The sequence below is a fragment of the Alteromonas sp. ISO5 genome (assembly GCF_058105165.1).
In genome coordinates, this window is record NZ_CM176572.1 from 1902336 (window position 1) to 1960006 (window position 57671).

Genomic DNA, 57671 nt, shown 5'->3' on the forward strand with positions numbered 1-57671 from the left:
GCAGGGCAAGTTATAAAACGCTGATTTAAGCAATACAAGCCAACGAAAATGCCCCACAGCTAAATGCTTTTAGAGCAAGCTGCCGGGGCACTGCGCGTATACTAAAAACTCATGCAATCATGTGTACCCAGGGACGGGATTTTAACTATTTATTCGGAGTCGGAATGAGTTTATTAAAGACAATCGTACACCATCCGTCAGACGCACCTGACGTAAGCTATGCTAATCCTACTATATTGATTGAAGGTAATCCGTTACTTGAAAAATGGCCGCAGCTCACGACTGAAGATGACAAGATAAAAATAGGCGTAATGACCTGTGAACCCAGCGTTAATCGTTCAGTAAAGGAAGGTTTTTTAGAGTATTGTTATCTGATTGAAGGGGTGGTTGAGATCACTGAAGACGGTGGTGAACCGGTGACTTATCAGGCTGGCGATACGTTTGTATTACAAAATGGTTTTAAAGGTGTATGGCGCACGATTGAAAAGTACAAGAAAGTGTACTTGTGCGTGTACGAATAAGCCGCCATTGAAGTGTCGTTGCAGGCAGCTAATTTACTGCCTGCTTAGCCAGAGGAAGACTAGGGTCTGTTGATCTTTAGCGTGCATTTTTGCAGCAGTCCGTAGCCGGCTAGTGCGCATCATTTAGGCCAGGCGGGTGTTTGCCGGTCTAGTGGGCCTAAATCAAAAACACCCAACGCAGTATAAATGGCACACAAGCGCTGTCCGAAGGGGTCGTCATGAAAGCATTTTACTCTTTGTCACAGCCCTTTGACTTAGAACCACTAAGACTGCAGGACTGTTTCGCGATTAAAATGCGTTCATATAGACCAAAACTTGTACACCAAAAAGTCAACAGACCCTAGTAACCCCTCAGCTTATCTACTTCTCCCATCATGGGTTTATTAGCTAACCAGCATTGCAAATTCTCTACTAATCTAAGCGCAGCCGTGTCATTGCGAGTGATTGAGGCAATGTGTGGTGTAATATGAATATTTGGATGGTCCCAGAATGGGTGGTGCTTAGGTAACGGTTCTGGATCAAATACATCCATAATGGCCTCACTAATATGCCCCGCATCCAGGTGATACAGTAGATCATTGGCGACCAGCTGCTCACCCCTGCCAGCATTGATCAGTGCTGCACCTTTTGGGAGTTTCGCTAACAAGTCGGTGTTCAGGATACCCCTGGTACTGTCAGTCAGAGGTAATAAACAAAGTAGAATATCAGTATTCGCCAGCATCGCCGTAGGAGGCTTGTCGCCGGCAAAGGTCTTAACATCATTGAGTTGCTTGGTGCGTCGACTCCACCCCTGGACAGTAAAGCCCAGGCCGCTCAACATCGCTGCCACCGAGCTTCCCAGCTCGCCAAGGCCAAGAATACTTATTGTGCATTCATGAGGGAGTTTAACGCTGTGTGTTTGCCAAAGGTTTTGGATCTGCTGTCGCTGGTATCGAAATGCTTCACGGTGCAACATCATCACAGCTGTAAGTACCCAGGTCTGCATTTGCGTGGCAATCGATGGATCAATCATCCTGACCAGCTTCAAATGGCTTGGGAGCGACGCCGGAGCGAATTGATCAACACCGGCGCCTACGGAGAAAATGGCCTTAAGGTTAGGAAACTGTTGCTGATAATTGTCAGGAAGTGTCCAGGTTATAATGGCATCCACTGCTTCTGGTTCTGGTACATCGGGCCAGGTAAACCAGCGAACTTCGGGGAGTGCAGCATTTACGGCTTGCTGCCAGCACTTGCCCCGCTCTGCGGGGCCTTTGTATAAAAGGGTGAGTGCCACGTATTACTTTTCCGGTTTAAATAAGGTGGTAAGCGGATAATGAAGCTTTTCAATGGGCGATTTCAGGACGATATAGCTGAAATATTTAGCGATGCCGAAATCTTGCTCCAGTATATCTTCCATCAGAGTTTGATAGTGGGTAATCCCACGGGTAACAAATTTGAGCAAATAATCATAGCCACCACTGATTAGATGACATTCAATCACTTCATCAATGGTACGAATATTACGCTCAAACTTGGCAAAATCTTCCATGTGGTGATCAGTCAACGTTACTTCGGTAAAGACCGTTGCTGTTTCACCCAGTTTATCCAGCGCGATCTTCGCGTTATAGCTGGTAATATATCCAACCTTTTCTAAGCGCTTCACTCTCGCTAAACAAGGACTCGGCGACAATGCCACTGCATCAGCCAAGTCGGTATTGGTAATACGTCCGTTTTTTTGTAACTCTGCCAGTATATTTATATCGATGCGGTCTAATTTAGTGCTTGCCACAATCTTTTCCTCTTGGTACTTCGCTCTTCGTTACGTTATTGTCAGCATAGGAAACCATTACTTAGTTTGCTAAGTTTGGCAATATCTTTCGAAGTTGCCGGGCCTCTGGGGCCCGGCTAAGCACAATTAAAAGGCGTATTTAACACTAATTTTAGCTTGACGAGGGTTGCCCGGAAGGGTCCACATCGCAGAGTATGAGCTGGCGTAATATTCCTCATCGAAAAGGTTTTCAATATCAGCATTGATGCTGATTTGATCGGTAAGGAAGATTGAACCAAACAATCTGACGGTCGAGTAGCTAGGTAAAATATAATCAGGATCGATCAGTTCACCAGGACGGTCATCAACATAGGTAAAGCTGGCGCCGATTTTGGCCTCTTTGCCGGCAATATCCATGTAATGAATACCGGTAATGTTCAATTTGTTTTTCGGGATGTTCAGTAACTGAGTACCCGCTAAAATTTCTACCTGCCAATCCGGGTTGACAATATCATTAGACGTGGTCGCATCGACGTATGCATAGGCGACGGTTACCATCGTGTTTTCACCCAGCATAGCGGTGAGATCCACCTCAACACCCTGACTTTCAGCAGCGCCGATAGTATCAGATAAGCCAGCATTTGCCGGGTTCGGATCGGCTGCCAGAACGTTGGTTTTCTCTGCTCTGAACAGGGCCACCGTACCACTCAGGCTCTCATCAGCATTAGCGAACTTAACACCTGTCTCATAAGACTTACTCTCTTCGGGTTCAAATGCGTCACCCTGACCATTGGAACCTGAGTTAGGGCGGAAGCCTTCTGAGTAGCTAGCGTATAATGTGTAGAGATCACTTGCTTCGTAAACTAAACCTACGCGCGGGCTGGTAGCTGTTTGTGATTGTGAAGTGGTAGTGACCGGTTCACGACGGAAATTCGTAAAGTCCTGACTGAAGTCATCAAAGCGGATCCCCACTTGCATTTTAAACTTCTCAGTAACATCGATTTGATCCTGGAAGTATACACCAACGGAGTCCTGCTCTTCTTTTTCTTCGCGGAATGGCAATACCTCAGGTAATGGCTGACCATAAACCGGGTTATATTTATTAACTGAGTACGTAGTATCGTCTGCACCAAACGCAGTGCGCCAGCGGTCCTGATGACTTTTAATGGTGTAATCATAAGCGTCGGCACCTAATAAAATATGGTGTGCCATGCCTGCAAGTTCTACTGTACCGCTAACTTCAATACGGCCACTTAAATCCTCGGCGTCATAATTACGGAACAGACGGCGGCGGTTGACGGTTTCTTCAAAACCTGGCTTGGTGACCAGTTGACGTCCGCCAAGCTCGACTTCTGACGCATAACCTTCGAAGGACGACTCGCGATAGCTCAAACCACCAAGCAGGCTCCAGTCGCTGTTGAGTGTATGTTGAAAGGTTAGCTGATGACCTGTAGCCTCAATAGTCACCGGACCATCGGCTGGCTCACCGTAAAAGACATCTTGCGGTACGTCAAAATAGTCATAATTAGTAACGATAACACCACGGTCAAACATTAAGTCTTGATCAAGGTACTCCATCTCATACACTAAACTGGTATCGTCTGAAATGTTATAATGAAAGGAAGGGCTGACGGATATTTTATCGGTATAGACTTCATCGCGGAAGCTACCGGAATCTTCATAAGCACCGTTTATTCTGAATGCCAGGTCATCAGTAATGCCGTTGGTATAATCCCCTTCCACACGGTATAAATCATAGCTACCAGCGGTGGCTTGAATATAGCCTTCTTCGTAGAACTGAGGCTTTTTAGTAATGATATTGATAGTGCCGCCAGGTTCGCTTCGGCCGAATAGGGCTGAGCCCGGGCCTTTAATGACTTCGATAGCCTGAATATTGGATGTTTCACGGCGGCCGCTAAATCCTCGTCCGGCACTAAAACCATTAACCAGGTAGCCGCCTGGTAAGTTTTCGTCACCAGCGAAACCGCGTATGGCAAAGCTATCCCACATGCCGCCAAAACTGTTCTGGCGGGCAATACCACTGGTAAAGTCAAGCGCGTTTTGGAAATCGTTTACACCTAAGTCGTCCAGCAACTCGGCGCTGACAACGTCAATATTCTGCGGCATTGACTTTAACGGTACGTCTCCGCGATAAGCCTGACGTTGTTTTACTACTTCAATTTGCTCAATGTCATCATCGTCTGATTTGACCTGAGCGTTGACGGCGGATGACAGGGCGACTGAAATGGCTGCAGCGAGCACTGACTTCATAATAATTCTGTTGGTGTTCATCTTGTGTTGTTCTCCAATAAATTCTCTGGCCAAAGGCAAAATAAATATCTAAGAGCTTATGTTTGTTATTGTGCTCTATAAGTTATTTGTAGATGGATATTTATTCCACAATCAGTATAAGTGTATCGGCGCGCTCAAATTGCGTTGAAAAATCCCTTTTGTACAGTCAAAAATATCAAGCCTTAGGTTGATGCAGCAGAAAATGCTAATTGGACTAAAAAAGCCAGAAAAGAAACAGGTTAACGGGTTTTACAAGAGGAAATCGTATACTAAAACAGGCAATGAGACTGCCGGACGCACATTAACGCCGAATAATGGCGTTAATGTGCGGTATATTGAGATGAATAACATTTCACTCTCCGTGAGTTTCCTTGCGCCAAAACCACCACGACAGCACCGCGGGCAGCAAAATACTGGGTAAAAGCAGTGCGATTATCAAAATACCGGCAAAATCTGCGGGCAGCAACCAGGCAAGGATGGCGCTAATAAGTCCTGCTGTTATGGTCAGTTTGCCGGCCAGACGGTGGGTTTTTTGCCATACTGAGTCGCTGCTAAGTGTCCAAGGCGTCCTGATACCAATAAAATAATTGCTACGCACTTTACCAAAATAGTTGCCCATAATCGTAAAGGTGATGCCAAGGGCGCTAATGATAAGTTGAAACATAGGGACCTGTACGCCGGCTGTTTTAAGGGAATTCACCAGCGCTCCTTATCCTTATCTGTCCCGGAGGTGTCCAGCAGATTCATGACACTGGCTAAAACGTCCTCCAGTACACTGGTGTTTATCGAATAGGTGATGGTTGTGCCTTGCTTTACAATGACGACCAGGTTGGCATTTTTCAGTACGTTGAAGTGACCGGATAGCGTGGGTTTAGCCACATTAATCTGCTCGGCAATTTCGTCTGCTGAGCGATCCTGCTGTTTTAAAATATTGAGTATCTGACGGCGCGCCGGGCTGGACAGTGCCTGAAAAACGTCCGGCATTATTTTACCTGTTAAACTTTATATTTTGTAATTTAGCGAAATAACGAAATAGCAGCAGGACTTAATTTCGTAAAATTGCGCAATTAAGTCCTGAGAGGATCAACGTGGATCAGAAGCGGTAACTGATGCCAGCGCGGAGGGTACGCGGTTCTATAGGGTGAAAGTGCAGATCTTCCACTCCCTCCTCAGGTTCATCGGGCAGACGGCTGGCATATAAGTAGTCGATGTCGTGGTCATTGCTATCGAACAGGTTAAGGACCGACAAACTGGCTTGCCATTGGCTAATTTCATACACCAGACTGGCGTTAACAACAGTAAATGTGTCGGATTGGCGTTCTTTAAAGCTATCCAGTGTGCGTTTGCCAAAATAGCGCACCCGCACATCACTGCGCCAGTAATCGTTCATCTGCCAGTTCAGGCCCACGCTGGCGACGACTGGTAAAGAGCCTTCTATGTAGTTTCCTTCGCCAGGCTCATTTTCGCGGTATTGCGAATCGGTCCAGGCCAGCTCCACATCGGTAGTGAGATTAGACGTGAACCAATAGTAAGCGGAGAACTCCACCCCCCAGCGGCGCGATGCGCGGCTGGCTTCGGTATTGCCAGCGTCACCGACAAACAGCAACTCAGAGTCATTCTCCAGATACCATAAGGAAAGGGAGGCATTATAGTAGCGATAGCGGGCTACTCTCAGGCCAATTTCTGCGCCTTCGCCTCTAACCAGCAGGTCAACCGGTGCAGCCGTTTCGCCGGAGGCCGGGTCAACACTAATCACCGCGCCACGGGCATCGTTAGAGTGAAAGGACTGTCCAACATTGACATAAGCCTGCCAGGCATCATTTAAAATATAACTCACGCCGCCTTTCAGGCTGGTGATGTGATCGCTATCATCACCGCTGTTTGCGCTGAGGTCGCTGTTAACGTCAACGGCCAGATAATCGTGTCGAATATCCACATGGCCAAGCAGGTTATCGGTGAGGTTAGCATCCACCTGCAGAAAAGCAGATAACGAATACTCGTCGACGCTGTCGCGTCGAACCGGTGATTGACGTACCCGTTGGACGGTGTGATAAAGACCCACTTCTTTGATGTCGTCATAGCGCCATTCTATGCCGCCACTAAAATGAACATGGGACTTACCGATAGTGGCAGAATGGAAGCGGGTGAGTGTACCGCCATAGATAGCACGGTCGTCGACCTGTTCGAATTGATCGCCCGCGTCAGGGTTATCAAGGAAATAGGTGAAGTTAGAAAACAGGTTTAGCTCGCTTGAGATAGCATAGGCGTTCAGCATCCAGTCTGCCGACTGCCAGTTAACCGATAAACTGTAGCGGTTGGATTCGCCACCGAGGGTTGGATCTAATGAACCGAGCTCGTCAATCAGGCCGTTGTTTACCGCACGCAGGGGAATCTGGTCGGCCGAATTCCAGCTGTTGTCGTAACCTAAAAAGGTAATGTGCAGAATACTGTCATCAGACTCCTGACGGTAGCGGGCGAAGGCACTGGTTTTGGCTATGTCTTCGTTGATATCAGTCCATGGTCCATCGTACTGCTGCCATTCACCGCCAATGGCCAGATTACTCCCGGCAACCGGCACATTGGCTGCGGCGACGGTACGCAAGAAACCATTTTCGCCAACTTCGAGCTTAGCAAATGGCTGCGCAAAGGAAGACATCAGCGCAAAATTGGCTGAGCCCGCCACCGAGAAATCGCCCTGTATGGCGCGATAGGGCCCTTTCTGGTAATCAATGCGCTGGATAAATTCCGGTGTAATGAAATTCAGATCGGTATAGCCCTGACCATGGCCATGAGTGCGCATATTCAGCGGCATGCCGTCCAGAGAAATACTAAAGTCCGTGCCGTGATCGAGGTTAAAGCCCCGCAAAAAATACTGATTCGCTTTGCCTGAGCCGCTGTGTTGGGTAACAACCATACCCGGCACAAATTCGAGTATTTCGCCAGGGCGAAGCAGCGGGCGCTGGGCAATGTCGCCGGCACCGATAACGCCCTCGGAGGCAGAGATTGATGCTCCTATCAGGTCACTTTGTTTACCAAACACCACCACGCGCTCAATGTGTGGGCCATCTGCCGATGCTGCAAAAGGCAACAACAGCGATGAGGATAAAATCAGATATTTCAAAACACATTCTCATATAAAAGAAACGTACTAATCTTAACGTGCTGGATAGCGAATTGGATGCAGGATCCGATAAGGCGACCCGGTAAAACGACCAATACGTGAAGCCATTTTGGGGGACGAGTCATGATTTAATCTGGCATAGCTTGTTAATAGTTTCAGCCTTACAAAATTGTAAGTCTGTTGCTAACAATATTGTCAGTTGAACATCCTAATAACTCTTATTAATGTGTTGCTCATAACATTTTGTTAATAAGTTATCTGATGAATGTACTGGTAATGGGTTGTGGAGCGATTGGTAGCTTTTATGCAGAACGTCTGGCGAATGCGCAGGCGGATGTCACCGTTACCGCCCGTGGTGCGCATCTCGCTGCGCTAAAACGCAATGGCCTGACAGTAGTCCACGATGGCGAGGCTCGCCATCAGACGGTCACTGCCTATTCACATCCCGAATTACAAACTGCCTGCCAGGCAGATGATTTCGATGTCATTGTTATTGCGCTGAAAGCCACTCAAACCAAGGGATTGCTGGATGAACTGGGCGACTGGTTAGGGCGCGGAAAGACACCGGTATTATCTGTGCAAAACGGGGTTGATAATGAGCCTTATCTGGCTTCTTTTCTGGGCCAGCAACGCGTATGGGGCGGCTTGTCGGTGCGCAGTGGTGGCGAAATTTCTGCACCTGGTGTTGCCACAACGACCGGCATTTATAAAGTCATCATGGGCCCCTGGCCAGCGTCGAATACTATCCCCGCTAACCTCACTGCCCTGGCCAGTCTGTGGCAAAGTCAGAACGTACCACTGCAGATTAGCCATGATATTCAGAAAGAACTATGGAAAAAGCTCATTGTTAACTGTGGGGTAAACCCCTTATCGGCTGTTACGCGGCTGAAAACGTATGAGTTAACTCATCAGCCTGAGCTGGCCCGTAAGGTTTATGGCGCTATGCAGGAGACCAGCCGGGCTGCCGCTTACGACGGCGTCGATATTACTCCTGAAGAAGTTGACGATATGTTTACCCTTATAAAGTCATTTAACTCCATTAAAACGTCGATGTTAATTGATCTGGAAAAAGGCAGGGAGTTGGAGCTTTACGCTATACTAGGTAGCGTGATTGCCCGCTGCCGTTTGTTGGGTAAGCCAGCTGAAATTACTGAAACTCTATGGAAAGAGCTGACTACAAAACCCTTGCCTGATAGTCTGGAAGGTTTGTTTAATCGGGAATTTTAACACCGTTTGTCGAAGTAAGGAGTCTGACAGTGCTGTCATCATTAAAAAGAAAACTTTATATTCCGGTGGCGATTCTGGCCATTGTTGCCATCGTCGCCATGATTACCTCATTTTATGTAATTTCGGTGTTAGGAAGTGCCAAATCCTCAGTGGAAGCCATTGAGCGCTATGCCACAAAATCCCGGCAAGCTCAGTTTATGCTGGTTAATTACTTCAATGGCGAAGTGAGTGAGTCCACGCTGATTGACACGGTGAATAACTTAAAACATATCCCCGATTCACTGGCGACCCACGTGCAGGTTGATGAGTTTTCTGCTATGGCAAAACGTATCGCGCTGGCTGCCGATCATAGTAAGCAAATGCTGCAGTTGGAAACGCAGTTACTCGCCGCCACCGACAGTTCTATCAATGAGTCAAATACCTTTTTAACCTATGTGGCGAATAAACTACTTAACGATCCCATGGCCGTTCCTGAGGGCGAAGTGCGCACCATTATCGGTGCGACCAATAACACCGATAGCAACTACCGCATTCAGCGGTTGTTTCTACGCATGGTAAACGACAACAGCCTGGTTCCTGAGGTGCGGGAATACATCAGCACTGCGATCGAAAATACCCGTAAGGATCTCATTGCCCTTACTGGTACACCGGTTGAAGATGCGGCAAAACGGGGTTTGGAACTCAATATTCAGGCCCGGGAAATCAGTGAGCAATACATCGAGCATGCAGCCCGGTTAAGTGACCTTAGGAAATTACTGCTGAGTGATTTCTCAGACTTTATTTCGCGCCTGGGCAATGTGCAAACCAGCCAGCTTGAAGATAGTTTTTCAGAGGTACGCGGTGCCATTATCACGCTTTCTACGTTAACCATTATTGGTATTGTACTGGTAGTGGTTATCAATCTGGCGACCGGTCGCAGTATCACCCGGAGCCTGGATTTAATCAGCGACAGGGCTGGTCAGCTGGCCGATGCTGGTGGCGACTTGTCTAAGCGGTTGGATGAAAATGGCGATCGTGAAATAGCGAACCTTGCCCGACAGTTTAATCGCTTCATTGAGCACATCCGCAGTATTGTCGGTGATGTCAAAGAATTATCCGCGACCACTTCCTCCATGGCCAGTTCTGTGAATACCGGTAATCAGTCTATTGCCCGGGACCTGGAAGCGCAGTTAGAGCAAGCCGACGGCCTGGCGACCTCTGCGGAAGAAATGCTGGCTTCCATTGAGCAAGTTACACAGCATGCCAATGGAGCCGCTAAGGAAGCCAGCAGTGCGCTGGCGGAGACCCGTAACAGTCAGGCTTTGCTTAACTCAACCCTGGCCAACAGTCAGACCATGTCCAGTGATGTGGCAAATGCCACCAGTCAAATGGAAAAACTGGCCAGTTTGGCCGATGATATTGGTGGTGTAGCAGAGGTCATAAACTCCATTGCTGAGCAAACCAACTTACTGGCGCTGAATGCCGCTATTGAGGCAGCGCGAGCCGGCGAGCATGGACGGGGCTTTTCAGTGGTGGCCGATGAAGTACGAAATCTGGCCACTAAAACGCAACAATCGCTCGGGCAAATTCAGGTGTCTATTGATGGCCTCCAGGGCGCTACCGAAATTGCTGTGAGTGCGATGCAAAGTACCCACACTATCAGCGACGAAATGGTTAAGCATACTCAGGAGGCCGCCGCTTCATTGGCCCAGGTGACCGATATCATTGCTGCGATTGCAGACAATAATCATCAGATCGCCGTGAGTGTGGAAGAGCAGGCAGTGGTGATAAGAGGCGTAAACAGTGCGGTAGTCGCTATCCGCGATTTATCCGCCAATGCCCAACAACGCACTCAGACTGCTGCCGGCTCAACTGCCAGTATGTCTAAGCAGGCGGAGCAGTTACGGTTATTGGTCGCCAACTTTAAAACTGGCTAGATTACCTGGAGCAGTAACATGCCCGTCGCGGCCTGACACAGCAAACCTGTAAGTAACACTACGCCGTCTTTGCTGGTCATTCCCACGGCAGTCAGGGCGATAGAAAACGCCGGTACGGCTGCTGCGAAGGGCACAACCTCAAGAGGGACCATGCTGAGTGCGAACAGCGCACAATACGCCGCAACAAACCGTGAGGCCGGGCTTTCAGTCAATACGGTTAAGCGAGGAGTCAGTATTTTTTCGGCTTTTACCACGTAGGGTCTGGATTTTTCTACTGCATTTTCCAGCCTTGCGTGACTCAGCGAACGGTTTTTCAGAATGCCAGGTAACCAGGGATGATCGTCGCCAAATGCCATCTGTAAACAGATGATACTCAAGGTCACTCCACAAATAGACGGTACTCCGGGGATAGCGCCGGTGGGTAGCAACGCGACAAGCGCGGGAAGCAGCAAAAGGGGCCCAAAACCCCGGTTTTCAAATTTGTTGACCACATCGCCAACAGATACATCGCCAGTGGTTTTCTCCAGCAGATCATCCATTATGTCGCTGATTTTGTTATTACTCATGTCCGGTTATCTCTGACGGAGAATACGCTTATCATACACTATCGATATTTTATGATCGCTGCATGACCGAGCTACTCTATACAGCGGTGATCGAGCGAGTTGTGAGTGATAAATGTTATGTTAGGCCAAACTAACTGACGGTACTGCTCTAGTTTAATGTTCGCTGAGTTAAGCTTAACACGAACAAATCGCGGATAATTTCGTTAGCGTCCAGCAAGGTGGGTAAAGCCTAAAAGCGGACATTCGTTAGTGAAGCATTCCACCGGTCTGGGAAATTGCGTCACAACAAATCTGCACACCTGATGATATGTCTTTATGGCGTACTGTCAGGAAACCCGGAAATGTAGAGCGAAACTTACTTAAGGCATTGTTATAAATTAATTATCTAAGGAGTTGGAACGTGGCAATGTCTGCCTGTTATGGTGGATTGTTGCTAGTAAAGTGCGGCGGTGGGGAGGGTTGTAATTAGCCATCAAATGTTGGGAACACGCGCTGGCTGTTTTGTTGTCTGGGCCAGGTTCTTTTGCTACCAAAGTAGGCAGCATATGTTAAAGATTTCCCGCTCAAAACAAGGCCTTTCATCTTGCAAGGAAAGGCCTCAACATAACGCAATGTGCGATGGAGCTGAACATATTATATCGATAAAAATGCCGGCAAAGTTAACCTTGCCGGCGATCTTACTTAGTACATTCTGGCACGAACACCAAATGCGATTGAGCGTCCAATCGGATTGTGTGCATTGGGGTCGAACGCTAAGTTTCCGTTCTGAACATAAGGTGGATCGTTGTCAAAAACGTCTTGTACTTCTAACGAGAAGGTTATTGTTTCAGTAAAGGCAACTGGCTGTTCCAGCGTATAGCGCAAGGACAAGTCAAATTCGGTATGAGAAGGCACGCTTGCCGTTGGTGTAACTGAATCATTGTCGTAACTACCATAGTGATTCATGTAAACCGTGGCCGAGAGATCACCGACTTGTGCTCCTGCATGAGCACGAGCAATAAAGGATGCCGGATTGTTGATCGTGTCAAGCACATCTTTGGGCGCGCTGCCAGTGATTATTGAACGTTCAAAGGACAGAATCTTGGCAGCATTCATACCTACGCGCCACGATCCCCACTTTTCATATTGGTCATAGTCAACGATGAACTCAAGACCATCGGTTTTGTTTTCTCCCAGGTTGACTTTGCGGCCGTCAACGATAGCTTCGACGTCTTCCGGCGAGGCTGGTGGCGCACTGAAAAGCCCGCCAGCAAGTATTTCGTTGACGCGATCAAGTGATGGGTTGTAGGTTACAATAGGCGCTAACTCAGGCACTTGTAGCGCTAGCATGTTGTTGCCAGGCGTTGCGATACGGTTGGAATAATCAACATTGTAGTAGGTGACGGAGATATCCAGGCCTGGAATGGCATCAGGCTGCCAGTCAGCCCCCATAGACCAGGTAGTGGCCTCTTCCGGTGATAGGTTAGGGTTACCACCGCGCATGAATAACACGTTGCGCTGAGCATTGTTCTCATCAATGAACTGTCTATACTGGTTAAAAGGTAGACCAGTATCAGAAAGTGTTGGCGCACGAAAAGAAGTGCCGTAGCTGGCGCGCAGGGCCAGTGATTCTATAGGGCGGAAAGTAACGCCTAATTTAGGATTCAACGTATCACCGACATCATCGTAGTCATCATAACGCACTGCAGCTGAAAAGTTCAGTTCAGGCCCATCACCACCAAGAACAGGTACGAACACCTCACCAAAGACGGAGTCAATAGTACGATCACTATTGGTTGGAGTAGGAGCTAGATCCTGCCAGTTAATTTCCTGCCGTGTGACGCCAACTGCAACACTTAGGTTGCCTGCCGGCAGTTCAAGCAGGGGGCCATCCGCCGAGATACCATATTCTTTAGTGGTATAGTCAGTATCGACGCGGAAGGGGGTAACAAATGAATCGATTAACGCAGAATTATTGTTGCCCGTTGAACTGAACGGGTTGAATGCAGTGGCCGGATCAGGATCGGCGAGTGCTGCCGTAATCGCACCAGTGTTAACATTACTGGTCTGTGAGCGTTCCTCATTCTTACCGTAGGCATAAAATATATTGCTCGACCAACTCCCTAGATCAATGTTCAACCCGCCAGTAATGTGGTTTGCCTTCTGGCTGGACGGACTGCGCTCAGCGCCACGTTCGTTGAAGAAGGAATATGCCACCGTTACACGTTCACCAGGCGCGCCAGGATTGACGTAGAATGGGTTAGATGTAGGGACGTCAAATTGTGTAGTCAGCGCGTTAACAACAAGTTCGCTATCCCGCTCTGCATAGAACCCTTGTGCATAGAAAACAATGGTATCTGTTAACTCTTGCTCGAAGGTTACGGCAATGCTGGACCGCTTCTGTTGTGGCAAAGCCGTTGTCCCAAGATAGGCGCTTTGGAGGTTTTGTGTACCCGCTGTAAAGTCTTCAGGGGTGAGATTCTCACCATCACCACTGGGAATAGCGTAATTAACACCGTCCACAGTCACATTGCCTGGCGCGGCATTAGGAGAGCGAAGATCCGGACCGCCAAAAGGTCTAAGATCATCTGTGTAGTAATTACGATCTGACGTGAACAGGAAATCACGTTTATTGTATTCACCAGCTACCATGATGGAACCGGAGTCCCACATTTTACCCAAAGCTAAACCAAACTGGTTTTCATTGAAACCGTCAGGTTGCCGCGTGCGCGCCATGACTTCAGCGCCCTCGAAATTCTTACGTAGTATGATATTCACTGCGCCGCCCACGGCGTCTGAACCGTAAATACCGGAGCTACCATCAGCCAGTACTTCCAATCGCTCAATAGCCATAGTTGGGATAACCGAGGGATCAAAGAACTGGCTTTGTACGCCAGCGGCAGGCAAGCGTCTGTTGTCGAGTAATGTCAGGGTGGATTCGGTCCCTAGCCCGCGCAGGTTAATACCGGTGCCGAAGGTACGATTGGCGTTTTGGTTGTTTGCCGAAGTAAACGACGCGTCGCTTGCTCCAAAATTGAAGACCTGCGGTAGTGTTGACAGCAGTTCGGTGGTTGTTGTTGCGGGAGTTTGCTCGATATCTTCGCGGTTCAAACCGATAACCGGTGAACCCGTAACTTCAATTCCACGGATACGACTACCGGTAACAGCAATGTTTTCGAAGGTCTGCTCGACCTCCTTATCAGTATCTTGAGCTTGCGCCACAGCCGGAAGGCACATAGCAATCAGAGAGCCTGCTCCCACCAAGCTACAGATGTTAAATTTCAGTTTTTCACTCATGTCACTCATCCTCTTATCACCCGTTATTACACGGGATAGTTTGTGCGCACTGCAATGATTTAAGGCGGTTCAGGAATTGGTTCATGCAATTCTATTAATCACCAATAACAATAGTGCTGATATCGTAATATCTAAGTTGTCAAATTGTTAAAACATAATAGTTAAATTGTTAAAATGAACACAAATACCGATTTGTTGGAAATCCATAACATAAGGTTATGGTTGTAAAGGGAAGCAAGATTGGCAGGGACAGGCATAGCAAGGAGCAGGTATGACAAGGTTAAAAAACGGTTTGCCAACGATGGGATGATCTGACTTATTCAGATAACAGCGGCAAGGCTGTTTAAGTATACTTAAAACGGTATTTGGACGAGTAAGTGAGTTTAGTTAGCAGGAAGAATGGGCGAGGCAAGTGGAAGCGCTAATGCAAGAGCATGCTCATACCACTTTATTATAGTTAGCCTTGTTGGATACTAGTGTAGTGAAAACAGTATCTACCAGTATTGGTGTACACACTGGATAATACTGTCAATCCACAATAAATACGAAAACAACAAGGTTATTAATCGAGCCAGCTAAGCGCGGTTGCAATGACGGTCTCTTGATTATCAACCGAGACGCCAGTAAATAGATTAAATGCGTCTAGCCCCTGGTATATCCAAAGATCAAATCCGGTGATACACGAAAGGTGGTGTTTTTTACACGCTTGCATGAATTCGGTTTCTAAGGGGGTGTAAACTGCATCAAAAGCCCAGCGTTGTGAGCCTATATATTGCACTGGAAAAGCTGACCCCGGATAGCTATGCATACCCAATGCGGTACAATTTACCAATCCATCGGCTTGTAGCATGTTATCGGTCAAGTCTTGTTGTTCAACAACCTTCACATTGGCGCCGTAATCACTCAGCACTGCGCAAAGATTTTCAGCTTTGGCGCTATCAAGGTCAAAAATGCTAATTTGCGTCGCTTTTAAGCTAGCTAGTGCAAAGGCGATTGCTCTGCCAACGCCTCCTGCTCCGCACATAAGAACCTTGCCAGGTGAGGTTGTCGGAAACTTGCTTCGGTACCCTCGAATAAACCCGCTATAGTCGGTGTTAGCGCCTAAAATTTTACCATCTACAAACTTCAGCGTGTTGTAAGAGCCTATTCGAGCGTGTTCTTCAACCAATGGCGCATCCACTATGCTTAACACTTGTTCCTTGTAGGGGTGAGTAATATTGAGGCCATGAAACCCTTGAGTAATGCGCTGCTTTATTTCACTTAAGCAATCAAATTCTGCCTCTAACGCACCATCGATAAGAATATAGTCAATGTCCATTCCCTGTAATTGACCAAGGAAGTTTTGTAATTTAGCCATACGAGACTTAGCGATCCCATACCCTAATAAGCCCATTGATATTCTCATTTTTTCGGTTTCCATTCGTTTAACCGGCGCAAACCAAATCGCCAGCTTAATTTCCATTAGAAGCTAAATGTATATATTATGTAAATTATCTATTTTTTGAATATGTATAACATCTTGTTATGATGCCGCTGGAAACGAAAGTATGTAAAGGTTTCGTGATAGGTCTGCGAAGGCATTTAGCATTCAGATTGGGTAGATATAGATGCAGTTAAATTTTCGGCAATTAGAAGTGTTTCGCGCAATTATGATCGCTAAAACAGTAAGCGGCGCTGCGGAGTTATTACATGTATCCCAACCTGGTATAAGCCGCCTCCTCAAATATACAGAACAAAAGTTAGGTACTTTGCTATTTGAACGACGCAAGGGCCGGTTAGTTGCAACGCCCGAAGGTGAGGAACTTTACAAGCATTTAGAACCCATTTATTCAAAGATGGAAGGCTTGGAATTTGTGATAGACCGCATCACCAAAAACGATGACTTGCACTTGCAAGTGGGATGTACGCCAAGCCTTGCCCGATACCTGCTACCGAAGTTACTGGCCAGAGCTAAACAAAAAGTACCCGGTATGGTGATAAAAGTAGATATACACTCTAACGAAGAACTGGCTGAATACATTGCTCAGCGCAGAGGTGACTTTGCCCTTTCTCTAAATACCAGTAACCATCCTTTGGTACTGTCAGAACCCAGTATTTATACAAAATTAGTCTGCGTTGTGCCCAAAGATCATGAATTAGCCAGTCATGAACTATTGACGTTTAAAGACATCGCCCATCATGACATGGTGATGTATCACAACGATACGGTGCTGGGGCGATTGTTAAACAATCACTTTGCAGAACTTGAATTACAACCCAAGATGTCGGTGTTAGTGCGTTATAATGACGACGCCTGTGCTATGGTTGAGCACGGTCTGGGGATAACCATTGCTCTGGATTTTGTAGTAATGGGAAATCGCTATCCTAATTTAAAGGCTATTCCACTCAAAAGCAGTAATCCTCGACTGCAATTGCTAACTCACTATGGTGTCTCTTTTTCCAGTAACGTTAGAAAGTTCTATGAGAACTTTAAAAGCGAACTGCATGACATTGGAAAACTGAGACGCTAAACATTTCTTACTGGTTTTTGATTGCCCCTGTGTTAGGCCGGTATGCAATCGATATAACTTCATGTTATGGAATTTAAAAAGTTAAGTATTTGTTAGCGCTATATCGTGCGTTATACAGTTAATATCATGTTAATAATCTGCACTTTTATTCGTCCAGACTTTAAGTGGGTAAGTCTCCTTTAATTACCTGTAATGGTATTTTAAGTGGCAATAATCGGAAATAGAGATGACTGAATCTTCAAACATTAAATCCAAGACAGTATCAGGTGATGCTGGAAATACGTCACAAAAAGCTCAAATTGAACCTGGTTATGAGGAAGTTGTTGCGAAAGTACGCAGTATAATTAGCGATAACTCAATGTCTTTTTTGCAAATCCTGGTTGTGTTGATTTGCTTTACCTTAAATATGCTTGATGGCATGGATGTGGTGCTTATGTCTTATGCCGCTCCCTCACTGGCTATTGATTGGGCTATCCCGGCTGGTGCCTTAGGCATAGTGTTTAGCGCTGCATTATTGGGTATGACCGTTGGTTGTTTGGCTATCGCCCCCTATGCCGACGTGATTGGTCGACGTAAAATGATCATGCTGGCGTTGTTTATGATTGCAGGCGGCATGATATTTTCGGGCTTTGCCAGCAATGTTGTGCAGTTGGCTTTAGCGAGGGTGTATACCGGTTTAGGTGTCGGCGCGCTATTAGCGAGCATGGCTGCAATGACATCAGAATATTCATCAGAGAAACGTCGTAACCTGTGTGTTACTTTTTTACAAGCGGGTTTTCCTCTTGGTGCGATCATAACGGGGTTTGTCGCTGCCGACATTATTCCCACCCTGGGATGGCGGCCCATGTTTATCGGTGCGGGTATTATCACGGGCATTATGCTACCAATAGTGTATTTTTATCTGCCTGAATCTTTGGAGTTTTTATTAAGAAAGCAACCAGCGAATGCCCTTCGTGATATGAATCGTACTTTCACACGTATGGGAAGCCCGACGTTAAGTACACTGCCTCAACAACCCACTAATGCTAACCAGAAACAATCTGTAAAAGCGCTTTTCGGCTCCCGGACTTTTTCAACCTTGATGCTCTGGACTGGCGTATTTATGGGCTTTTTTACGCTTTATTTTGTGATTAGCTGGATACCAAAAATTGCTGTGGACGCAGGTTTAGCCTTAGACAAAGCCATTTATGCAGGTACTGCTTACAATGTTGGTTCAATTTTCGGAAGTATTTTTTTGGGATGGGTTTCAGCCTACTTCGGTTTACAACGGATGATCATGACGTTCTTTTTCGTATCGGCGGTGGTACTTATTGTTTTTGGCAATGTCAGTATGGGGCTCAGTGGAATACTTTTCTGCTCGCTGCTGATCGGCATCACTGTAAACGGTGGCTTTAATGGCTTTTGGCCTACCGCCGCGCGACTATATCCTACCGAAATCCGCACCACCGGGATTGGCTGGGCCTTAGGTGCTGGGCGAGGAGGCGCTGTATTGGGCCCCTTAATTGGTGGTTATTTGTTAGAGTCAGGCGTTGGTTTATCAATTACCTTTGTGGTATTTGCAGTACCTCTGGTGATTGCTGGCGCTGCAGCCTATTTAATTAGAACCAGTGACTTTGCATAATTTTGCCAAATAAAAAAAGAGCATGGTCACAAGGAGCATGCTCTTTTTACTTGTATAATTACGGTTATTTAACTGCTTTTGTGGAGTCTGGACTGGGCGGCCATTCTTACCGGTGCATTTAATTCACCATAGTTGTTGTAATTGACCCGCTGCACGGCTTCAAAAAAAAGACCGTTAATTTCTTGGCTATAAAAATGAATAAAATGACCAGTTTCGTTTTGATCATAAAGCAAATTGTAACGCCGTAAATTATTCAGAAATTCTGGCTCAAGGCCAAAGCGAGCATCAAGATCATCATAGTAGTTGTCGGGAATGGGCAATAATAAGTTGCTATCGAAAGCTTCTACAACTGCAAAAATGTTGTCACAATTAAACGCAATATGTTGCACTCCCGCCCCTTTATGAGCATCCATAAAACGTTGTGTTGATGCTCCCCAACTGCGAGTCATATTAAAAGGTATGCGAATCTTTTTATCGCGACTTGTAGCGGTACGACTGACCACTATGCCGTAGGGGTCAACCAAATCCTGTGGCTGAGTGATGTCTAACCCGTATAACACTTTGAAAAATAAAGAGGTAGGCAAAAACTCATTGACTGACATTCCTTCGGCAATATGGTCAACGGCGAGCAGCTGACCGCTGTCAGGGGTTGCATCCTTGGCAACTGGCTCAAAATCAACATCGTAGAAACGCTTACCACTTTGGTCTTTTTGAACAAAGTAAACTAACTTGCCATCTACAGCGCGAATGGCTGGAATTTCCAGCTCACCCGCTTCAATATTATAGTCGAACCGGCTGTAACCATAGTACGCTGCACGGTCCATCATACCCTTAGCATCGGCGCATAAATAGGCAATGGCGCACACAGACGTCCCATGAATGCTATTAAACGATTGAGCAAAACTGTCAGGCTCCTGATTGACCACTATGCAAATTTCACCCTGACGATATAAGCTGACATCTTTAGACTTGTGTTGGTGAGTGTGCATAAAGCCAAAATTTCCTAATAAGGTAATGAGTTCTTTACCTCTTTCTTCACCAACAGCAAATTCGATAAATTCAACCCGTTCAATATTCGGAGGAGGACATGTCTCTTGCTCAGTATTAAATAACTTAGGCAGGCTGGGTTCAGCAATAAAGGTCTCTTCTTGTAACCACATTAAAGAGCGTATACCGTCCTTCGCCGTGATTTCACTTGGCGCAGCACGAAACTCATCATTAAATATTTCGTGTGAAATGTAGCCATCATAACCGCTATGGCTGATTGACCGCATAAATTCCACTACAGGGAAGTCGCCCTGACCGGGAAAGCAGCGATAATGCCGACTCCACTGCAACACATCCATATCCAAATAAGGCGCATCAGCGATTTGTACCAATGTAATACGATCGCCTGGGATGGTGTTAAGTACACTGAGGTCATGACCACGAGCAAAAATATGAAAACTATCCAGAATAATCCCTAAATTACGCTGATCGGCCATTTTCACTAACTCCCAGGCTTGCTGGTAGTCTTTGATGTAACGTCCCCAGGCCAGCGCTTCGTAGCCAATTTGGAAGCCCCGTTTGGCAGCGCGCATGGCCAATTCGGCTAAATCTTCGGCGCATCTGGACATACTATCGAAAGCGTGTGGTGAAACATTGCTGCATATCAGCAAACTGTCTGTGCCTAGCTGCTCCATTATGTCGAATTTGCGTTCAGCCCGAGCAAAGTTTTTAAGTCGTTTATCTGTTGGCATGCCCTCAAAGTCACGAAAGGGTTGTAAGGCAACTATCTGTAAACCCGCATCTGCAACCATCTTTCTCACCATCGCGGGTGACTGGTCAAATAAAAGTAAATCATTTTCAAAAATTTCAATACCGTCATAACCAGCACGCGCGGCAGCATCTATTTTTTGCCTTAAATCACCGGATAAACAAACTGTTGCGATAGAACGTTTCATAACACTTACCTGCGTTGTTCGTTGTGTATTTAGTCAGGGACACCTTTTCACCAGTTCATTAACATCTGACGAAAGGAAAGTACTAATTTAACAATCAGAAGTCATATGAGGAGGAAAAGAGGGTTCATGTAGTAATTGTTAATAAAGTGAGGTGGTATTGTAAAATACATAAATATCTAATTTGTATAACATTGTGTTATGTTTTTAATTTGACGAAATTCTAATCTTTTAACCTGTACCCATGCTACAACCTCATTGGTAGCGGTTAGTTGTGCAAAAGACGGATTTTTGCAAAATATACCAATTGGCATTAAATGCATGCTAATTGGTCATCTTTTGCAATTCACACAATCGACACATGTTTTTAACATTGAGGGTGGTTCTATAACTTAATTTTGTCTGCCAATATCGCTTATAGTTGACGTAGGTAATGACCCAACAAATGTCGAGTCAATTGGTCGTCAGAAACTGGGCTTCTCCATTGATTGGAGAACAACAGGCTATTAGGGTAGATGTCGGATGTCTATTTTGAACTGCGCCTTTTTTTCGGCAAGCAAACAGAGTTTGATTTAGCTAGGTTTTTCTTGCTAAATCAATAAAATAAGAGAATTAACATATGAAAAAAATAATTGGCTCCCTATTTGTGATTCCACTCATAATGGCTTCGTCTTCTACTGTTTATGCAAGCTCTAAACAAGAAGGTGACAGCACTCTAACGGGGATGGCTCGCTGCGAAGCGTTTGCCAACTTAACGTCACAACACTATGACGATCTTGAAATTACTGATACGCAGTATATTCACTCAGCAGAGTTAGTCGATGCGAAAAAAAACAGATTGACTCCCGGGCAAATAGCAGCATTTAAGCCTTATTGTAAGTTAACCGGTTATTTTGAAAAACGTATTGGGGTTGATGACCAACCCTATGCTATTGGCTTTGGGTTATCGCTACCCGATGATTGGAACGGGAAATTTCTATTCCAGGGTGGAGGCGGCTTAAACGGTGTTATTCATGACCCATTAGGCTCGCTAGCAGCAGGTAGTGTGCCTGCATTATTCAGAGGCTATGCGGTAGCAACCTCGGATGGTGGTCATCAAAGTGACACCGTATTCAACCCTTATTTTTTTGCTGATCAAAAAGCACTGCTTGATTTTTATTCGGCCGCGGTTGAGAAATCAACCCATGTCGCCTTAGAGCTAGTAGAGAAAGTCTATCACCAGGATCCTGACCAAGCCTATTTTGTTGGTTGTTCAACTGGTGGGCGGGAAGCCATGACCATGTCGCAACGGGCGCCTGAATTGTTTGATGGCATTATTGTGGGCGCGCCTGCCAGACAAACAAACTTCTCGGAGCTTGCCAATCTGTGGTCAGCTAAACGGTTAAGGCAAGTTAGTCGTGATAACGATGGAACACCTTTTTCAGCAACTCAACAACACGCCATTGTCAAAGAAGTATTAGCTCAATGCGATGCTAACGATGGACTGGCTGACGGTTTGATCTTTGATGTTGAAGGTTGTGATTTTAAAGCAGAAAACCTGATGTGCAAAAATGACGCTTCAACGGGTGCCTGCTTGAGTCAGCAGCAAATCACAGCACTAAAAGATGCCTTTGCCGGGCCACGCACACCTGATGGTCAACAGGTTTATCCTGGTTTCTACTTTGATACCGGGATAGTAGCAACGGGAGAGCATTCTATTCCTGGTTTGTTGCAGGCTAAGTCAGGGCCGCTGCTAAGTGTTTATATGGATGAAGATTTTGATATGCAAAAACAAGTTAATATTGCGAAAAACTTCCCGCTTGCCCCCGGCAATGCGGTAATTACCAATTTAACTACGTTTGCCCAGCATGGTGGTAAAATCATGTTCTTCCACGGCGTAAGTGATCCTTGGTTTTCTGCCAAAGATACCTTTCAATATTTTCAGGCAATGCAGGCTACTAGTGGCGGTTCTGTGAAAGCGGACAAATGGTCACAGTTTTATTTTGTACCAGGGATGGGACATTGTGGCGGTGGAGAGCAAGCCCTCGATAAATTTGATATGTTAAGCGAGCTGGATAACTGGGTCGTCGATCAACAACGACCGACTTCTGTGACTGCTAACGGTGAATCTATGCCTGGGATCAGCCGTCCATTGTGCCCACATCCGAAAGTGCCAATGTATGATGGCCAGGGGAATACACAAAGTGCCAGTTCATTTACATGCAAAGTACCTGATGAAGCTGTAAACTAGCCATATTGTGATAACTAATTATGATGGTCGCTGCCAATGGCTTTATTGAGGAATCAATATGCAAACTAAAGGTGAAACAGGCAATGGCACTGCCTGTAATCACTATGTAAGTGCTTTGTATCATCAAGCAGTGCACATTGGATTAGATATCGACAGCTTGTTAGAAAAAACTAACATAAGCAAAAATATGATAGACAAACCCAATATCCGCATCAGGACTGAGGATTTGTCGGCGTTACAGAAAGCGTGTTGGGATGAGTCGAAGTCAGAAAGTATGGGCCTGAAGACAGTAAAACTGGAACAAGGCACCTACTATATGATGGGTAAACTGACAATCAATCAACCCACTTTGCAAAAGGCGCTTCAGTTGGGCGCAAAGTTTTATAATCTGGTAACGGGGTTTGAGTTTATCTCTCTTGATATAGGAGCAGAGACCTGCGTAATCTCCTTCAATCGGGTAACACCGGAAGACGATTATGGTCATCTGTTTGCAGAGATGTGTCTGCTTGCATGGCATAGATACGCATCATGGCTGATTGCGGACGCCATCCCCTTATTTGAAACACGGTTTAATTATCCTAGTCCCAAACATGCTGGGGAATACAGTTATCTATTCCCTGGCATGCATAAGTTTAATTGTAGTTCCTTAAGTCTGGTGTTCCCCTCTCAATATTTATCTCGCCCTGTAAAACAGAGTGAGGCACTACTTAAGTCATTTATGAATAGTTGTCCGCTGGAATTATTTCGGCAATATAAAGCCGACTACAGCGTGTCAACGGAAGTAAAAAACATCCTGAAAGACCGCATTAATGATGGTTTAACTTCCATTGATGATGTGGCCGCACACCTGTACATGACTAGCCGAACAGTCATGCGTAGGTTAAAGGAAGAAGGTTCGTCGTTTCAACAAATCAAAGATGTCGTTCGACGCGATAAAGCCATTAGCTTACTCACCTTGCGTTTACTTCCGATTAAAGACGTTGCAGAACGTGTAGGCTATTCTGACCCTGCTGTTTTTGCCAGAGCGTTTAAAAAATGGACGGGCTATTCGCCGCGCAAATATCGAGACAAATTTAATCACAACAATAATGATAAGTAGGCAAACTCGAGTCTTCCGCTGTTTGCAAAGTAAGTCGCGTTTTGAAGTGCTGCTGCCGTTTAAATCTGGATTAGACGTTGTTTTATTCGATTTTTCACTACTTTCTGCTGCCCTTTGGAGGCCGCGAGTCGATCATTTTTATGCATTCAGATAGTGTATAGCGGGCCAGTTGCTGTGCAATATCATGCGATGCAAAACTGATTGCCAGTACGTCAATACCATCCGCTCAATCAATCAGGGCGCGATAGGCATATACAGCAAAAATATTTGTCAGTATTTGTCTGCTATTTCGTCACACTTTGCCATTAACGTTTGGTGTACATAAAGTTAACATTAATGTATGAAGGTTTGCGTGCTTGTCGCCGTAAACAAAGCCCGCTAGGGCGGAATTAATCGAGTGTTGATGGTTCATCATCAGAAAATCCAGATTTTAGGGATTCTATGTCAATAAGTAACGAGTTATTTGGCGCGTTGGCAAGAACAAGTGCTGCAGTGTTGATGTGTTGTTGTGCGATGTTGGCCAATGCAGAAGAAACAGGCAACAATTGGTGGTCGCCGGGCGACGACAGAGTTTTCCCAACCTTCAGTGAGTATGAAAATGCCTCGGGCCGTTTTGGCATTATTAATACTTCAGGTCCTATCGATACCAGTACTCATCCATTTTTTTCTGTCAGAGGCCCTAACGGGCGGGCCTGTGTTACCTGTCATCAGCCAAGCGATGCAATGAGTTTGTCGGTACCCACCATACAAAAACGTTGGGAGCAGACAAATGGTAAAGATCCGCTTTTTGCGGCGATAGACGGTTCTAACTGTCCAACGCTGCCTCAGGATAAACGTGAATCACATTCTCTGTTGTTAGAGAAAGGCTTAATTCGTATCGCCATGCCATGGCCTCCAAAACCGTTTAATGGAAAGGAGGTTGAGCCGGAATTTTCGATTGAAGTGGTTCGCGATCCAACCGGCTGTAATGTCGATCCTAAGTGGGGGCTTAATAGTAAGGCGCCTGCTGTATCGGTGTTCCGACGGCCGCGACCGGTGATCAATATCTCACACCTGATGGAGCTACCGCATGGCGTACCGCCCTTTAATAACTTCTTTTTTAATGATGCAATGCCTTTACCTAAGGGGCCTGATACCGGTGAAACCGTACCTCAGCAGTTAATGGCTGACGGGCGAGGGTTAACGCCACAACATCAGGCAAGAGACGCGGCTTCAACCCATTTAGAGTTGTTAGAGGAATTCAGCAAAGCACAATTGCAACAGATTGAAGAATTTGAACGTCAGATCTTTGGTGCGCAAAGTTACGATAAGGTCGCTGGTGACTTAACCAGCGAATCGTCTCCACCGGGTCTGGGCCCCAAGGCGTTAGTTATTTCACCCAAAGCACGCTTAGGTAACAACCCGCTCAATAAGAATTTCGGCGATTTCTCAATGTGGCTGAATGAAGAAGCAAATGGCGAGCAACCCTCGGAGGATGTTGTGAGTTCGTTCAAAGCTTCGGTTGCCAGAGGCGCCAACGTTTTTCGCAACGTCAGGTTTTACATCAGTGATGTTGGCATGTACAACGACAAAGGGTTAGGTAATCCGTTTAAACGTTCATGTGGTTCGGGTTGTCACAATACCTTATCAATGGGCATGGATCTGTCGCCCGGATTTATGGATTTGGGACTCAATACTTTCCCATGGCAAAACACCAGAGATGATTTGCCGCTGTTTAAGATTACCTGTCGTGAAGATGTGCGACCGCACGCTTTCCTGGGACGCGAAATCTATACTCATGATCCAGGCAGAGCACTGGTCACCGGAAAGTGCACTGACGTGGGCGCAACAATGACTCAGCAAATGCGGGGGCTAGCTGCGCGTGCACCTTACTTTGCTGGTGGGGCTTCTGCAAACTTACGTGAGCTAGTCGATTTTTACGACAGACGATTTAATATCGGTTATACCGAGCAACAGAAAGTGGACCTGGTTAACTTTATGAGGACGCTGTAATGATCATTCATAAAACGCCTTCGCTACTGCTGTTATTAGTAATGGGCTGGGGCGGAGCGATTTCATGCACAAGTCAGGCTGCTGAACAGGTCTCATTTGTTACCTGTCCGATTGCACGTGATATAGGCCCTGATAGCGATCTATGTTTTATCGCAGAGTATAACGGACAGACCTATGGTCTGCTTGACGACAATGGCTACAACCGACCGATGCTCAAGCATAAATTGTTAGTGGAAGGCGAAATAGTCGAGGGTGAAAAGGTATGCGGTGCTACGCGAATTAAGGGCGCTTTGTCTGTAATGCGTGACGAAATAAGCCCGGAGTGTAACCAAATCTTGCCCAATGATGGAACGGTTGTGGCCAAAAATAATAACCTTTTTTTAAGGATCCCCGAGCAACAACGTATTCGCGCATTCAGGTTAATGGATGAAGTCGCTGATAACCCTGAATCATCGTTGCAAGAAGCGATACTTGATCCACCTCCTTTACAGCCCGTCGAGCCACCTTTTTCGGTACAAAAAGTCGACATGCATTATCCATTTAATAGCAAAAGATCATCGGGGCCAGAATTACGTAAATTACTTTACCTGGTTCACTACTTGTCCTTTTCAGGCGGGCATATCACGGTTGACAGTTATCAGGGAGCGACTCTGCTGGATAACGGAACTGAGATGGTAGAAAAAGAGGGTATGGCGAAGGAGCGGGCGGATATGTTTAAAGAATTACTTTCCGAGCTGGGCGTTGAAGAGGCGAATTTCACTATCCAGATACACACCGATCCTGCTCAAGCTACTGGTATAGGAGACTGGAAGAACCGCAGACTCAGTGTGGTGCTGCATCCAGAACGTTAATTCAGTCGCCCCTCCCATTGAATCAATATGGAAAGAATACACTTAACAATTATTACTCGCTGTCAGAATATGTCAGGTTTTTAGTCATCATATGCCATTAACCTTTTTTGTACACCGGTTTAACATTTTGCGCAATACTACCCGCCTGTAAAATACGCTGGGAACTCATTTAATCTGCGCATGATATGTAGTTTGAATTACAGTACCCGTTATAAGGAGTAAGTTATGCATAATGTTTCAAAGAGCTTGGCTGCATTTATTTTTCTGCTGGGCACTTCGGCCTGTCAGGCTCAGGTAAGCGAGCCATTGCATCCAGTATCATTTACCGGTGGAACCGGCCCCTATCCCGCTACCGCAGCCACCGTTAAAACTATGCCACAGAATACACTCTTTTTGCCGAAAGAAATGTCGGGTGAGAAATTGCCCGTTGTACTATGGGGCAACGGAGGCTGTAAGAAAAATGCCTTAGCCTATGGTGAGTTTTTACGCGATATTGCGTCTTATGGCTATCTGGTCATTGCCGCGGGCGAGCCGATTGAAGAAGTCCCATCAGTCGTTGAACAGGCAAGAGCCAAGTTGTCGGGCGAGCAACGAACCGACAATCATCAGGTCGGTGGTCCGGATAAAACTAGCGCAGGCCAGCTTTTACAAGGTCTGGACTGGGTGAGTAAAGTCAGTCAGCAGGATGGTCATGTACTAAATGGTCAGGTTGATATTGATAAAATTGCCGTGATGGGGCATAGCTGTGGTGGCCTGCAAGCCATTGAGGTCGCCACTGATCCTCGTGTCGACACGGTGGTTATTTTTAATAGTGGAGTGATTAATGAGCCGATAACGGTTAAAAGTACTGGCTTGCCTAAGTTTGTCCAGAGTACTGCGTTAAAGGTCGGCTATGACATGCTCGAAAAAGTGACTGTCCCACTGGCCTATATTAATGGTGGACCCGCTGATATTGCCTATTTTAACGCACTGGAAGATTTTAATAAGATCGATAAAAATCCAGTGCTATTTGCCGAGAATGGTGTTGGTCACGGCGGCACGTTTCGTTATCCAAACGGCGGTGCGTATTCCAACGTGGCGCGTTATTGGCTCGACTGGCAGTTGAAAGGCAGTAAAGATGCACGCGGCTGGTTTAGTGGAAAAGAGTGTCGTTTATGCCAAGACTTTGACTGGCAAGTAAAAAGTAAAAATCTGGGGCAGTAACCGACTATGAAGAGCTTACTCACTCTAATTCTGACCTGCTGCCTATCACTTGCAGCCTGTAGCGCTAACAGACAGTCACCAGCAGTTGATGAGGAGAGGTTTTCAGCCCATGGTAGCATTGAGGGCGTACTGTCAGATGGCGCATTTTGGCGGGCTAAAGTGCCAGAGAAATGGAACGGTACGGTATTACTTTACTCTCGCGGTTACGCCGGTAAATTGCATTCACCCAGCTTAGCCCCGGGTAATAGCGAAGCTAAGCTACTTGAGGATGGATATGCTCTACTCGCATCGTCTTACTCTCAGGCCGGGTGGTCTGTAAAACAGGCAATTCCCAGTCAGTTATTGGCGCTCGAGGCCTTTACTCATCATTTTACTAAGCCAAATAAGGTTATTGCCTGGGGATCATCGATGGGAGGTATGGTAACCGCTGCATTGGCAGAACGTCACAGTGACAAACTAGACGGTGCAATTACACTTTGTGCCTCCGCCGCTGGCGCTATACCAATGATGAATATGGCGTTTGACGGGGCGTTTTCCCTTACCACGTTGATAACACCGGAAGACCATTTATCACCGGTGGGGCGTGGCAATAATTTTGATGCAGTCAAGGCGATAATGGCCAAGGTCGAAAAAGCCAGAGAAACGCCGCTTGGCCGGGCTCGTGTGGCGTTGGCGGGTGTTTTAGGAGGCATTCCCGCCTGGACTGATAAAGGTTCGCCGCAACCTGATGAGCAGGATTATCTTACGCAGGAAGCACAGATTGCCAAAGCCATTGCCAGGGGATTGTTTCTACCAAGGGGTGATCAGGAACGACGGGCAGGAGGTGTTTTTTCAGGAAATACCGATGTTGACTACAAAAAATTACTTGCCGTCAGCGGCAGGAAAGATTTTGTCGCAGCAATGTACCGTTTGGCTAATGCGTCTTTAGAAGACGATTTGGCAACCTTAAATCGGCAATCGAGAGTCCACACAAACAGTGATGCAGTGCAGTATATGCGTAAAAACTTTACGCCATCTGGTCAGGTAAAAATACCTGTTCTCAGCGCTCACACAATAGGGGATGGTATGACATCTCCGGCATTACAAGCGAGCTATACAGAATTGGTTACCCAAAAAAGCGGCAGTAAGATGGTTGCTAATGTCTGGATTGAGCGAGCCGGTCATTGCAGCGAATCGGACGATGAAAGGAGGGCGTTAGTCTCTGCTTTAGAGGTGCGGCTTGCCAGTGGGCATTGGCCTCAACTACCCGACTACTTCGAAACGCTTGATGGTGATTATAAGCACTTATTATTCACTGACTATACCCCCTTTCCAATGCCTCGGGCATGTAGTGAAAATAACTTATGCGCAGAAAACTTGTCTCGTTAATTCCAAGAGTGACATCTACTTTGTATGAGCGATATTTGTAAATTGCTGCGTAAAATATGATGTGCAAATCATGATTGTGATGTGATTAGAGATACTTAAAGGTCCTCGCGAGTTTAACTGACGTTATATAACGTTTTTATGTATTCGAAAGTGCCTACAGCGGCAGGATTTAAGCTAATTCAACAGCGTCGGCTGGATCCTGCTTTAACGCCTCAACAAGGTACTTATCTTAACTAATTTAACCCCTCTTGGTTTGTAATACCGCTGTAAATATCGTTCTTTTTTGTGATATGAAATCAGTCGAATTACGCAATAATCATTCATTAAATCAGGATTTAAAATACAGTCATTGGCTATTAATGACTGAGAGTCCTACTTATGAAAAAGCTGTTTTTGAGCTTCTGTCTGTTATTGCTACCAACTCTGGGGATGGCTGGTGATTTAGGCTACTCTGTAGACTATATCCACGGTGAGGGCGATGTTGATGGTATTAAGCTTGCCGCCCGTTATAACGCCGGGTCATTGCCTTATATCAGCGACGATATCCTGCTGTACTGGGAAGCCAGTGTGAATTTCTGGGAATACGGTGCTGAAGATAATCACGATACCGATTTTGTGCTGGCGGTCTCTCCGGTACTGGTAAAGCAGATCGGTACAATCAAACAATCCCCGTTGTTTCTGGAAGCCGGGATTGGTCTCTCGCTCATTGAAGATACTTACTTTGCAGGAAAGGATGTTAGCACTCACTATCAGTTCGAAGATCGTCTTGGCCTGATGATACCATTTGGTAAAAATAACCAGCACCATGTTGCTCTACGCTACTTTCACTACTCCAATGCTGGCTTTAAAAAGCCAAATCCAGGGCTGGATTTTATTGCTTTATCATATCAGCGGGCGTTTTAGTTCAGGGGTTAGTGGCTGATCAGACGAGCCTTAACTTCGCTCTGACTGAGAACTTTGGACTCAATCTGTTCAATGCTTTGTTGATTGCGATAGGTGAAATAAGCCAGAAAGACCGTTAAAGAAACCATGCCGATAAGGGCAAAAATACGCAGGCTGCGGGTGTTACTCATGGCGAAAATATCCTTATTTTGACAATGTCTGCTGATTAATTTATAGCCATTTTCGCTCACGATGTAAAGTCCGCCTGGGTGTGCAAATTTATCATTGGGTTTAGACCCAGGAAACTGCACATCCCCGGTTTTTCCGTTACAGCGTACAGCGGTTCACCTGCTCATTAAGCTCGGCGGCCAGTGAATCCAGTTGATCATTGACAGCTACCATTTGTCTGGCTGCATGCAGAGTATCATCGCTATTCGTGCTGATTTGCTGAACTGTACCAACCAGCAAAGCCGAGGCGGGCACGGCAATGATCAGAATAGTGATGAGCTCTTGTTTAATACTAAGGGGAGCTAAAGCGCATAGTCAGTACCTGGTAAACTTATAATTGTTAGTAAATGGGAGCACGTGGTGGCAATAAATTTCAAGGCAATTGCTGCATGCGGGGCCAGTTCGCATTGATAAAGGCAAAAGGTCGTACAAGTTGAAATTGACGCGATAATAAAATAGAGGAAGTCATTATCCTCATGTTTACATTCTTCGTGAAGTGGATGCGATAGTGATAAAAAAGGCCACAATCGTGTGGCCTTTGAGATTGGCAGTAACTATTTAGAAATGATCCGCATGGAAGCGCAGGTGGTCACCAATAAATGAAGCAATAAAGTAGTAGCTGTGATCGTAACCTTCATGCTGACGCAGGGTCAGAGGGTACTGATGAGCTTCAGCCGCATGTTGCAGGGCTTCAGGTTTAAGTTGCTCTGCCAGAAAATTATCATCCAGACCCTGATCGACCAGCATCGGTATTTGCTCTTTGCTGGCATTGAGCAGGCACACGGTGTCGTGGGCTTCCCAGGCTGACTTATCGTCTCCCAGATACGCCGAAAACGCTTTTTGGCCCCAGGGGCAATTTACCGGGTTGGTAATTGGGCTGAAAGCCGACGCAGAAGCAAACATTCCGGGGTTTTTCAGCGCGATGGACAGTGCACCGTGCCCGCCCATTGAATGCCCGGCAATGGCACGTTTATCTGAAACCGGGAAGTTTTCCTCGATGATCGCAGGCAATTCCTTAACCACGTAATCGTACATGTGATAGTGGGTTGCCCAGGGGGATTGAGTGGCGTTGACATAAAAACCTGCGCCCTTGCCTAAATCGTAGTTGTCATCGTCGGCCACATCATCTCCGCGGGGGGAGGTGTCCGGTGCCACAATGGCTATGCCTAATTCTGCCGCCATACGTTGCGCGCCAGCCTTTTGCATAAAGTTCTCGTCGGTGCAGGTGAGTCCCGATAACCAGTAAAGTACCGGAACCTTAGTGCCGTTACTGCATTGTGGTGGCAAATAAATGGCAAAACGCATAGTGCAGCGATTGACTTCGGAGCGGTGTGTATATTGCTTATGCCAGCCACCGAAGCTCTTATTACAACTGATATTTTCTATTGTCATGATCTCTTCCGATGTCCAAAGAAAAAACTACCCCGCCACCCTGATGTGGGTCATATAGCTGGTGGCGGGCGCAGTTATTAAACGTTGTAGTGAATTACGCTACGGATACTCTTGCCTTCGTGCATTAAGTCAAAGGCTTGGTTAATGTCTTCCAGCCCCATGGTATGAGTGATGAAGTCATTCAGGGCGAATTTGCCAGCCAGATAGTCTTCAACTATTCCTGGTAGTTCTGAGCGACCTTTCACTCCACCAAAAGCAGTCCCACGCCATACGCGACCGGTTACCAGTTGGAACGGACGGGTAGAGATTTCCTGACCTGCGCCAGCAACACCAATGATAACTGACTCCCCCCAGCCTTTATGGCAGCATTCCAGCGCTGAACGCATTACGTTCACGTTGCCGATACACTCAAAGGAGTAATCCACACCACCATCGGTCATTTCTACGATAACTTCCTGAATAGGTTTGTCGTAGTCTTTAGGGTTAATACAGTCAGTTGCACCGAGCTTTTTCGCCAGTTCAAATTTGGACTCATTCAGGTCGATACCAATGATACGACCTGCTTTAGCCATGGTGGCACCGATAATTGCAGACAAACCGATGCCGCCCAGGCCAAACACCGCTACGGTATCGCCTTCCTGTACTTTGGCGGTTTTGGTTACGGCACCCATACCGGTCGTTACACCGCAGCCCAGTAAGCATACTTCCTCCAGTGGTGCGGTAGGGTTCACTTTGGCCAGTGAAATTTCTGGCAATACCGTGTATTCAGAAAAAGTAGAACAACCCATGTAATGGAAAATTTCTTTACCGTTACAGGTAAAACGCGTGGTGCCATCAGGCATCAGGCCCTTCCCCTGAGTTTCACGAACTGCACTACACAGGTTGGTCTTACCCGACAGACAGAACTTACACTTACCACACTCGGCTGTGTATAACGGGATAACGTGATCGCCAACTTTTACCGAGGTCACACCTTCGCCCACAGACTCAACAATACCACCACCTTCGTGGCCCAGAATTGACGGGAATACGCCTTCAGGATCGTCACCTGATAAGGTAAACGCATCAGTATGACAAACACCTGTGGCAACAATTCTGATGCGAACTTCACCGGCTTTCGGTGGCGCAACCTGCACTTCTTCGATGCTTAAAGGTTTACCAGCTTCCCAGGCAACCGCCGCTTTACAGGTAATGACATCTGCCATATTTCAACATCCTCTTGGTTTTCTTAAGTTGATTTAGCTAATTACATTTATTGTAGACCTGATAGAATCAGTAACAATAGTCGATTTAAGTAAATAACTTTTACTATATAGTAATAATCGGGGCGTTATGGCAAATTGGGAAGGGATCAACGAGTTTGTAGCGGTAGTTGAGGCACAGAATTTTACTCTGGCTGCAAAGCGGTTGGGGCTCTCTACCGCGCAGGTTTCGCGGCAGGTGGCTAAGCTGGAAAACCGGTTGAGCACCAAACTGCTTAATCGCACCACCCGTGTCGTTGCGGTAACAGACTCGGGTGAAACGTTTTATCGTCACTGTAAACCTATCCTGGAAGAGCTTACAGCGGCAGAAAAAGTGGTTACCGATTTACAGGCAAAACCCACCGGTAAATTAAAAATGACGGCACCGGTCACTTACGGTGAACGTATTATTGCGCCGATTGTAAATGATATCTCGGCGGCTCACCCGGATCTGGAGATTCAGTTAAACCTGACCAATCAGCTGGTCGATTTAATTCACGATGGCTATGATTTAGCGATTCGCCTGGGTGAGCTGGAAGACTCTTCCTATATTGCCCGGCGCTTGTCCAGTCGGGCCTGGCATCTGGCCGCATCGCCGGCTTATCTCGAGCAGCGAGGAACGCCTCATTCATTGTCTGAGTTACCCAATCATCAGTGTATTCTGGGGACTTCTGAGAACTGGAAATTCAGCCGCAATGGTAAGCATGAAATTGTCAGGGTAAAGCCGCGTTTACGCTGCAATAGTGGTGTGGCCCTGATTGATGCCGCGCTGAAAAATCTTGGTATTATTCAGTTACCAGACTACTACATCCGGCCATATCTGGCCTCCGGTGAACTCATCGAGTTACTGCCAAACCAGCAAATTGCCCATGAGGGGATTTGGGCGGTGTATCCACCTACCCGTCATTTATCACCTAAAATTCGTATGGTTATTGATAGCCTGGTAGCTGGCATTCAAAAACCTTAATAGTAATGATTATTATTTGCAATAATGATCGGGAAGCGTTATATTAACGGCGTACGTAGTTTTAATAGTGTGTCTCTTAACTCTATTAGAAGTCTTTTAGCAGGCCCTCTTCCACTGGCCTGCTTTTTTTTTACCTGCGAAAAAGGGCCTAAAGTAGGAGATCTTCTCTACAGAAATTGGCTTAGGCTTAGTGCATCCGTGTAAGTAAACAGGTGAATTATGCGAGCAGTTGTTTTAGCGTTGGGGTTATTCGGTGCGTCCTGCGTGCAGTCGGCCCCGGCCGGTGTTGAGTTGTCAGACGATTTCCTCAGTGCGCAACCCAGGGTGCAGCTCTATATGGCCTACGCTGAATATAAAATGGCTAATTACCCGCTTGCGCATGCCATGTGGCAGCAGATAGAAGGTGCGGGTAAAGCCGAAGCTCTGTTTAATTTAGGGATCCTTTACGAGCAGGGCAAGGGCGTCGAACAAAATTTGGTTGCCGCCCGCGATTATTATTTTCAGGCCGCCGAAGCGGGCAGTCGTGCAGGGGCTTATCAGGTAGGTCTGATGGCTTTGGAACACCCTGAAATGGTGCCGCCAGACACGGCAAAACACTGGCTGATGGTCGCCGCTTTAGATGGCGACGAAGATGCCGGTCGGCTACTAAAAACGCTCACTACTGAAGAGCCTGACGAGACTGATCCCATGCTCAGCGTTAAACGATTACTCATGCGCGGCGACAATGAGCAGGCTATCGCGCAACTTATAACGCTAGGCGAGCAATCCCCCGCTAACTATGCCGCCATGACCGAACTGGCCTGGCTGTATGAAACCGGGCTGGCCGTGCCTCGCGACCTCAAAAAAGCTGCCGAACTCTTTTCTGTGGCTGCTGAGGCAGGTAATGCCAGGGCTCAGTATGCGCTGTCGGTGATGTATTCAACCGGCGCCGGTAAGCCTGTTGATGAGGAACTAAGTCTGCATTGGTTGCGCAAGTCTGCCGCCCAGAACTATAAACCAGCGGTAGCCCAGTTGGCAGCTTATGCAGCGTCACACAACTAATCAACGCCGTGAATCGCCCGATAGCAAATGCTGCGCATTTGTTAGCAAGTGTTTCTGGTGCATACCACGCTTGTCATTTGGTGTTAGGCTAGGTGGTATCAGTAGCGAGTATGGTATTTGCGATGGAAAAGCTCTTTCTTGGTATAAAAGGTCAGGTGGTTTGCCTGGATAAGGCTTCAGGCAACAAGCTCTGGGCCACCAAACTAAAATCTACTTCCGGTGTGACTAACCTGTTATTTGAAGATGACAAAGTGTTCGCCTATTCAGGTGGGCATTTATTCTGCGTCGCCGCCAAAGATGGCAAAGTGTTGTGGGAAAACAAACTTGATGGTTTTGGTTATGGTCCTTGTATTATTGCCAGCGAAAACCAAAATGCGTCTTTAATCGCCGATCAACTGCAAGCACAACAGTCATCTGCGGCCACAGCCGGCGTGATTGCGGCAACGGCTGCTTCAGGGGCTGCCAATGGCTCTGATTAACTTGTTCTGAACTGCCGAACCGTTCAGCAATACTTACGGCAATGGTGATTGATTTCACCTTAACTTGACCACTGAATTGTTAGAGTCTGTGACTTTAATAACCTACAACAAGTTAAGGAATCGCATGCTTAAAGATCGAGCTAAGCGGCTAAAATCCACGCTGGTTACTGGCCTGCTGCTGGCATTACCGGGCGCTAATGCCACAGCTGACACATTTAGTGTCGGAGGCGGTTGGCCATTTATTCTGGCGCCTACTGTTACTTTTAAACAGGGCAACAATATAGAGTACTACGCCAACTATAAGCTCGGCCTCGACGACGGTTTTACGGCTGGCGTGCAGTGGGCCGATGGGCATCATGTGTGGGGCGGTTTTATGGGGGCTGTTGGTGCACGCAAAACCGATTTACCCTGCGGTTCAGATCCTGCCAATTGCCCCGCTTTTAATATTGTCATCACCGACAGAAAAACGACCCGAGGGGTAGGCTTGTCTTATGAGTACCGTTTCTTTGGCGCAAAAGAAGGCTGGGCGTTAAGGCTGGAAGCTGGGTATGGTAAGGCCTCCGGTACTGATTCAAAGCGCATGGACGGCAATTTACAGGTTGTCTATCACTTTTAGGAGGTCGGCAGGCTGTTGAGGTAAGCCGTTGCTTCCTATACGCCGGCCTCGCAGGCCTTTGTAAGCCAGGCTACGCCGGCTGTACGATAGAGCAGTGTTGTTCTGCCCTCTATCAGTGCCACGCCATAGTGGTACTTTGCCAGTGCAGAATAGCCCGCATCATCATTGGTCATGGCGCCACGTTTGAGCAGGGCAGTGGCCTTTTTTCATCTCGGGGAACCCCAACGCCGGTGTCATAGATTTGTGCCAGCCAAATCATTGAATACACATTGTTAAAGCGTTCTATGCAGTTTTCAAAAATGGCAATGGCCGGATCGTGGTCGCCCACTTTTTCAGCGGCATAACCATAAAGGCATTTAGTCGGTTTGGTACTGGTTGGTTATAAAAGGATTCGTAACTCAGCTCGCTGGAATTCACCGCCGTCTGTTCTGAATGCCCAGGTACCGTAAAGACGCTGCTCAGCAGACTCACTGCTGCCGGTAGTGTATGGATAAGTTTTATCGTTTGTCCTGGTAAAGGGTTTGCCTAGCCTTACATAAATATGGGAGCAAAGAAAATGATGTTTTGGACGGTAAAACCTAAGCCTGTGAGTTTAATAAAATAATCGAACGATGTGACGCGTAACAAATTTGATTTGCCTGTTGTTGTTATAGTATAACATAATAATAAACTGTCGTTTTATATTCAAAATCTTTACCATTTCCGGATCTTATTACCATGTCAGACGTCGTAATCAGCGCTTCCAACCTGTGTGTTGATGTGCAAGCAAAGAAAATATTAAACAATGTCTCTTTTCATGCCAACAGAGGCGAAGTACTTGCCTTGCTCGGCGGCAACGGAGCTGGTAAATCGACTACCATTAAAACCTTTCTGGGGTTAATGAAACCGACTTCCGGCACAGTACAGTTGGATGGTGTGGATGTGCAAAAAAATCCTGATATCGTCCGTCAAAAAGTGGCCTATTTACCAGAATCGGTCATGCTATACGGGCATTTAACCGCGATTGAAAATATTCAGTATTTTTTATCTTTGTCGGGTAAAGACAAGCCCGAAGCCGATATTGTCGCCGCCCTTAAACGAGTTGCGCTGCAGGAATCAGCCTGGCGAGCCTCACTTGGTGGTTATTCCAAAGGCATGCGGCAGAAAACCGCGATTGCTTTAGCGTTACTGCGTGAGGCCCCTATCCTGTTTCTGGATGAGCCGACCTCCGGACTTGATCCTGTCGCTATTGATGAGTTTAACCGGTTGGTCAGTCAACTGGCCGCCCAGGGCGCCACCATATTAATGGTTACCCACGATGTGTACGGGGCCTGCCATGTAGCCAATCGCATTGGTTTGCTGCGTAACGGCGAGATTGTAGGGATGTTTGATGCGCCTGAACAGGGCAATATCGACTCTGAAGCGGTACACAAAGCCTTTACCCAGGGAGTGGTTGCATGAGTGGTATTGTTTTTACCATCGCCCGTGATGAATGGCGTTACTGGCGACGTTCCAGCCTTGCACAAACGGTACTGATGATTGCGGTACTTCTTGCCGCCGCCTCGGTCTGGGTAACGCATGCGGCCATTAGCCATACCACTGAGCAACGTCAGCACATGCAATCCGAATCGGTTACAGCATTTGAAGAACAGCCCGATCGTCACCCCCACCGTATGGTGCATTACGGTCATTATTTGTTTCGCGCTCCTCCCCCACTTGGCTCGCTGGATCCGGGTATCGATAGCTTCACCGGTAATGCTATTTTTCTGGAAGGTCATCGTCAGAATGGCGCTACCTTTGCTGATCAGAAGCAAAGCAGCGGTTTAACCTGGGCAGGAAGATTAACACCTGCCTATGTCATGCAGGTGCTTACGCCGTTGCTGCTAATTGTTCTGGGATTTGGTGTGATGACCCGGGAGCGTGAAGCCGGTACGCTGGACTTTCTTAAAGTACAAGGCGTATCGCCACTGGTTTTGCTCGCTGGTAAAGGCGTTGCACTGGCCGGAGCAGGCTTGCTGGTACTCACACCATTAATTATTGGTGCCTTGATTACAGTGTTAAACGGTGCCCAGTTAGTGCCGGTATTGACCTTTATTTTTAGTTATCTGATGTACGTTGTGGTGTGGTGTGCGCTGGTGTTGCTGGTTTCAACACTGGCTCGTTCTAACAGCGCCAGCTTTAGTGGCCTTGTGGCGGTGTGGATCCTGTTGTGCCTGGTAGTGCCGCGGATAGCCAGTAACACGGCAAGCGTTATGGTTGCCTCGCCAGGTAAATTGGAAACGGATTTTGCGGTCCTCAAGAAGCTGCGACAAATGGGGGATGGGCATAATGCTAACGACCCGGCGTTTAAGGCTTTTAAAGATAATTTGCTAGCGCAATACGACGTTGACACGGTGGAGGAGCTTCCAATCAACTTTCGAGGCGTAGTGGCGCAAAAATCAGAAGCGGATTTGACCGAAGTGTTAAATGAATTTGCTGAACAGCAAATGGCGCAGCAGCAATCGCAGGCGGTGATTGCCAGAATGTTTGGCTGGTTATCGCCCATGATTGCCATTCAGAATGCCTCAATGAAGCTCGCAGGTACGGATCTGGAAAACTATCAGCGGTTTATGCGCGAGGCGGAAGCCGTACGTTTTGAATTTGTTCAGTCACTGAATAAACTGCATGCCGAAGGTATGACCCTTGAGCAAGATGCCAATAAATACAAAAGTGCAGAGGCTAAAAAAGCCGCTACCGTTGGTGCGGAAAACTGGCAGATGCTGGAAGATTTTCATTTTACCCCGTTACCGGCCGGGCAACGGTTTTTCAACAGCCTGACGGCCATGCTGCAATTGCTTTTTGCTGCCGGATTAGCGCTGGGTTTTATTTATATTGCAGGTAGACGAGTATGAGTTGGTCAGATATCCGTCGTGAGGCCGTGTTTGTTTTGCGTAAAAAGAGCGTGTCTTTGCTGCTAATGGCGGCCTTTGCCCTGGCATTATTTTCGGTCTGGACCGGTAGTGTGGAAGTGGCGCAGCAAAATGCCACCATTGAGCGTTTACTGGAGGGCGATAAAGCCGATCGGGAAGAGGTTGCTCATAAGCACCATGATTATGGCTACATTGCTTATTATACTTTTCACCTGACTTATGCGCCGCCCTCGCCACTGGCTTTTGCGGCATTGGGTGTTCGTGATGTGTATCCCTGGAAACATCGCATTCGGATGCTGGCTCTGGAAGGCCAGATCCACGAATCAGACACGCAAAACCCGGAACTTTCCTTAGCGGGCAAAATTGATTTTACTTTTGTGATTGCTGTGTTTGCGCCGCTGATGCTGATATTACTGCTGCACGATCTACGCGCTGCAGAACGTGCCGCCGGGCGTCATGATTTTCTGATTGTGACGGCCAGAACGCGTAGCAGTTTGTGGCCACTGCGCGCTGGATTTATTGTATTGGCACTGTGGCTGGCACTCACCCTGCCATTTATTGGCGGGGCCTTGGTAAACGGTGTCCCGGTCGGGCAAGTGACAGCGGTATGTACCCTGGTGCTGATTTACTTATTGTTTTGGTCGTTGCTGTGTTACTGGGTGGCGCGCTTTACTTTCCCGGCACCAGTGTTGGCTTCGCTGCTGTTGGGTATTTGGTTAGCCACCACGTATATTCTGCCGTCGGTTGGCAACGTGGCCATTGAAGAGGCTTATCATGGTCCCGAGGGGGGCGATATTCTGATGACCCAGCGAGAAGCGGTGAACGATGCCTGGGATCTGCCGCATCAGACAACCATGGATGCCTTTGTCGCATCGCACCCTGAGTGGCAAGGCAAAACTGAAACCAGCAGCCTGTTTGAGTGGAAGTGGTATTACGCCTTTCAACAAGTGGGTGATGAAAAAGCCCTGCCACTGTCCCGGGCTTATCAGCAAATTGCTGAGCAGCGCTATGCAGCGGCAGGATGGGTGGCGCTGTTATCGCCGGCAACCCTGTTCAAAAGAACGCTAACAAACTGGGCTGGTACAGATGCAAAGGCTGCCTGGCAGTACGAGCGTGATATCCGCGAATTTCATGCTGAACTACGCGATTTTTACTACCCTTTCTTGTTTAATGGCACTGAGTACAGTGAGGAGTCGTTAGCAGAAAGACCTGTTTTTAGACCCAATAAAACCAATAAGTAACCTGGAACTTAACAATGACAAACCGGCACACAAACTTTTCACGCAAAGCGCTGACACTAGCAGTATTAACAGGACTTAGCGCTACAGTGGTAGCGCAAACAGGTGACGCAGACAAGGATGATCTTGAGCATATCTCAGTGGTAAATCAGCGTCAGGCCTATCGCGGTGACGTCCCTTTAAAAGAGCTGCCGCAATCTATAGATGTCATTAACGATGAACTGCTCGATGAGATGGGCGTATTTGATCTGCAAAGCGCATTAAAGTTTACCAGCGGCATTGCCAGTCAGAATAACTTTGGCGGACTGTGGGACAGCTTTGCTATTCGCGGGTTTGCCGGCGACGGTAACCGACCCTCCGGTTATCTGGTGAATGGTTTTAATACCGGACGGGGCTTTTCGGGTAAGCGCGATGCATCAAGCATTCAGTCTATTGAGGTATTGAAAGGCCCAGGGTCTGCATTGTATGGCCGCGGCGAACCCGGCGGTACCATCAATATTATTACCAAAAAACCACAGTTTGCAGAAGAAGGTTACGTTGAGGCCACGGTGGGAAGCTACGATCTTTACCGATTGGAAGGGGATTACACCAATGCCATTAATAATAACCTTGCGTTTCGTGCCAATGGTGCTTACGAGGATGCTGGCAGTTTCCGGGACACGGTAGAGAGCGAGAAACTGTTTTTTACCCCGTCAGTGGTGTATCGCCTGAGCGACGACACAAGTCTGTTTTACGAACTGGAAATCATTGATCAGGAGGCTGATTTCGACCGCGGGATCTCGATTCCGAATAATCAGTTTGGGGTGGTACCCATCGATACTTTTTACGGTGAGCCAAATGATGGACCAATGACCATTGAGGGCATTGCTCACCAACTATCCGTGCAGTCACAGCTCAATGAGAACTGGAACATCAACGGCGGCATCAGCCACCGCGATTCTTCCTTCGAAGGTTTCTCTACTGAACCTGAATTGTCGGGCGGTCGACAGCTACTTTATGTGGACGGGCAAACCCTATCTCGTCAGCGCCGTTATCGGGATTATGACACCACCGACCTATCGGGCCGATTTGAATTAAGTGGTGAAGTGGCAACCGGTTCACTGACTCACCATATTCTGATGGGTGCTGACGCTTACGATTATGAATACGACCAACGGATGGATCGCTGGCGCACTGGATGGGGCTCGGGTGATACCACCTATTCAGTCGATTTACTTAATCCACAATATGGTCAGCCCCAACCTGACGTTGCGCCGCTGGTCGACTCACTGGAAGAACAGCAGGCTTATGGTGTGTATGTGCAGGACCAGATTGACTTGACCGAGCAGTTTAAAATGCTGGTTGGCCTGCGTTTTGATGATTTTAAGCAACAGATCAATGGTACCACCACGCAAGACCAAACAGCCACCAGCCCGCGTTTCGGTGCGGTGTATATCCCGAACGACAATTATTCTTTTTATCTGAGCTATTCTGAAGGCTTTAGTCCGAACAGCGGAGTGGATAATGACGGAAATGCTTTTGATCCGGAGGAAAGCGAATCCTATGAAGCGGGCGTAAAACTGGCCTCGAATGATGAGTCTCTGGTGGCAACCCTGGCAGTATTTCACGCTGAAAAATCTAACATTCTGGCGGCTGATCCGGTTAATGGAGGCACCATCGCCATTGGTGAAGTGGAAAGTTCGGGCGTTGAGGTAGACTTGGATGCGGCACTAACCGATGACACTGTGGTGACTTTCTCCTATGCCTATATCGACGCTGCGACCAAAAAAACGGTAACCAATCCCGACTGGGGCGTTGAAATTGCGGCCGGCACGCCGCTGGTGAATGTTCCTGAGCATTCTTTTAATCTGACTGCCCGTCACGAGTTATCACTGGGCGGTTATCCAGCCAGTATTGCTGCGGGTATTACCCATGTAGGTGAGCGTGTAGGTGATGCAGTAGCGCCAGACTATAAATTGCCGCACTACACAACGGTGGATATCTCGGGGAATGTTGAAATTACGTCGGCATTATCCGCCCGGCTGGTTATCGATAACCTGTTGGATAAAGAGTATTACGACAACTCTTACTCAGCACTGTGGACACAACCGGGTAAACCTCGCACCCTGATGGTAAGTGTCCGTTACGCATTTTAGTCTGGCACGCTGCTATGATGAGCTAACATTATACGACCAGTGCAAAGCTGGTCGTGTTGTTTTTTGATGGTTACAACCAGCCTTTCTGCCGGGCAATTCGGGCCGCTTCAATGCGATTGCTGGCATTAAGTTTACTGGAAGCACTGGACAAATAATTGCGTACCGTACCCGGGGATAAGTGCATTTCACTCGCGATTTGCTCTGTTTGGTAACCGTCGGCAGCCAGCTTGAGTGCTTTACGTTCTTTATCACTTAGCGGATCGGCTTCTTCCCAGGCGTCTACAATTAGCTCCGGGGCGATCATTTTACGTCCTTGCATAACGCGTCGAATCGCATTGGCCAGATCATCACTTGGCGCGTCCTTAAGCAAATAGCCTTTAACGCCGTAATCCATGGCTCGGCGCAAGTAGCCTGAACGGGCAAAGGTGGTCAGAATAATCACTTTGCAAGGCAGTGGTTGTTGCTGAATTTGCTGAGCTAATTCCAGGCCTGACATCTGGGGCATCTCAATGTCGGTTAAAACGATGTCGGGTTTAAGTTCGCTTATCAGTTGCAAGGCTTGCTTGCCGTTGCTGGCTTTGCCAATAACCTGCATATCCGGCTCTAAATCCAACAAGGCTGACAACGCACCGAGCAGCATCCCCTGGTCTTCAGCAATCAGAATATTGATGGTTGTGTTCATAATGGCACCGTTACGATAATGCTAAAGCCTTGTTTATGATTAAGTGTGAGCCCGCCGCCCAGTTGGGCCAGGCGCTCACGCATGCCTTTCAGGCCATTTCCTTCAGGCCCTGCCTTGCTGTTGCCGTTATCCGCAATAGTGAGTGTTAAGCTGTCGGCTGCTTCAGTCAGGGTAATCTGGCAGCGGTTTGCATTAGTGTGTTTTACCAGGTTAGTAACGGCTTCGCGAACAATAAAACCAAGCGTTGTATCGATATTAGCAGGCAGGGTTGAGTCAGGAATAGTGTAATGGAAGTCCACATCAACCGAATTTAACAGGGTTTTCGCGTTGGCTAATTCAGTGGCCAAATCCTTCTGGCGATAACCGGTTACAGCTTCCCGTACTTCTGCCAGGGCGCTGCGACTGATTTGTTCCAGCTCAGCGATTTCTTTTCGGGCTTGGTTGGTATCATGATCAAACAGTTTTTGGGCCAGTTGAGCTTTCATAGTGAGCATCGAGAAAGTATGGCCAATCAGATCATGTAAATCCCGCGCAATCCGCTCCCGCTCGGCGGTCGTCGCCAGTCGCTTTACTTCTTCCTGAGTGAGTTTAAGTTGAGCATTTTTCTTCGCTATTTCTCGCTGAAAAACGTTTGCACCACCAATCATAACGGAAAAGATCAGTGCCGGAGCGTAAAAATAGGCCGATAAATCCCGCAGCCAGGCAAGCAAAACGATATAAGCCAGTATAACGCCTATAGTGGCAAGGCTCTGCTTTGGTTGACCGACGTGTGCCGCAAAAGCACTGGCGTATACAAAAAAAACACCGGCACCGGGATTCACTAAGGTTAATACCGAGCCAATCGCACAAATTGCTGCAATATAAAACAGCGTATGGTAGCCCGAGGTCCAGTAAGCCCGAAAATAACAGGCCAGGAATAACAGTGTACCTGTTGCCGACAGCCACATATGCCAGGTCGGCGGGTCGTAAAACACGAAGTGAACAAAGAAACTGCCCAGGTAAACCAGCCACAGATAGGGCAACACGCCTACGTCACTGTTGGCTGGCAACAAACGGTGATGCACCGTTGTGCCAGCTTATTAAGGGGTTTAATCATGTTTACTCAAAATAGATATTATCGAGTGTAAAGTTAAAGTCTGGCGTTGCCGTACCGGCAACCCAGCCAATCCCGGCCACGTTGGCCCAGTCAACACCACCAATATCACTGAGGTTAATCGACACCTGTTGACACTGTCCTGTTACGGCAAAGTTTATTTCACTGGGCCGCCCGGTGTGTGGGGTTAAAACCATAAATCTGAATTCGCCGTTGGTGCCTGCTACATCAAATACTATACGCTTGAAATTGCTAAGATTATAGCCAGCGTCTATGGATTCTGTGAACATCAGGAAAACGCCGGACCATGGATAGGGAAACTGCTTACTAACCGTACCGGTTACCGCAAGAGCACCGCTATTATTACAACCTTGCGAGATATGTGTAATCTCAGCAGTGGAATTTCCCTGCATCATCTGGTCGGTTGATACAACAAACCGGCCACCCAGTTGTGACTTAAGGTCTGAATTGAACTGACTTACCATGCCTGAATTCGGTGTTTCACCTTTGGTATTCTGAGAGTCGAAATACGCAGTAATCTGAAAGCCATTTTTGACTATCCAGCGAACGTGTTGAGTATGCTTAATGTTTTCTCTTGGGTCTTTGTCGAGCACAATAAAGTCTGCCCGGGCACCACTACGAAGATGGCCACGCTCGCCAATATCAAACGTCGAATAGGGTAAGTAGGTAGCTGCGGTCAAAGCTTCAGTAGGCGATAACCCACTATCTACTAATAAGGCCAACTCGTCGTGCAGGCTGATTCCATGCGTGGTGCCTTGGTTTGGCGCATCGGTTCCGGCTAATACCACAATGCCGGCCTCGTGCATTTTACGGGTGTTCTCAATAGCGATAGCAAAGTAGTTTTCTGCTACCCGGCCTGAGGCAATATCGTTAGCAATAGCGTGCTTCACATCAGCCGCCAAGTGAGTGCTAAAAACCGAGTCCTGAATTAGTGCCTGGCCCCGTCCTTCACCCGCCAGCGATGCCAGTATCGATAAGGTGGGGATGACGAATATGTCCTGAGATTTCATCAGCGTCATGAGCTTCTCACTGACCGGCGTACCTCCGAAGGTATGAACTAGCCCATCTGCACCGGCTTCAGCAGCATGCTCTGCCGAGATCAGATCCATAACGTGGACTACCGCTAAAGCGTTCTGGGCATGCGCTGCGCTGACCACAGCCGCTAAGGTATCGTAGTCGATTGAGGTAAAACGGCCTTTATGCCCGGCTTGACTGGCTGAGGCATCGTAAACAACCTTAATGTAATCAGAACCTTCGGCCAGTCGCGCAGCGACAAAGTTGCTGGCTTCTTCGGGGTGGGCAATAGTTGGAATAGCAATACCGTACTCGGTACCGTGTCCGCCGGCACTGGTTACCAACACGCCGGAAGAAAATAAATCCGCTTCCTCAGTGGCAGTCAGGGAAGAGCGCTGAGCTTTTTTGGCCATAAAAAAACGGCTATCGGTAAACATATCCAATGTGGTAGTCACACCAAACTGCAATGACTGCTGTAACGCTTTGCCCCAGGAGTGAGTATGGGCATCAATCAAACCAGGGATCACAAAGCCGCCCTGGCCATCAATTACAATGGCATCGGTCACTGTTGCCGGGCTCACTACCCGACCGTTATGAATGGCCAGCTCGGCCTCTTCATGCCACTGCTGGCCGTCGAAAACGGTGACGTTGGTGAGGTAGTAACTGCCGGTATCAGGAATGGACAGGCTGTTTTCGCCGCCACTCCTGGCTGGCTGGGGGGTGACCTCTGGTGTAGGCAACAAACTAATAAATAGGCCGATTAGTGCTATGCACGCAATAATTATAATAGAAAATCGCATGGTTTTATCCTTGGTTTAATAACGGTTGTCGATAGCGTTAAATTGCTTAACGGAGAGACCCAGAAAGACCAGCATGTAAGCTGCTAATGCGCCGGTATGCAGGGACCAGGGCGCGCCTAAATCATTGTTCTGAATAGCCAGCGCCAGTTGTGCCAGGTGATAAGCAGGGAAGATATTGGCCGCCAGTTCAAGGCTTGGGGGGAACAACTGGATAGGTACCCACAACCCGGATAAAAACGCCATGGGCAGGTAAATCAGATTGACGACAGCCGGTGCCGCTTTGGCCGACACCGATAAGCCAATAAACAGTCCGATAGCACAAAAGGGCAGCGTCCCCAAAAGCACTGTGATGAGTGTAGAAATCCACTGACCGCGGGTCATGGTAACGTTACCAAACGCTGCTCCCAGGGCAAACAGGCTCAGTATAATAATCAGTGCAAACAACATAGCCGTAATAATACGGGCCGCAAAATAGCTGCTGATAGGCATGGGGCTCACCCGTTTGAGGCTCAAAATTCCCTTGTCCTTATCGGTAGCAACATCGGCACCAAAAGAGAACAGGGCCGGGCCGATTGCGCCAAACACGGCATAGGTGGCCATCATGTACTTTGCAGCCTGACCGGGCTGCCCGCCCATGGCGTTAAACAGTAGGCCAAAAAACACATAAAACATCACCGGAAATGTCAGGCTTGGGATCACGAAGCCCGGACTGCGCAACGTTTTCATTAGTTCTGTTTGGGTCTCTAACTGCAAAATATGCCAGCGTTGAGAAAGCGACAACGGTAATGGTTGCGAAGTGTTCATTACGATATCTCCTGAGTATTTACAGCACTATCTGATGGGGCAGTGGATTGAGTGAGGTGTAAAAACGCATCCTCCAGTGATATGCCTGATACGGTTAAGTCCCGGGTTGTAACGCCGGCTGCGAAGAGTGCCATCAGATGTGTTTGCGGTGCCGGTGAGTACAGCTCAATATAATCGCCGCGGTCGTGAACCCGGGTGTCTGGCAGGCACTTTTGGATAACCTCCGGTGAGGCGCTACTGCGAAAGCGCACCCGTTTACCGCCCAGTTTTGCTTTGATCTGTTCAGGTATGCCCTGAGCTACAATCTGCCCTTTGGATAACACGATGATCCTGTCGGACAGAGTATCCGCTTCTTCCAGATAATGGGTTGTCAATAATACCGACGCACCTCGCGCAGCTAATGCCCGGATGCAGCGCCAGAACTCTCGTCGGGCTGTGGCATCCAGGCCAACCGTGGGCTCATCCAGGATCACCAGACGCGGATCACCGATAATGGCCATAGCAAACAGTAGCCGTTGTTTTTGTCCACCAGACAGGGTTTGCACTTTTCGCTGTTGCAGGTCAGTCAGTAAAGCCGTTTTAATAACTTCCTCAAGTGGCAGGCTGTTGGGGTAATAGCTGGAAAACAACCGCAGTTGTTCTATTACCTTCACATTATCCGGCAACGCAGCAGACTGCAGCATTACGCCGATTTGCTGTTTGGCAGCCCAATGCCCGGCGGGATGGCCAAAGACCATAACCTCGCCAGAATCAGCCGTCAGCTGACCCAACAGCGAAGCAATGGTTGTGGTTTTTCCTGCGCCGTTTTCACCGAGCAATGCCACGACTTCATTGGGGTGAATGCTTAGCGTGACATCGTCAACTGCGGATACTTTGCCAAAGCGTTTCGATAGGTGATTAATGCTGACGAGCGGTTGATGATCTGTTGGCATATTGTTGCTCCGTTATGATGGAGTCAGTATGCCGGGTGCCTGCGAGACGGGTAATTAGCAAGTGTCATCACTTTTTATGACATTTGTCACTTTTTACGTAGGCCACTGATTATCTGAGGAGCTATTTTTTATTTCTAGCTGTGACGGGCTATCACTGAAGTGGTTTGGTAGTGAAGTACGCAGGGACCTGTAAAGCGAGTATAAATGCCGGTACGATATTGCAGGCACAAACATTACATCAGCAAGGCGCTAGAGGCGGCTTTCGTGTTCTTTGAATAAGCTGATATTGACTTCATTTCCTTCAATAAACCAGGCGCACTGATGACGATCTTTTGAGGTTAGTTAACTGTTAGCCAGAATGTAGTCTTTAATCCGTTCGCTGCACTGCCCGTCGGTGGCACCCACCATATCCTGGGTGATCTGCAAACGTTGAGGCTCTAGCTTTTCCGGGTTACTTAATGCGCTTTTAATGGCTGAGGGTACGTGCGTGGGCAACGTCGCGCGCGTGCAAAGATCGTGGAACATCTGCAGGTCGGGGTCAAGACGTTTCTCTAAACGGAACTTCAAAATGCCACGATAGCTCCAGCGAGTCTGATAGAAATCACACCATACTACCGGCTTATTCAGAGCAGCATACTCAAATATGGCCGAAGAAGCATCTGATAACATGACATCGGCTATTTGCATAAACGGTATCAGGTTATAGTCCTCCACACCGGCAATATGCACATTCGCATGGGGGCCCCATTTATTGAATAGCTCGCGCTGCCCCTTATATCTTTCTTTGGTCAGGCTAAAATAGTGAGGCTTGATCAGCACATTGTAATCAGCCAGCAGTTGCGGCAATGACTCATCAAATTTTTCAATACTCGACGGATAAAAAGTCGGAGCGTAAAGCACAGTGGGTTTATCTGGCGACAGGCCTAACTCACGTAAGCAAATGGAGGCCGGAGTACCGTTAAATATAGGATCGAGTTTGGCGTAGCCAGTGTCGACAAAGCCGGACTCCGGAAACTTCTCCTGCAACCGCTGTAGCCGTTGCTGACCTTCCACAAAGCGCACATCAAAGGGGAATTCTGAGGCGGTATAATAAATGGCTTTGGGGCCAATGCCGTGTAAAACCAGTGCAAGACGGGCTTTAATTTTAGTTTTCTCACTTTTACAGAATTGCGGCGGATTACCAAAGAAAATCCAGTCTGCTCTATTTTGCTGGTAAAAAAGATGGGCGTTCTTTGGGGAGTCGATAAAATGATAAGCAATACCGGCCTTGTCGAGCTCACTTTTCTTAAGCTCATCAAAACCTTCTTCAGGGTAAAGCACAAAGATACACTCGACGTTGGCGTCGGTTAATTTTTGGGCTACCGGTAGATATTGAGGCAGGTAATACAGATGTTGTGTATCGAAATAAACGCGAACCAACGAGTGACTCCCCGAAGCATGACTTATTTATAATTATTGCGACAAAAACCTCAAAATTTAAGATAACTGTCATTTTTGTTTCATCATAGCGACAAATTTTAAAAATGGCTACTTTGGTAAGGAATTGCCATTTTCGCTGTGTCTCGTAACAGAAAATAGCAAAGGTCATACCGGAAATTTCGCAGAAACTATCTGGGATCTCCTTGGTATTCCGGCTTATTGAGAAAGTTGATGGTTAGTCATACTGTTATGCAATTTCCAGATATTCTTCGATGCGTGGGCGCCTTCTCGGCCCAGGCCGCTGGTTTTTACCCTGCCAAAGGGCGTATTTGTTGCCGACATGACACCAGTGTTAACCCCTACCATTCCTGACTCTATCGCATCAACAACACGCTGCGTGTGATGCTAATCATCACTGAAAAATAGTCTGCCAGACCGAAAGGCGTATCGTTAGCGTATTCACTAACCTCTACTTCCGTATTGAAAAGGATAATAGGCATTAGCGGCCGAAGGTCTCAGCGTAGGTACACTGGGCCATGACTGAATGCTGGCTGATGGTGCCGCCCTTGATGACGATGCAGGATGGTTGCTGAAGGTATTCGTTGCGGGAACAGAAGCGACCAGCGCTTCTATGCTAAGTGTTAAACGGTTACTGCTGTGCGGTGAGAACAGATGGGCGCTGGGTCAGTTAATTCACCTGAGTGAACAGGATCCACCCGATTTTGCCGCTATCACTGAACTGGCATGGCTGTTTGAAACCGGTCTGGCAGTTGAACGGCATCCGGAAAAAGCGGCTACGTTATTGTCAGTGGTCACCGAGTCCGGCTACGCCATAGCACAGAATGCGCTGTCGGTGATGTTTGTGTAATCTTATGGCCGGGTGGTATTTTCGCTTGCAGACCATATTGTTGAGGCGAGTGCCAGAGCGTTTTTACTGAGCACCCGCCCATAACGGACGTGATTACTGGTCGCTGATCTTAACCAGCACCTTACCAAAATTATCGCCGGATAACAGATCCACAAAACCCTGAGCGGCATTTTCCAGGCCTGTGACTACCTGTTCACGGATTTTGATGTCACCTTTATGCACCAAAGGCGCACAGGCTTCAATAAACTCTGCACGACGGGGTTCAAAGTCATAGACTACCAATCCATATACGGTTGCCCGGGATTTGATGAAATAAACCGGCGATGGACCCGGTGGTGGTGTGCTGGTGGTTCGGTTGTAATCTGCTGCCAGACCGCACAGAATAAGCCTGGCGCCCACGGACAGACGTTGGCTGCATAACTCCAGAATGTCACCACCGATTAAATCAAAGTAAACATCGATACCCTGAGGACAATGTGTATCCAACGCAATGGCCAGGTCGTCTTTGTGGCGGTCTATACAGATATCCGCGCCAAGCTCATTTACCGCGAAGTCACACTTGTGTTGCCCTCCGGCAATTGCCACAACCCGACAACCGCGTTGTTTGGCCAATTGAACAACCATTGAACCTACCGCGCCTGTTGCTGCAGCGACCACCACGGTTTCACCAACCTTGGGTTGTGCCTGCCAGATTAAGCCCGCATAGGCGGTCAGGCCGGGCATGCCCAGAATAGATAATAAATAGGGCGTGTGTTCGATATTATCCGGTACTCTTGTGAGTGTGCCAGCCGGAAGCGCTGCATAACGTTGCCAACCCCCAAAGCAGCGGACCTTGTCACCGGGTGTAAAGTCGGGTGAAGTGGATGTCACCACCTTAGCAATGGTTTCACCTTTCATGGTGTCGCCAGGCATGACAGCCCCTGACAAATGGCGCGCGCTAATTTGGCTGCGCATGTAGGGATCCAGAGATAGCCAGAGGTTTTTAACCAATACTTCGCCATCTTTCAGGGTAGGCATATCTGTCTGTACAGTGTCGAAATGGCTGGCAGCAGGCATGCCCGTCGGTGTTTCTTGCAAAATCACTTTGCTGTTGGTTAATGCCATTAGTTTTTCTCCAGGCCAAGGGTACCGGGGTTAAGCAGACCTTTAGGATCTACGTGTTGTTTGAGTGCCTGAACCAGTTGCCAGGCTTGCGGTTTTACTTGTTCATGATATGGGTAAGATTTACCCAACTGCATGTGCATGGTACCGAAACGGGTAAAGATATCGATCAGGGCTCGGCGCAACTCGTATACTTTTGCTGTCGCATCCGGGTTAGGTGCATGCTCCCGCAGCTTATTCAAATGCTCACTTTCCACAGCGTGCCGGTGCAGTTCGTTGAGCGCCTCAGGCCAAAAGAAGACCGGCTCTAATACCGTGGCACTGTTACCAATGGTGGCAAACAAGTAACCACATCCAATATTGTATTTCTCGATATCCTGGCTGTGTTGTTCGTACAACTCGCCAATTGCGGCAAACACGTCGCGAACTTTTGAATGAGGGGCTACGCAGTGCACCGGCAACCAGCGTTCGGCTTCAGGTCCGATCATAGAGTTCACCGGACCAAAGGGGTTAGCGCGCATGATGGTGGGAATACTATTTTCAATTTCACGCAAGCCATGGTTTCTTGCCAGTTCACGAATGGCTTTTTCCTTGATAACCGCGACCTCGTCGTAACGTTCTTCAACCAGTGTATGGATAGAAAACTTCACATCTTTCATGTAGCTTCGCCCGGCCAGGGCCACTTTCGCACCAGCCTTAAGCGCTTTGCCTAATCCCCCGGCGGATTTCATTACACCGCCTAACGCCTTAAAGTCTTTGGCAAGGCTTTCTCGTTTCAGCCGTTGTGCCTGCAAGAAGGGATCGAAACCGCATACTTCTGAAGCCAGTTGCTGACGCGAGACTTCGCTGGCAAACGCCAGCAGTTGATCGCCGGTTTCGGCGGCAAAAGACAGGCCGCGGCGAGCGGGTGTCTGTGGGATCAGCTTCAGCGTTACTGTAGCTTTAAAACCCAGCGCACCGCAATCACCAACAAACAATCCGGTCAGGTCGGGACCAAAATGACGGTACCATGGGGAGCCTTGTTTGTGGGCGGCGCTGCCCGTATCGATAACACTGCCATCGGCCAATACAACTGACATGGACACAACCGATTCTGCCGACGGGCCATGCAGGGAAGAGCCCCAAAAAATACAGTTTTGCGATAAGCCACCACCAACCGTTGCATAGAGACCTGAAAGTGTGCCCCAAAACGGTGTTCGAAAACCGCTCTCTTTAAGGGCGTTATGCAGTGTTTGCCAGGTACAGCCGGCTTCAACTGTTACACACATATCATCTGTATTTATATCGATAACGCGGTTCATTGCACTCATGTCAAGTAATACGCTATGTTCAAACTTAGGTACGTAACCTGATGTATAGGACATACCGCCGCCGCGAGGAACAACGGGTATATCAGCATCTACAGCGGCTTTGATGACTGCTGCAAGCTGCTCGGTGCTGGTTGGCCTGACAACAGCTAACGCAGCAGGTCCACGGGTGAATACGTCGGTAACATACAGCTGACGGCTCGCTTCATCAGTGAGCAGGTTATCGCTACCAACGATGGTTTTGAGATTCTCAATAATTGCAGACATGGTGTAAACTCCTCGGAAAACGCACCACTGAAGGCCAATCTGGCGTTGATTCGGGATGGCAAATTGATTCACATTTAATATAATGACCTAACATTATAACAAATGTTATTTTAGATCCAGTCTGTAATGCGTCGGTGATAATTTCAAGTAGGGTATGACAATTATCAAAGAACTCACTATCTACCAGTTCTACCATTCCCGGTAATTAAACGATGTGCCGGTTACGCTCAAATCAAGTGCGTTGTTCCGGTAGAACAAGACCGAGGTTGTCCTTAGTCGCTGACTCAGAATGGAAATATACCATGCGTAAATGTTATCTGGATTTGCCCCAAGGGCAGCTACATTATCGAATTGCCGGTAGTGGTAAAGCATTATTTTTACTTCATCAGTCACCAATGAGTGGCGTTGAATGGGATGACATAATTCCACTGCTCAGTGACGATTTTATGGTGATAGCACCCGATATGGTAGGGCATGGCCAGTCTTATGAGCCAGACAGTATGAGCATGGATTTGCTGACTGAGGCAACCGTTCAGTTAATGGATGCATTAGAGCTGGACACTGTCTATCTGGCCGGGAATCACTCCGGGGGAGCGCTGGCGTCATCGATTGCCACCAAATACCCTAAACGGGTAGAGAAACTGGCTATTTCTTGTGAGATGCTGATCACCAAAAAACAAATCGAACAATTTTTGGCGGCGATTAAGAGCAAGCCACTGTCCCGGGATATTCCGATGGACAGTGACGGGAAGTTTATTGCGGAAGCCTGGTTGCGGTATGAGGCTCTGGCTCCCACGGCGCCACTTGAAGTGCGTTTTAAGCCGTTTATTAACGGCCAGCTAGCCCGGCTACGTCAATTTGATATCCATGAAATGATCATGGATTGGATGGCGTCAGACCAATGGCCAGAAAAGATTGCCTGCCCGACACTGGTATTTAGTGCTGAACACGATCTGTTTTACAGCGAAGCCTTGCTGGCAACAGGCCCACAGCGAATTAAGAATTGTCAAACAGCACTGGTCACCAATGGTGGGGCAATGTGTACCTTCGAACAACCTGAACAGGTTGCCAATATTCTGCGTAAGTTCTTCTGCTCGTAGTGTAAGATCCTTTCAATCCCACCGCTATCGGTGGGATGTTCTTTTAGCACGATAACTCCCAACAAAACATCAAGACTTTGATAATTGTTAAGGAGCCGCCTACGCCGAAAAACTACCCTATGTTCATCTTCTCTAAACAATAATAGTGAATCAGCAAATGGGAATTACTGAACTTGCCGTTTTAAAATGGGTGCATATCCTCGCTATGGTCTACTGGTTAGGTGGCGAATGGGGGGTGTTTCAATCCTCGTATAACATTGTAAACCGGAAGCTGCCAATGGCAGAGCGTCGCCGGCACATGGAAACCGCTTATCGAATCGATATCCTTGCGCGCAGCGGTATCCTGTTGTTATTCCCATTGGGCTTTCATATGGGCCATTTTTGGGGTGTACAGCCTTATGGCGGCGCCGCCATAACTATCAGTTGGGTATTTTTTGCAGCCTGGCTTATTCTGTGCTGGTCAGCGTTTATCTATCGTGAAACAGACCGTGGTTTAATGCTTACCAAACTGGATGAGCGTATTCGGTTTGTCTTTATTCCGCTCATTTTAGTGTGTGCGGTCAGTTCATTGCTTGGCTATGGCCCGTTTTTGGCGGAAACCGGGCAAAAATGGTTTTCGGCCAAGATCCTGCTTTTCTCAATTCTGTTAATGATAGGTCTTCATTTGCGCTTTGTAATGCGTGAATGGACAGAGATGTTCCGTATTCTTGCCAAAGGTGAAAACGATGAAGTTGAAAGTCGCCTTGAACGGTCTATTCGCTTCTCCCGCTACCTCGCTTATCTATATTGGATTGGCATTTCCAGTGTCGCTTTCCTGGGCGCGACCAAACCATTCTAGCCCCATCAGCCAGGCTGGTTTATCTACTGGCCTGGCACTTGCTTTATTGACATCAGTGCTGCAGGATAATATGTTATAAACGTATATCAATAGGCTTAAGTCATGTTTCCAAAATACTACTCAGCAATACAATTACAGCAGTTTGCAGACACTTTTCGATCGGCGACTCGTATTATTGACCTGCCCTTAACTGGTCCAACAGCTAATCAACTGGCGGTACGCAATTTGTATTGTGGAGTAAATGGTATTTTTGATACCCAAATTGCTCGCGATGCAGTCGATTATGTCAAGCTGACATTACCCGTATTAACCGGCGTAGAGGCGCTGGGAATCGTAGAGATGGTTGGCGAAGGGGTGGATGACTTTCGTCCAGGCGATGTGGTTATCACCACGCGCTTCCCGTCGGGTTACAGGCAGTGGAATATTGGCGCGGCCAGCGATTTTCATAAAGTAGCTGATGCACGCCCGGAATGGCTTGTACTAGCGTCAACAGGTGTTTCGGCATACGTTGCACTGCATCATATCGGCGAAATCAAACGGGGTGAAACCGTTGCGATCTCTGCTGCCGCAGGTGGGCTTGGCCATTTGCTGGTGCAGATTGCGAAAAACCTGGATTGTCATGTTATCGCAATATGTGGCGGGGAAAAGAAAGTGGAATTTGTGAAATCATTAGGCGCTGATAGTGTTATTGATTACCGCCAGACCGATGTGGCGGACTATTTAAACACACACTATAAAGACCAACTGGATATTGCATTTGATACCGTAAGTGGCTCTATACACGATGCGTTTTTGGATAATCTTGCGCCCCATGGCCGTTTAATTGTCGGTGGCGCAGCGGCAGATCTTGATGGTAAGCCCGAAGTTGTATCACGGCCTCGGATCGCGAATAAGCTGTATTACAAAAGCGCGTCAGTTCGTGGATTTATGAATGGGTTATTAGCCGACAAATGGCCGCCAGCGAGGGATGCTCTGTTTGCTGATTTCATCGAGGGAAACCTAAAAGTGTGTATTGATACGCCGCAGTTCAAAGGACTTGACGGAGTGTATGATGCGGTAGAGCGGCTACTGTCGGGGCAATCCATGGGTAAGGTTCTCGCCGACCTACGTTAATTTTTTGCAAGGTAAAATATATGACAGCGCAACAGAGTAATATCACGCTGGGCCCCGTGCTCTGTGGCACCCTGGTGTGTCGCAATCTGGCCTGGATAACAAGCGCTTACACGCAGTTTCTGGGTGTAAAAGTAACCGAGGAAGGTTATATCGATCCGCTTTTGGCGGCAGCCTGGGGCTGTCCGGCGATGGCAGGCAGTCCCTATGTCATCATGGGAAACGCTTTAGGCGACAATTGGATACGTTGTATAGAACAGTCGGGGTGTGAAATCAGTGAACCGATCTCGACCCTTGGCTGGATGTCTCTGGAAATACTGGTAGACGATGTCTATGCATTGGCCAGGAAATTTGAGGACAGCCCATTTACCATTATTGGTGATCCTAAGCCGCTGGATGTCAGCGACGGTATTGAAGCCTTTCAAGCGACCGGACCGGCCGGCGAAGTACTGTATTTAACCCGTGTTCTTCGCGAAGTGCCCCCCTTCGATTTACCCATGGCGCGATGCGAAGTTGACCGTCTGTTTATCCCGGTATTACTGGTTCCTAACCGGGATGCATCGATGGAGTTGTATAGCAGACTGAGTGCGTCCAAACCACTGGCTTTTGATACCAAGGTTACCGTGATTAACAACGCTCTGGATCGCAATATTGATGAGCGTATGCCGATTGCGAGTATCCAGTTTAAAGCACAGACTTTTATTGAAATTGATGAGGTGGCATCCTTACCGATGAGACCTGCAACAGCGAATGGTTTACCTTCCGGTATTGCTATGGTGAGTTTTGTGGTGGATAACCTGGATACAGTTGACCTTTCACCACTGGGACCAATTGTAAAATCAGACTCGCTGCTCTATAACGGTCGTCGAAGTGCACTCTACCGAGGCACTGCAGGTGAGCTAATTGAACTGATTGAAGATTCGTAGATCAAGTTAACAATAAAAAGCCCTGGATGGTTTTCCCATACCAGGGCTTTTTATTTTTCGTCAAGCGGCTATTCTCAGCTATTTATTACGAACCTGATACAAAAGCCGCCTGGCTTGATAAACGCATTTTGTGCTTTGTTACACCGCTTTTACCTGAATGAACAGGTTACCATTGGCGCGCCGTGACCAAATGCGTTTATCTAGAACCAAACAGGGCAATATAACTAGTCCGATTAGAATGTTACGCTGAAATCAACCCCAACAGTACGCGGGTCACCAGGGTAAATCCCCGCGTTACCGGCTGTACCTGCTGCCGCATATTCTTCGTCCAGCAGGTTCTTGGCCCAGGCCGAAACGTTGTATTCAATATCAGTTCCCCAGGTATATCCAAACCGGGCATTGATTATATTGGTGTCATCACGAGCGATGAGTTCGCTGTTGCCCAAATCGTTATACTGCTTATCGGTGTAGGCATATTGTAGATTCGCCACAATATTACCGGTGCCAACTTCCTTAAAGTAAGTCATATTAAGGCCATAACTTAGCGGCGGTGCTTGCTTTAATTCATTGTCTTTGTCGATTAACGCTTTAGCGTCTTCCGTGAGGGTTGTGTACTTCGCTTCAAGCGTACCAACATAAGCGTCAATAAGCAGATCCTCGGTGATCTGATAGGTAAGAGACGCTTCTATTCCATAAGTTTCCACATCACCGGCATTAATTCGTGTAAAGCCGATGGGTGTTGAACCATTTACTTGTAGATCACTATAATCATTGAAGAACCCATTCAGGTTTAAGCGTAATG

General features: G+C 47.5%; 51 protein-coding genes (2 of these 51 cut by a window edge). 26 read left to right on the top strand and 25 right to left on the bottom strand.

Features of this window, described 5'->3' with window-relative positions:
• Positions 1 to 16: the 3' portion of an efflux RND transporter permease subunit gene (locus AC2T0J_RS08720; RefSeq protein ID WP_489810309.1), read on the top strand. It extends 3116 nt beyond the left edge of the window; 16 of the gene's 3132 nt are visible here — the last part of the coding sequence; its start codon lies beyond the left edge, outside the window; it ends in the stop codon at positions 14 to 16.
• A gap of 148 nt (positions 17 to 164) precedes the next feature.
• Positions 165 to 521, top strand: a complete 357-nt coding sequence (locus AC2T0J_RS08725) for a cupin domain-containing protein (RefSeq protein WP_489809743.1) — start codon at positions 165 to 167, stop codon at positions 519 to 521.
• Positions 522 to 861: 340 nt separating this feature from the next.
• Here AC2T0J_RS08725 and AC2T0J_RS08730 read toward each other — a convergent pair whose 3' ends face one another.
• The 6 genes from AC2T0J_RS08730 to AC2T0J_RS08755 all read right to left on the bottom strand — a co-directional run bounded on the left by AC2T0J_RS08730 (position 862) and on the right by AC2T0J_RS08755 (position 7681).
• The gene (locus AC2T0J_RS08730; protein WP_489809744.1) at positions 862 to 1794 is read right to left on the bottom strand and encodes a 2-hydroxyacid dehydrogenase; all 933 of its coding nucleotides are present in this window, start codon (positions 1792 to 1794) and stop codon (positions 862 to 864) included.
• A 3-nt stretch (positions 1795 to 1797) separates the two neighbouring features.
• The gene (locus AC2T0J_RS08735) at positions 1798 to 2289 is read right to left on the bottom strand and encodes an Lrp/AsnC family transcriptional regulator (protein WP_489809745.1); all 492 of its coding nucleotides are present in this window, start codon (positions 2287 to 2289) and stop codon (positions 1798 to 1800) included.
• Between the two features lie 126 nt (positions 2290 to 2415).
• Entirely contained in the window at positions 2416 to 4539 is a 2124-nt protein-coding gene (locus AC2T0J_RS08740) for a TonB-dependent receptor (protein WP_489809746.1), read from the bottom strand.
• Between the two features lie 373 nt (positions 4540 to 4912).
• Entirely contained in the window at positions 4913 to 5260 is a 348-nt protein-coding gene (locus AC2T0J_RS08745; protein WP_489809747.1) for an SdpI family protein, read from the bottom strand.
• The gene (locus AC2T0J_RS08750; protein WP_489809748.1) at positions 5257 to 5544 is read right to left on the bottom strand and encodes an autorepressor SdpR family transcription factor; all 288 of its coding nucleotides are present in this window, start codon (positions 5542 to 5544) and stop codon (positions 5257 to 5259) included. Before AC2T0J_RS08750 ends, AC2T0J_RS08745 begins: the two co-directional genes overlap by 4 nt.
• A gap of 109 nt (positions 5545 to 5653) precedes the next feature.
• Complete coding sequence (locus AC2T0J_RS08755) at positions 5654 to 7681, bottom strand: TonB-dependent receptor (RefSeq protein WP_489809749.1); 2028 nt, start codon at positions 7679 to 7681, stop codon at positions 5654 to 5656.
• 261 nt (positions 7682 to 7942) lie between these two features.
• Between AC2T0J_RS08755 and AC2T0J_RS08760 the strand changes: the two genes are divergently transcribed.
• The gene (locus AC2T0J_RS08760; RefSeq protein WP_489809750.1) at positions 7943 to 8908 is read left to right on the top strand and encodes a ketopantoate reductase family protein; all 966 of its coding nucleotides are present in this window, start codon (positions 7943 to 7945) and stop codon (positions 8906 to 8908) included.
• A 29-nt stretch (positions 8909 to 8937) separates the two neighbouring features.
• Positions 8938 to 10824: a methyl-accepting chemotaxis protein gene (locus tag AC2T0J_RS08765; protein ID WP_489809751.1), complete on the top strand. Its 1887-nt coding sequence runs from the start codon at positions 8938 to 8940 to the stop codon at positions 10822 to 10824.
• Here AC2T0J_RS08765 and AC2T0J_RS08770 read toward each other — a convergent pair.
• The 3 genes from AC2T0J_RS08770 to AC2T0J_RS08780 form a co-directional block, all read right to left on the bottom strand.
• A complete protein-coding gene (locus AC2T0J_RS08770) occupies positions 10821 to 11390 on the bottom strand; it encodes an exopolysaccharide biosynthesis protein (RefSeq protein ID WP_489809752.1) in 570 nt (189 codons plus the stop codon). The genes AC2T0J_RS08765 and AC2T0J_RS08770 overlap by 4 nt on opposite strands.
• Before the next feature lie 681 nt (positions 11391 to 12071).
• Entirely contained in the window at positions 12072 to 14666 is a 2595-nt protein-coding gene (locus AC2T0J_RS08775; protein WP_489809753.1) for a TonB-dependent receptor plug domain-containing protein, read from the bottom strand.
• A gap of 562 nt (positions 14667 to 15228) precedes the next feature.
• On the bottom strand, positions 15229 to 16128 hold the full coding sequence (locus tag AC2T0J_RS08780; protein WP_489809754.1) for a shikimate dehydrogenase family protein: 900 nt from the start codon (positions 16126 to 16128) through the stop codon (positions 15229 to 15231).
• A 145-nt stretch (positions 16129 to 16273) separates the two neighbouring features.
• Here AC2T0J_RS08780 and AC2T0J_RS08785 point away from each other — a divergent pair, with 145 nt between their 5' ends.
• Together AC2T0J_RS08785 and AC2T0J_RS08790 are read left to right on the top strand one after the other, a co-directional pair.
• Positions 16274 to 17176 (top strand): LysR family transcriptional regulator, encoded by a 903-nt coding sequence (locus AC2T0J_RS08785; RefSeq protein ID WP_489809755.1) that lies wholly within the window; start codon positions 16274 to 16276, stop codon positions 17174 to 17176.
• 226 nt (positions 17177 to 17402) lie between these two features.
• Positions 17403 to 18797, top strand: coding sequence for an MFS transporter (locus tag AC2T0J_RS08790; protein ID WP_489809756.1), 1395 nt, complete (start codon positions 17403 to 17405; stop codon positions 18795 to 18797).
• A gap of 68 nt (positions 18798 to 18865) precedes the next feature.
• On the opposite strand, the gene AC2T0J_RS08795 is transcribed toward AC2T0J_RS08790, so the two are convergent.
• The gene (locus AC2T0J_RS08795; protein WP_489809757.1) at positions 18866 to 20740 is read right to left on the bottom strand and encodes a bifunctional sugar phosphate isomerase/epimerase/4-hydroxyphenylpyruvate dioxygenase family protein; all 1875 of its coding nucleotides are present in this window, start codon (positions 20738 to 20740) and stop codon (positions 18866 to 18868) included.
• Between the two features lie 616 nt (positions 20741 to 21356).
• Here AC2T0J_RS08795 and AC2T0J_RS08800 point away from each other — a divergent pair.
• From AC2T0J_RS08800 to AC2T0J_RS08830, 7 genes are all read left to right on the top strand, one after another.
• Complete coding sequence (locus AC2T0J_RS08800; protein ID WP_489809758.1) at positions 21357 to 22967, top strand: tannase/feruloyl esterase family alpha/beta hydrolase; 1611 nt, start codon at positions 21357 to 21359, stop codon at positions 22965 to 22967.
• Between the two features lie 58 nt (positions 22968 to 23025).
• Positions 23026 to 24066, top strand: coding sequence for an AraC family transcriptional regulator (locus AC2T0J_RS08805; RefSeq protein ID WP_489809759.1), 1041 nt, complete (start codon positions 23026 to 23028; stop codon positions 24064 to 24066).
• Between the two features lie 441 nt (positions 24067 to 24507).
• Positions 24508 to 26058: a hypothetical protein gene (locus AC2T0J_RS08810; RefSeq protein WP_489809760.1), complete on the top strand. Its 1551-nt coding sequence runs from the start codon at positions 24508 to 24510 to the stop codon at positions 26056 to 26058.
• On the top strand, positions 26058 to 26909 hold the full coding sequence (locus AC2T0J_RS08815; protein ID WP_489809761.1) for a hypothetical protein: 852 nt from the start codon (positions 26058 to 26060) through the stop codon (positions 26907 to 26909). Before AC2T0J_RS08810 ends, AC2T0J_RS08815 begins: the two co-directional genes overlap by 1 nt.
• A gap of 225 nt (positions 26910 to 27134) precedes the next feature.
• The gene (locus AC2T0J_RS08820; protein ID WP_489809762.1) at positions 27135 to 28112 is read left to right on the top strand and encodes an alpha/beta hydrolase; all 978 of its coding nucleotides are present in this window, start codon (positions 27135 to 27137) and stop codon (positions 28110 to 28112) included.
• Between the two features lie 6 nt (positions 28113 to 28118).
• Positions 28119 to 29480 (top strand): DUF6351 family protein, encoded by a 1362-nt coding sequence (locus tag AC2T0J_RS08825; RefSeq protein WP_489809763.1) that lies wholly within the window; start codon positions 28119 to 28121, stop codon positions 29478 to 29480.
• Positions 29481 to 29858: 378 nt separating this feature from the next.
• Positions 29859 to 30383 carry an acyloxyacyl hydrolase gene (locus tag AC2T0J_RS08830; protein WP_489809764.1) on the top strand — a complete coding sequence of 175 codons (525 nt, stop codon included), beginning with the start codon at positions 29859 to 29861 and terminating at the stop codon, positions 30381 to 30383.
• Between the two features lie 8 nt (positions 30384 to 30391).
• On the opposite strand, the gene AC2T0J_RS08835 is transcribed toward AC2T0J_RS08830, so the two are convergent.
• The 4 genes from AC2T0J_RS08835 to AC2T0J_RS08850 form a co-directional block, all read right to left on the bottom strand.
• Positions 30392 to 30553 carry a hypothetical protein gene (locus tag AC2T0J_RS08835; RefSeq protein WP_489809765.1) on the bottom strand — a complete coding sequence of 54 codons (162 nt, stop codon included), beginning with the start codon at positions 30551 to 30553 and terminating at the stop codon, positions 30392 to 30394.
• A 136-nt stretch (positions 30554 to 30689) separates the two neighbouring features.
• Positions 30690 to 30845 (bottom strand): hypothetical protein, encoded by a 156-nt coding sequence (locus AC2T0J_RS08840; protein WP_489809766.1) that lies wholly within the window; start codon positions 30843 to 30845, stop codon positions 30690 to 30692.
• Between the two features lie 303 nt (positions 30846 to 31148).
• The gene (fghA, locus tag AC2T0J_RS08845) at positions 31149 to 31982 is read right to left on the bottom strand and encodes an S-formylglutathione hydrolase (protein ID WP_489809767.1); all 834 of its coding nucleotides are present in this window, start codon (positions 31980 to 31982) and stop codon (positions 31149 to 31151) included.
• A 77-nt stretch (positions 31983 to 32059) separates the two neighbouring features.
• Positions 32060 to 33187, bottom strand: coding sequence for an S-(hydroxymethyl)glutathione dehydrogenase/class III alcohol dehydrogenase (locus tag AC2T0J_RS08850; RefSeq protein ID WP_489809768.1), 1128 nt, complete (start codon positions 33185 to 33187; stop codon positions 32060 to 32062).
• Between the two features lie 127 nt (positions 33188 to 33314).
• Here AC2T0J_RS08850 and AC2T0J_RS08855 point away from each other — a divergent pair, with 127 nt between their 5' ends.
• The 4 genes from AC2T0J_RS08855 (at position 33315) to AC2T0J_RS08870 (ending at position 36326) form a co-directional block, all read left to right on the top strand.
• Complete coding sequence (locus tag AC2T0J_RS08855; RefSeq protein WP_489809769.1) at positions 33315 to 34190, top strand: LysR family transcriptional regulator; 876 nt, start codon at positions 33315 to 33317, stop codon at positions 34188 to 34190.
• Positions 34191 to 34409: 219 nt separating this feature from the next.
• Positions 34410 to 35231 (top strand): tetratricopeptide repeat protein, encoded by an 822-nt coding sequence (locus tag AC2T0J_RS08860; protein WP_489809770.1) that lies wholly within the window; start codon positions 34410 to 34412, stop codon positions 35229 to 35231.
• 122 nt (positions 35232 to 35353) lie between these two features.
• Positions 35354 to 35710 (top strand): outer membrane protein assembly factor BamB family protein, encoded by a 357-nt coding sequence (locus tag AC2T0J_RS08865; protein WP_489809771.1) that lies wholly within the window; start codon positions 35354 to 35356, stop codon positions 35708 to 35710.
• 124 nt (positions 35711 to 35834) lie between these two features.
• Positions 35835 to 36326, top strand: a complete 492-nt coding sequence (locus AC2T0J_RS08870) for a hypothetical protein (protein WP_489809772.1) — start codon at positions 35835 to 35837, stop codon at positions 36324 to 36326.
• 35 nt (positions 36327 to 36361) lie between these two features.
• Here the strand turns inward: AC2T0J_RS08870 and AC2T0J_RS08875 are convergent, their stop codons facing one another.
• Positions 36362 to 36499 (bottom strand): hypothetical protein, encoded by a 138-nt coding sequence (locus AC2T0J_RS08875; protein ID WP_489809773.1) that lies wholly within the window; start codon positions 36497 to 36499, stop codon positions 36362 to 36364.
• Between the two features lie 544 nt (positions 36500 to 37043).
• Between AC2T0J_RS08875 and AC2T0J_RS08880 the strand changes: the two genes are divergently transcribed.
• The 4 genes from AC2T0J_RS08880 to AC2T0J_RS08895 are packed head-to-tail and all read left to right on the top strand — an operon-like array spanning position 37044 to position 42587.
• Positions 37044 to 37766 carry an ABC transporter ATP-binding protein gene (locus tag AC2T0J_RS08880; protein ID WP_489809774.1) on the top strand — a complete coding sequence of 241 codons (723 nt, stop codon included), beginning with the start codon at positions 37044 to 37046 and terminating at the stop codon, positions 37764 to 37766.
• On the top strand, positions 37763 to 39196 hold the full coding sequence (locus AC2T0J_RS08885; protein WP_489809775.1) for an ABC transporter permease: 1434 nt from the start codon (positions 37763 to 37765) through the stop codon (positions 39194 to 39196). Before AC2T0J_RS08880 ends, AC2T0J_RS08885 begins: the two co-directional genes overlap by 4 nt.
• Positions 39193 to 40455, top strand: coding sequence for a DUF3526 domain-containing protein (locus tag AC2T0J_RS08890; protein ID WP_489809776.1), 1263 nt, complete (start codon positions 39193 to 39195; stop codon positions 40453 to 40455). The genes AC2T0J_RS08885 and AC2T0J_RS08890 overlap by 4 nt, the downstream gene beginning before the upstream one ends.
• A 14-nt stretch (positions 40456 to 40469) precedes the next feature.
• The gene (locus tag AC2T0J_RS08895; RefSeq protein WP_489809777.1) at positions 40470 to 42587 is read left to right on the top strand and encodes a TonB-dependent siderophore receptor; all 2118 of its coding nucleotides are present in this window, start codon (positions 40470 to 40472) and stop codon (positions 42585 to 42587) included.
• A gap of 70 nt (positions 42588 to 42657) precedes the next feature.
• Here AC2T0J_RS08895 and AC2T0J_RS08900 read toward each other — a convergent pair whose 3' ends face one another.
• The 7 genes from AC2T0J_RS08900 to AC2T0J_RS08930 all read right to left on the bottom strand — a co-directional run bounded on the left by AC2T0J_RS08900 (position 42658) and on the right by AC2T0J_RS08930 (position 49718).
• On the bottom strand, positions 42658 to 43269 hold the full coding sequence (locus tag AC2T0J_RS08900; protein WP_489809778.1) for a response regulator transcription factor: 612 nt from the start codon (positions 43267 to 43269) through the stop codon (positions 42658 to 42660).
• Positions 43266 to 44333: a sensor histidine kinase gene (locus AC2T0J_RS08905; protein WP_489809779.1), complete on the bottom strand. Its 1068-nt coding sequence runs from the start codon at positions 44331 to 44333 to the stop codon at positions 43266 to 43268. Before AC2T0J_RS08905 ends, AC2T0J_RS08900 begins: the two co-directional genes overlap by 4 nt.
• A 34-nt stretch (positions 44334 to 44367) precedes the next feature.
• Positions 44368 to 46197, bottom strand: coding sequence for an amidohydrolase family protein (locus AC2T0J_RS08910; RefSeq protein ID WP_489809780.1), 1830 nt, complete (start codon positions 46195 to 46197; stop codon positions 44368 to 44370).
• 15 nt (positions 46198 to 46212) lie between these two features.
• Positions 46213 to 47001, bottom strand: a complete 789-nt coding sequence (locus AC2T0J_RS08915; protein WP_489809781.1) for an ABC transporter permease — start codon at positions 46999 to 47001, stop codon at positions 46213 to 46215.
• On the bottom strand, positions 47001 to 47933 hold the full coding sequence (locus AC2T0J_RS08920) for an ABC transporter ATP-binding protein (protein WP_489809782.1): 933 nt from the start codon (positions 47931 to 47933) through the stop codon (positions 47001 to 47003). Before AC2T0J_RS08920 ends, AC2T0J_RS08915 begins: the two co-directional genes overlap by 1 nt.
• A 342-nt stretch (positions 47934 to 48275) precedes the next feature.
• Positions 48276 to 49352: a CDP-glycerol glycerophosphotransferase family protein gene (locus AC2T0J_RS08925; RefSeq protein WP_489809783.1), complete on the bottom strand. Its 1077-nt coding sequence runs from the start codon at positions 49350 to 49352 to the stop codon at positions 48276 to 48278.
• Between the two features lie 216 nt (positions 49353 to 49568).
• On the bottom strand, positions 49569 to 49718 hold the full coding sequence (locus AC2T0J_RS08930) for a hypothetical protein (RefSeq protein ID WP_489809784.1): 150 nt from the start codon (positions 49716 to 49718) through the stop codon (positions 49569 to 49571).
• Between the two features lie 178 nt (positions 49719 to 49896).
• Here AC2T0J_RS08930 and AC2T0J_RS08935 point away from each other — a divergent pair, with 178 nt between their 5' ends.
• Positions 49897 to 50220 (top strand): hypothetical protein, encoded by a 324-nt coding sequence (locus tag AC2T0J_RS08935; protein ID WP_489809785.1) that lies wholly within the window; start codon positions 49897 to 49899, stop codon positions 50218 to 50220.
• Positions 50221 to 50313: 93 nt separating this feature from the next.
• On the opposite strand, the gene AC2T0J_RS08940 is transcribed toward AC2T0J_RS08935, so the two are convergent.
• Together AC2T0J_RS08940 and AC2T0J_RS08945 are read right to left on the bottom strand one after the other, a co-directional pair.
• Complete coding sequence (locus AC2T0J_RS08940) at positions 50314 to 51324, bottom strand: NADP-dependent oxidoreductase (protein ID WP_489809786.1); 1011 nt, start codon at positions 51322 to 51324, stop codon at positions 50314 to 50316.
• Complete coding sequence (locus AC2T0J_RS08945) at positions 51324 to 52895, bottom strand: FAD-binding oxidoreductase (RefSeq protein WP_489809787.1); 1572 nt, start codon at positions 52893 to 52895, stop codon at positions 51324 to 51326. Before AC2T0J_RS08945 ends, AC2T0J_RS08940 begins: the two co-directional genes overlap by 1 nt.
• 302 nt (positions 52896 to 53197) lie before the next feature.
• Here AC2T0J_RS08945 and AC2T0J_RS08950 point away from each other — a divergent pair, with 302 nt between their 5' ends.
• The 4 genes from AC2T0J_RS08950 to AC2T0J_RS08965 all read left to right on the top strand — a co-directional run bounded on the left by AC2T0J_RS08950 (position 53198) and on the right by AC2T0J_RS08965 (position 56869).
• Positions 53198 to 53995, top strand: a complete 798-nt coding sequence (locus tag AC2T0J_RS08950) for an alpha/beta fold hydrolase (RefSeq protein ID WP_489809788.1) — start codon at positions 53198 to 53200, stop codon at positions 53993 to 53995.
• Positions 53996 to 54152: 157 nt separating this feature from the next.
• Positions 54153 to 54833 carry a hypothetical protein gene (locus tag AC2T0J_RS08955; protein WP_489809789.1) on the top strand — a complete coding sequence of 227 codons (681 nt, stop codon included), beginning with the start codon at positions 54153 to 54155 and terminating at the stop codon, positions 54831 to 54833.
• Between the two features lie 102 nt (positions 54834 to 54935).
• Complete coding sequence (locus tag AC2T0J_RS08960) at positions 54936 to 55946, top strand: zinc-binding dehydrogenase (RefSeq protein WP_489809790.1); 1011 nt, start codon at positions 54936 to 54938, stop codon at positions 55944 to 55946.
• A gap of 20 nt (positions 55947 to 55966) precedes the next feature.
• Positions 55967 to 56869, top strand: coding sequence for a hypothetical protein (locus tag AC2T0J_RS08965; protein WP_489809791.1), 903 nt, complete (start codon positions 55967 to 55969; stop codon positions 56867 to 56869).
• Positions 56870 to 57102: 233 nt separating this feature from the next.
• Here AC2T0J_RS08965 and AC2T0J_RS08970 read toward each other — a convergent pair whose 3' ends face one another.
• Positions 57103 to 57671 carry the 3' portion of a TonB-dependent receptor gene (locus tag AC2T0J_RS08970; RefSeq protein WP_489809792.1) on the bottom strand. Its footprint extends 1501 nt past the window's final position, so the window shows 569 of its 2070 coding nt (coding positions 1502–2070); the start codon falls outside the window, past its right edge; the stop codon is at positions 57103 to 57105.

Bases quoted from the DNA above. Each gene is read 5' to 3' on its own strand.
- AC2T0J_RS08795 (WP_489809757.1), bottom strand. From the start codon at position 20,740: ATGAAACGTTCTATCGCAACAGTTTGTTTATCCGGTGATTTAAGGCAA.
- AC2T0J_RS08955 (WP_489809789.1), top strand. From the start codon at position 54,153: ATGGGAATTACTGAACTTGCCGTTTTAAAATGGGTGCATATCCTCGCT.
- AC2T0J_RS08825 (WP_489809763.1), top strand. From the start codon at position 28,119: ATGAAGAGCTTACTCACTCTAATTCTGACCTGCTGCCTATCACTTGCA.
- AC2T0J_RS08960 (WP_489809790.1), top strand. From the start codon at position 54,936: ATGTTTCCAAAATACTACTCAGCAATACAATTACAGCAGTTTGCAGAC.
- AC2T0J_RS08740 (WP_489809746.1), bottom strand. From the start codon at position 4,539: ATGAAGTCAGTGCTCGCTGCAGCCATTTCAGTCGCCCTGTCATCCGCC.
- AC2T0J_RS08950 (WP_489809788.1), top strand. From the start codon at position 53,198: ATGCGTAAATGTTATCTGGATTTGCCCCAAGGGCAGCTACATTATCGA.
- fghA (WP_489809767.1), bottom strand. From the start codon at position 31,982: ATGACAATAGAAAATATCAGTTGTAATAAGAGCTTCGGTGGCTGGCAT.
- AC2T0J_RS08900 (WP_489809778.1), bottom strand. From the start codon at position 43,269: ATGAACACAACCATCAATATTCTGATTGCTGAAGACCAGGGGATGCTG.
- AC2T0J_RS08890 (WP_489809776.1), top strand. From the start codon at position 39,193: ATGAGTTGGTCAGATATCCGTCGTGAGGCCGTGTTTGTTTTGCGTAAA.
- AC2T0J_RS08775 (WP_489809753.1), bottom strand. From the start codon at position 14,666: ATGAGTGAAAAACTGAAATTTAACATCTGTAGCTTGGTGGGAGCAGGC.
- AC2T0J_RS08875 (WP_489809773.1), bottom strand. From the start codon at position 36,499: ATGACCAATGATGATGCGGGCTATTCTGCACTGGCAAAGTACCACTAT.
- AC2T0J_RS08940 (WP_489809786.1), bottom strand. From the start codon at position 51,324: ATGGCATTAACCAACAGCAAAGTGATTTTGCAAGAAACACCGACGGGC.
- AC2T0J_RS08880 (WP_489809774.1), top strand. From the start codon at position 37,044: ATGTCAGACGTCGTAATCAGCGCTTCCAACCTGTGTGTTGATGTGCAA.
- AC2T0J_RS08965 (WP_489809791.1), top strand. From the start codon at position 55,967: ATGACAGCGCAACAGAGTAATATCACGCTGGGCCCCGTGCTCTGTGGC.
- AC2T0J_RS08935 (WP_489809785.1), top strand. From the start codon at position 49,897: ATGCTGGCTGATGGTGCCGCCCTTGATGACGATGCAGGATGGTTGCTG.
- AC2T0J_RS08945 (WP_489809787.1), bottom strand. From the start codon at position 52,895: ATGTCTGCAATTATTGAGAATCTCAAAACCATCGTTGGTAGCGATAAC.
- AC2T0J_RS08790 (WP_489809756.1), top strand. From the start codon at position 17,403: ATGACTGAATCTTCAAACATTAAATCCAAGACAGTATCAGGTGATGCT.
- AC2T0J_RS08895 (WP_489809777.1), top strand. From the start codon at position 40,470: ATGACAAACCGGCACACAAACTTTTCACGCAAAGCGCTGACACTAGCA.
- AC2T0J_RS08785 (WP_489809755.1), top strand. From the start codon at position 16,274: ATGCAGTTAAATTTTCGGCAATTAGAAGTGTTTCGCGCAATTATGATC.
- AC2T0J_RS08855 (WP_489809769.1), top strand. From the start codon at position 33,315: ATGGCAAATTGGGAAGGGATCAACGAGTTTGTAGCGGTAGTTGAGGCA.
- AC2T0J_RS08865 (WP_489809771.1), top strand. From the start codon at position 35,354: ATGGAAAAGCTCTTTCTTGGTATAAAAGGTCAGGTGGTTTGCCTGGAT.
- AC2T0J_RS08810 (WP_489809760.1), top strand. From the start codon at position 24,508: ATGTCAATAAGTAACGAGTTATTTGGCGCGTTGGCAAGAACAAGTGCT.
- AC2T0J_RS08885 (WP_489809775.1), top strand. From the start codon at position 37,763: ATGAGTGGTATTGTTTTTACCATCGCCCGTGATGAATGGCGTTACTGG.
- AC2T0J_RS08750 (WP_489809748.1), bottom strand. From the start codon at position 5,544: ATGCCGGACGTTTTTCAGGCACTGTCCAGCCCGGCGCGCCGTCAGATA.
- AC2T0J_RS08780 (WP_489809754.1), bottom strand. From the start codon at position 16,128: ATGGAAATTAAGCTGGCGATTTGGTTTGCGCCGGTTAAACGAATGGAA.
- AC2T0J_RS08815 (WP_489809761.1), top strand. From the start codon at position 26,058: ATGATCATTCATAAAACGCCTTCGCTACTGCTGTTATTAGTAATGGGC.
- AC2T0J_RS08805 (WP_489809759.1), top strand. From the start codon at position 23,026: ATGCAAACTAAAGGTGAAACAGGCAATGGCACTGCCTGTAATCACTAT.
- AC2T0J_RS08915 (WP_489809781.1), bottom strand. From the start codon at position 47,001: ATGAACACTTCGCAACCATTACCGTTGTCGCTTTCTCAACGCTGGCAT.
- AC2T0J_RS08725 (WP_489809743.1), top strand. From the start codon at position 165: ATGAGTTTATTAAAGACAATCGTACACCATCCGTCAGACGCACCTGAC.
- AC2T0J_RS08770 (WP_489809752.1), bottom strand. From the start codon at position 11,390: ATGAGTAATAACAAAATCAGCGACATAATGGATGATCTGCTGGAGAAA.
- AC2T0J_RS08920 (WP_489809782.1), bottom strand. From the start codon at position 47,933: ATGCCAACAGATCATCAACCGCTCGTCAGCATTAATCACCTATCGAAA.
- AC2T0J_RS08835 (WP_489809765.1), bottom strand. From the start codon at position 30,553: ATGAGTAACACCCGCAGCCTGCGTATTTTTGCCCTTATCGGCATGGTT.
- AC2T0J_RS08820 (WP_489809762.1), top strand. From the start codon at position 27,135: ATGCATAATGTTTCAAAGAGCTTGGCTGCATTTATTTTTCTGCTGGGC.
- AC2T0J_RS08910 (WP_489809780.1), bottom strand. From the start codon at position 46,197: ATGCGATTTTCTATTATAATTATTGCGTGCATAGCACTAATCGGCCTA.
- AC2T0J_RS08930 (WP_489809784.1), bottom strand. From the start codon at position 49,718: ATGGTAGGGGTTAACACTGGTGTCATGTCGGCAACAAATACGCCCTTT.
- AC2T0J_RS08800 (WP_489809758.1), top strand. From the start codon at position 21,357: ATGAAAAAAATAATTGGCTCCCTATTTGTGATTCCACTCATAATGGCT.
- AC2T0J_RS08860 (WP_489809770.1), top strand. From the start codon at position 34,410: ATGCGAGCAGTTGTTTTAGCGTTGGGGTTATTCGGTGCGTCCTGCGTG.
- AC2T0J_RS08760 (WP_489809750.1), top strand. From the start codon at position 7,943: ATGAATGTACTGGTAATGGGTTGTGGAGCGATTGGTAGCTTTTATGCA.
- AC2T0J_RS08850 (WP_489809768.1), bottom strand. From the start codon at position 33,187: ATGGCAGATGTCATTACCTGTAAAGCGGCGGTTGCCTGGGAAGCTGGT.
- AC2T0J_RS08870 (WP_489809772.1), top strand. From the start codon at position 35,835: ATGCTTAAAGATCGAGCTAAGCGGCTAAAATCCACGCTGGTTACTGGC.
- AC2T0J_RS08830 (WP_489809764.1), top strand. From the start codon at position 29,859: ATGAAAAAGCTGTTTTTGAGCTTCTGTCTGTTATTGCTACCAACTCTG.